The organism is Stutzerimonas stutzeri, from assembly GCF_051028275.1.
Classification (GTDB): Bacteria; Pseudomonadota; Gammaproteobacteria; order Pseudomonadales; family Pseudomonadaceae; genus Stutzerimonas; species Stutzerimonas stutzeri_AS.
In genome coordinates this window covers 3,525,277-3,582,062 of record NZ_CP069269.1, presented here as the reverse complement: position 1 = coordinate 3,582,062, position 56,786 = coordinate 3,525,277, and the positions used below count along the sequence as shown (strand labels likewise).

51 protein-coding genes (2 of these 51 only partly in view) are annotated in these 56,786 nt (G+C 61.5%); 19 read left to right on the top strand and 32 right to left on the bottom strand.

Annotation, left to right across the window (positions count from 1 at the left end):
- The 3 genes in view from JQR87_RS16605 to JQR87_RS16595 are tightly spaced (at most 57 nt apart) and all read right to left on the bottom strand, a layout consistent with a single transcriptional unit that may run on beyond the window.
- Positions 1-299: the 5' portion of a carboxymuconolactone decarboxylase family protein gene (locus tag JQR87_RS16605; protein WP_407294987.1), read on the bottom strand. 109 nt of this gene lie to the left of the window's left edge; the window shows 299 of its 408 coding nt (coding positions 1-299); it begins with the start codon at positions 297-299; its stop codon lies beyond the left edge, outside the window.
- A gap of 57 nt (positions 300-356) precedes the next feature.
- Positions 357-713 carry a MerR family transcriptional regulator gene (locus tag JQR87_RS16600; RefSeq protein WP_407294989.1) on the bottom strand — a complete coding sequence of 119 codons (357 nt, stop codon included), beginning with the start codon at positions 711-713 and terminating at the stop codon, positions 357-359.
- 17 nt (positions 714-730) lie between these two features.
- The gene (locus JQR87_RS16595) at positions 731-1,858 is read right to left on the bottom strand and encodes a methyltransferase (protein WP_407294992.1); all 1,128 of its coding nucleotides are present in this window, start codon (positions 1,856-1,858) and stop codon (positions 731-733) included.
- A gap of 101 nt (positions 1,859-1,959) precedes the next feature.
- Between JQR87_RS16595 and JQR87_RS16590 the strand changes: the two genes are divergently transcribed.
- Positions 1,960-2,736 (top strand): ferredoxin--NADP reductase, encoded by a 777-nt coding sequence (locus JQR87_RS16590; protein ID WP_407294993.1) that lies wholly within the window; start codon positions 1,960-1,962, stop codon positions 2,734-2,736.
- A gap of 13 nt (positions 2,737-2,749) precedes the next feature.
- Here the strand turns inward: JQR87_RS16590 and JQR87_RS16585 are convergent, their stop codons facing one another.
- Positions 2,750-3,670, bottom strand: coding sequence for a choline sulfate utilization transcriptional regulator (locus JQR87_RS16585; RefSeq protein ID WP_407294995.1), 921 nt, complete (start codon positions 3,668-3,670; stop codon positions 2,750-2,752).
- Positions 3,671-3,779: 109 nt separating this feature from the next.
- Between JQR87_RS16585 and betC the strand changes: the two genes are divergently transcribed.
- Positions 3,780-5,285 carry a choline-sulfatase gene (gene betC / locus JQR87_RS16580; protein WP_407294997.1) on the top strand — a complete coding sequence of 502 codons (1,506 nt, stop codon included), beginning with the start codon at positions 3,780-3,782 and terminating at the stop codon, positions 5,283-5,285.
- A gap of 66 nt (positions 5,286-5,351) precedes the next feature.
- On the top strand, positions 5,352-6,287 hold the full coding sequence (choX, locus tag JQR87_RS16575) for a choline ABC transporter substrate-binding protein (protein ID WP_407294999.1): 936 nt from the start codon (positions 5,352-5,354) through the stop codon (positions 6,285-6,287).
- A gap of 232 nt (positions 6,288-6,519) precedes the next feature.
- Here choX (JQR87_RS16575) and betA read toward each other — a convergent pair whose 3' ends face one another.
- From betA to JQR87_RS16540, 7 genes are all read right to left on the bottom strand, one after another.
- A complete protein-coding gene (betA, locus tag JQR87_RS16570; RefSeq protein WP_407295000.1) occupies positions 6,520-8,229 on the bottom strand; it encodes a choline dehydrogenase in 1,710 nt (569 codons plus the stop codon).
- 95 nt (positions 8,230-8,324) lie between these two features.
- Entirely contained in the window at positions 8,325-9,797 is a 1,473-nt protein-coding gene (betB, locus tag JQR87_RS16565) for a betaine-aldehyde dehydrogenase (protein WP_407295002.1), read from the bottom strand.
- 32 nt (positions 9,798-9,829) lie between these two features.
- Complete coding sequence (betI, locus tag JQR87_RS16560) at positions 9,830-10,423, bottom strand: transcriptional regulator BetI (RefSeq protein WP_407295004.1); 594 nt, start codon at positions 10,421-10,423, stop codon at positions 9,830-9,832.
- A 242-nt stretch (positions 10,424-10,665) separates the two neighbouring features.
- Positions 10,666-11,520 (bottom strand): glycine betaine ABC transporter substrate-binding protein, encoded by an 855-nt coding sequence (locus JQR87_RS16555; RefSeq protein ID WP_407295005.1) that lies wholly within the window; start codon positions 11,518-11,520, stop codon positions 10,666-10,668.
- A 236-nt stretch (positions 11,521-11,756) separates the two neighbouring features.
- Positions 11,757-12,701 carry a choline ABC transporter substrate-binding protein gene (gene choX / locus JQR87_RS16550; protein ID WP_407295007.1) on the bottom strand — a complete coding sequence of 315 codons (945 nt, stop codon included), beginning with the start codon at positions 12,699-12,701 and terminating at the stop codon, positions 11,757-11,759.
- Positions 12,702-12,732: 31 nt separating this feature from the next.
- Positions 12,733-13,620 (bottom strand): ABC transporter permease, encoded by an 888-nt coding sequence (locus JQR87_RS16545; RefSeq protein ID WP_407295010.1) that lies wholly within the window; start codon positions 13,618-13,620, stop codon positions 12,733-12,735.
- Positions 13,620-14,819, bottom strand: coding sequence for a quaternary amine ABC transporter ATP-binding protein (locus JQR87_RS16540; RefSeq protein ID WP_407295013.1), 1,200 nt, complete (start codon positions 14,817-14,819; stop codon positions 13,620-13,622). The genes JQR87_RS16545 and JQR87_RS16540 overlap by 1 nt, the downstream gene beginning before the upstream one ends.
- A gap of 714 nt (positions 14,820-15,533) precedes the next feature.
- Here JQR87_RS16540 and JQR87_RS16535 point away from each other — a divergent pair.
- Complete coding sequence (locus JQR87_RS16535) at positions 15,534-16,910, top strand: L-serine ammonia-lyase (RefSeq protein ID WP_407297665.1); 1,377 nt, start codon at positions 15,534-15,536, stop codon at positions 16,908-16,910.
- 417 nt (positions 16,911-17,327) lie between these two features.
- Complete coding sequence (locus JQR87_RS16530) at positions 17,328-18,425, top strand: GlxA family transcriptional regulator (protein WP_407295015.1); 1,098 nt, start codon at positions 17,328-17,330, stop codon at positions 18,423-18,425.
- 229 nt (positions 18,426-18,654) lie between these two features.
- On the opposite strand, the gene JQR87_RS16525 is transcribed toward JQR87_RS16530, so the two are convergent.
- The 7 genes from JQR87_RS16525 to JQR87_RS16495 all read right to left on the bottom strand — a co-directional run bounded on the left by JQR87_RS16525 (position 18,655) and on the right by JQR87_RS16495 (position 26,984).
- A complete protein-coding gene (locus JQR87_RS16525) occupies positions 18,655-18,900 on the bottom strand; it encodes a hypothetical protein (RefSeq protein ID WP_407295018.1) in 246 nt (81 codons plus the stop codon).
- A gap of 42 nt (positions 18,901-18,942) precedes the next feature.
- Positions 18,943-19,716, bottom strand: a complete 774-nt coding sequence (locus tag JQR87_RS16520; RefSeq protein ID WP_407295021.1) for an electron transfer flavoprotein subunit beta — start codon at positions 19,714-19,716, stop codon at positions 18,943-18,945.
- A gap of 89 nt (positions 19,717-19,805) precedes the next feature.
- Positions 19,806-21,032 carry an electron transfer flavoprotein subunit alpha/FixB family protein gene (locus JQR87_RS16515; protein ID WP_407295022.1) on the bottom strand — a complete coding sequence of 409 codons (1,227 nt, stop codon included), beginning with the start codon at positions 21,030-21,032 and terminating at the stop codon, positions 19,806-19,808.
- The gene (dgcB, locus tag JQR87_RS16510) at positions 21,032-22,993 is read right to left on the bottom strand and encodes a dimethylglycine demethylation protein DgcB (protein WP_407295025.1); all 1,962 of its coding nucleotides are present in this window, start codon (positions 22,991-22,993) and stop codon (positions 21,032-21,034) included. The genes JQR87_RS16515 and dgcB overlap by 1 nt, the downstream gene beginning before the upstream one ends.
- A gap of 120 nt (positions 22,994-23,113) precedes the next feature.
- Entirely contained in the window at positions 23,114-25,174 is a 2,061-nt protein-coding gene (dgcA, locus tag JQR87_RS16505) for a dimethylglycine demethylation protein DgcA (protein WP_407295028.1), read from the bottom strand.
- Between the two features lie 167 nt (positions 25,175-25,341).
- Positions 25,342-25,872, bottom strand: a complete 531-nt coding sequence (locus JQR87_RS16500) for a DUF5943 domain-containing protein (protein ID WP_407295030.1) — start codon at positions 25,870-25,872, stop codon at positions 25,342-25,344.
- A gap of 134 nt (positions 25,873-26,006) precedes the next feature.
- Entirely contained in the window at positions 26,007-26,984 is a 978-nt protein-coding gene (locus JQR87_RS16495; protein ID WP_407295033.1) for a dipeptidase, read from the bottom strand.
- Between the two features lie 259 nt (positions 26,985-27,243).
- Between JQR87_RS16495 and JQR87_RS16490 the strand changes: the two genes are divergently transcribed.
- Positions 27,244-27,708, top strand: a complete 465-nt coding sequence (locus JQR87_RS16490) for a thioesterase family protein (RefSeq protein WP_407295035.1) — start codon at positions 27,244-27,246, stop codon at positions 27,706-27,708.
- A gap of 90 nt (positions 27,709-27,798) precedes the next feature.
- On the opposite strand, the gene fdhA is transcribed toward JQR87_RS16490, so the two are convergent.
- From fdhA to gbcB, 8 genes are all read right to left on the bottom strand, one after another.
- Positions 27,799-28,998: a formaldehyde dehydrogenase, glutathione-independent gene (gene fdhA, locus JQR87_RS16485; RefSeq protein WP_407295036.1), complete on the bottom strand. Its 1,200-nt coding sequence runs from the start codon at positions 28,996-28,998 to the stop codon at positions 27,799-27,801.
- 85 nt (positions 28,999-29,083) lie between these two features.
- Complete coding sequence (purU, locus tag JQR87_RS16480; RefSeq protein WP_407295039.1) at positions 29,084-29,941, bottom strand: formyltetrahydrofolate deformylase; 858 nt, start codon at positions 29,939-29,941, stop codon at positions 29,084-29,086.
- Between the two features lie 70 nt (positions 29,942-30,011).
- Entirely contained in the window at positions 30,012-30,641 is a 630-nt protein-coding gene (locus JQR87_RS16475) for a sarcosine oxidase subunit gamma (protein ID WP_407295042.1), read from the bottom strand.
- A 77-nt stretch (positions 30,642-30,718) separates the two neighbouring features.
- Positions 30,719-33,751, bottom strand: coding sequence for a sarcosine oxidase subunit alpha (locus JQR87_RS16470; RefSeq protein ID WP_407295045.1), 3,033 nt, complete (start codon positions 33,749-33,751; stop codon positions 30,719-30,721).
- Positions 33,748-34,074, bottom strand: a complete 327-nt coding sequence (locus JQR87_RS16465; RefSeq protein WP_407295048.1) for a sarcosine oxidase subunit delta — start codon at positions 34,072-34,074, stop codon at positions 33,748-33,750. The genes JQR87_RS16470 and JQR87_RS16465 overlap by 4 nt, the downstream gene beginning before the upstream one ends.
- Positions 34,075-34,129: 55 nt before the next feature.
- Entirely contained in the window at positions 34,130-35,380 is a 1,251-nt protein-coding gene (locus JQR87_RS16460) for a sarcosine oxidase subunit beta (RefSeq protein ID WP_407295049.1), read from the bottom strand.
- A 114-nt stretch (positions 35,381-35,494) separates the two neighbouring features.
- Positions 35,495-36,748: a serine hydroxymethyltransferase gene (gene glyA, locus JQR87_RS16455; protein ID WP_407295052.1), complete on the bottom strand. Its 1,254-nt coding sequence runs from the start codon at positions 36,746-36,748 to the stop codon at positions 35,495-35,497.
- A gap of 414 nt (positions 36,749-37,162) precedes the next feature.
- Positions 37,163-38,263: a glycine-betaine demethylase subunit GbcB gene (gene gbcB, locus JQR87_RS16450; protein WP_407295053.1), complete on the bottom strand. Its 1,101-nt coding sequence runs from the start codon at positions 38,261-38,263 to the stop codon at positions 37,163-37,165.
- Positions 38,264-38,662: 399 nt separating this feature from the next.
- Between gbcB and gbcA the strand changes: the two genes are divergently transcribed.
- Complete coding sequence (gene gbcA / locus JQR87_RS16445; RefSeq protein ID WP_407295055.1) at positions 38,663-39,952, top strand: glycine-betaine demethylase subunit GbcA; 1,290 nt, start codon at positions 38,663-38,665, stop codon at positions 39,950-39,952.
- Positions 39,953-40,080: 128 nt separating this feature from the next.
- Here the strand turns inward: gbcA and ettA are convergent, their stop codons facing one another.
- Positions 40,081-41,748 carry an energy-dependent translational throttle protein EttA gene (ettA, locus tag JQR87_RS16440; RefSeq protein WP_407295058.1) on the bottom strand — a complete coding sequence of 556 codons (1,668 nt, stop codon included), beginning with the start codon at positions 41,746-41,748 and terminating at the stop codon, positions 40,081-40,083.
- A 315-nt stretch (positions 41,749-42,063) separates the two neighbouring features.
- On the opposite strand from ettA, the gene glyA (JQR87_RS16435) reads away from it, so the two are divergent.
- The 5 genes from glyA (JQR87_RS16435) to JQR87_RS16415 all read left to right on the top strand — a co-directional run bounded on the left by glyA (JQR87_RS16435) (position 42,064) and on the right by JQR87_RS16415 (position 46,499).
- Positions 42,064-43,317 carry a serine hydroxymethyltransferase gene (glyA, locus tag JQR87_RS16435; protein WP_407295061.1) on the top strand — a complete coding sequence of 418 codons (1,254 nt, stop codon included), beginning with the start codon at positions 42,064-42,066 and terminating at the stop codon, positions 43,315-43,317.
- 169 nt (positions 43,318-43,486) lie between these two features.
- Positions 43,487-44,839, top strand: a complete 1,353-nt coding sequence (locus JQR87_RS16430) for a cache domain-containing protein (protein ID WP_407295062.1) — start codon at positions 43,487-43,489, stop codon at positions 44,837-44,839.
- Between the two features lie 34 nt (positions 44,840-44,873).
- Positions 44,874-45,512 carry a response regulator gene (locus JQR87_RS16425; protein WP_407295065.1) on the top strand — a complete coding sequence of 213 codons (639 nt, stop codon included), beginning with the start codon at positions 44,874-44,876 and terminating at the stop codon, positions 45,510-45,512.
- 95 nt (positions 45,513-45,607) lie between these two features.
- Positions 45,608-46,069 carry a methyltransferase family protein gene (locus JQR87_RS16420; protein WP_407295067.1) on the top strand — a complete coding sequence of 154 codons (462 nt, stop codon included), beginning with the start codon at positions 45,608-45,610 and terminating at the stop codon, positions 46,067-46,069.
- 58 nt (positions 46,070-46,127) lie between these two features.
- Complete coding sequence (locus tag JQR87_RS16415) at positions 46,128-46,499, top strand: PilZ domain-containing protein (RefSeq protein ID WP_407295069.1); 372 nt, start codon at positions 46,128-46,130, stop codon at positions 46,497-46,499.
- A gap of 8 nt (positions 46,500-46,507) precedes the next feature.
- Here the strand turns inward: JQR87_RS16415 and radA are convergent, their stop codons facing one another.
- Positions 46,508-47,869 (bottom strand): DNA repair protein RadA, encoded by a 1,362-nt coding sequence (gene radA / locus JQR87_RS16410; RefSeq protein WP_407295071.1) that lies wholly within the window; start codon positions 47,867-47,869, stop codon positions 46,508-46,510.
- Between the two features lie 114 nt (positions 47,870-47,983).
- Here radA and JQR87_RS16405 point away from each other — a divergent pair, with 114 nt between their 5' ends.
- Positions 47,984-48,418, top strand: a complete 435-nt coding sequence (locus JQR87_RS16405) for a CopD family protein (protein WP_407295073.1) — start codon at positions 47,984-47,986, stop codon at positions 48,416-48,418.
- A gap of 190 nt (positions 48,419-48,608) precedes the next feature.
- Here the strand turns inward: JQR87_RS16405 and JQR87_RS16400 are convergent, their stop codons facing one another.
- Positions 48,609-48,878 carry a YdcH family protein gene (locus JQR87_RS16400; RefSeq protein WP_407295075.1) on the bottom strand — a complete coding sequence of 90 codons (270 nt, stop codon included), beginning with the start codon at positions 48,876-48,878 and terminating at the stop codon, positions 48,609-48,611.
- Positions 48,879-49,091: 213 nt separating this feature from the next.
- Here JQR87_RS16400 and mscL point away from each other — a divergent pair, with 213 nt between their 5' ends.
- A complete protein-coding gene (mscL, locus tag JQR87_RS16395; protein WP_407295078.1) occupies positions 49,092-49,502 on the top strand; it encodes a large-conductance mechanosensitive channel protein MscL in 411 nt (136 codons plus the stop codon).
- 49 nt (positions 49,503-49,551) lie between these two features.
- Here the strand turns inward: mscL and JQR87_RS16390 are convergent, their stop codons facing one another.
- On the bottom strand, positions 49,552-50,583 hold the full coding sequence (locus tag JQR87_RS16390; protein ID WP_407295080.1) for a cytochrome-c peroxidase: 1,032 nt from the start codon (positions 50,581-50,583) through the stop codon (positions 49,552-49,554).
- A 372-nt stretch (positions 50,584-50,955) separates the two neighbouring features.
- On the opposite strand from JQR87_RS16390, the gene JQR87_RS16385 reads away from it, so the two are divergent.
- The 5 genes from JQR87_RS16385 (at position 50,956) to JQR87_RS16365 (ending at position 55,698) form a co-directional block, all read left to right on the top strand.
- Positions 50,956-53,406, top strand: coding sequence for a Lon protease family protein (locus JQR87_RS16385; RefSeq protein WP_407295082.1), 2,451 nt, complete (start codon positions 50,956-50,958; stop codon positions 53,404-53,406).
- A 168-nt stretch (positions 53,407-53,574) separates the two neighbouring features.
- Positions 53,575-53,910 (top strand): hypothetical protein, encoded by a 336-nt coding sequence (locus JQR87_RS16380; RefSeq protein ID WP_407295083.1) that lies wholly within the window; start codon positions 53,575-53,577, stop codon positions 53,908-53,910.
- Between the two features lie 159 nt (positions 53,911-54,069).
- Positions 54,070-54,558 (top strand): TIGR00645 family protein, encoded by a 489-nt coding sequence (locus JQR87_RS16375; RefSeq protein WP_407295086.1) that lies wholly within the window; start codon positions 54,070-54,072, stop codon positions 54,556-54,558.
- A gap of 109 nt (positions 54,559-54,667) precedes the next feature.
- Positions 54,668-54,976, top strand: coding sequence for a DUF6482 family protein (locus JQR87_RS16370; protein WP_407295088.1), 309 nt, complete (start codon positions 54,668-54,670; stop codon positions 54,974-54,976).
- 104 nt (positions 54,977-55,080) lie between these two features.
- Positions 55,081-55,698 (top strand): FKBP-type peptidyl-prolyl cis-trans isomerase, encoded by a 618-nt coding sequence (locus JQR87_RS16365; RefSeq protein ID WP_407295090.1) that lies wholly within the window; start codon positions 55,081-55,083, stop codon positions 55,696-55,698.
- A 12-nt stretch (positions 55,699-55,710) separates the two neighbouring features.
- Here the strand turns inward: JQR87_RS16365 and JQR87_RS16360 are convergent, their stop codons facing one another.
- Together JQR87_RS16360 and JQR87_RS16355 are read right to left on the bottom strand one after the other, a co-directional pair.
- A complete protein-coding gene (locus tag JQR87_RS16360) occupies positions 55,711-55,938 on the bottom strand; it encodes a PA4570 family protein (protein WP_407295092.1) in 228 nt (75 codons plus the stop codon).
- A gap of 161 nt (positions 55,939-56,099) precedes the next feature.
- Positions 56,100-56,786, bottom strand: partial view of a polyprenyl synthetase family protein gene (locus JQR87_RS16355; protein ID WP_407295094.1) — the 3' portion only. It continues 282 nt past the right edge of the window; 687 of the gene's 969 nt are visible here — the last part of the coding sequence; its start codon lies off the right edge, out of view — the gene reads right to left on this strand; its stop codon occupies positions 56,100-56,102.

The following is a 56,786-nucleotide window of genomic DNA, read 5'->3' as shown; positions in this document are numbered from 1 at the left end:
TGGATGATGACTTCTACGATCTGCACTTGCGTGCAGCCGACATTCAAGGCGCCATGGATGTGCACCTTGAGCTGAGGCTGGCAATGCCCGAGCGCCGTCATCGCTGCGACCGTGGCGAGCTCACGTTGGGGCAGGTCGAGGCCGGGCCGCTGGTAGATGTCACCGAAGGGAAATTCAATGACGTAACGGGCCAGGTCCGGAGCGATCGTTTGCAGGCTGTCAATGACGGCGTGGCCGGCTTCGCCGTCGACTTCTCCGAGCTTGGCCAAACCCCTGGTGTAGCGGATTGATGCAGGCATGGGTCAGTCCTCTCAATTGATGGAGAACACAGCCTGCGGGTTGGAGTCGACTCTAAGTCAAGCGCGGGTTTGCTGGCGATACAGCTCGATCTTTGCCTCTAGCGCACTGAGGTGTTCACGGTCGCGCTGCAAGCGCGCCTGCAGCTGGACGGCATGGGCTTCGAGTAATGCCTGGCGCGCCTCCAGCGTCGATTCGCCAAGCTCGCGCAGGTTCGCATAGCGGATGATGTCGCCCAGCGCCATGTTGGTGTCTTTCAAACGCAGGATGAAATCGACCCATTCCAGATCGCGCGGTCCATATACCCGACGGCCGCCGGCATCCCGAGCGACATGTCGAAGCAAACCGATCTTCTCGTAGTAGCGCAGGGTGTGGGCAGACAGGCCGGTCCGAGCGGCGAACTGTTGCACGCTCATACGAACCGGCGCATGGCTCACGCTTTGATCGCCCGCAGGATGACGAATTTGGGCGTCGCAGCCACCTGCTCGACCTTGCCGAACAGCCGCTTGAGCTTGAGGTGATAGCCGAGGTGACGGTTGCCGACGACCCATAGCTCGCCCCCCTTGCACAGCGCCGTTTTGGCCTGGGTGAACATTCGCCAGGCAAGAAAATCGCCGACCACCTGCTGCTGGTGGAAGGGTGGGTTGCACAGCACCAGATCCAGCGAATCCATCGGCTGCTCGGCCAGCCCGTCACCGGCGCGGATATCGGCGGGGCGCTCGCCGAGTATGGCCTGCCAATTCTCCCGCGCCGACTGCACTGCCATGTAACTCTCGTCCACCAGGGTCACCTGCGCCTGCGGGTTGCTCAGCGCGTAGACGATGCCGAGCACGCCATTGCCGCAGCCCAGATCCGCTGCGCGCAGGTTGCCGAGCGCCTTGGGCAGATGCGGAAGAAAGGCGCGGGTGCCGATGTCCAGGTCTTCGCGGCAGAACAGGTTGGCGTGGTTGATCAGTTCGATGCCGGGATGGTCGAGCCGATAGCGGGTTGGGTAGGGCGAGCGCGGCACTGGCTTGTCCACTGGCGTTGCGGTCAGCAGACGCGCCTTCTTGACCGCCAGCGAGGCCTGGACCGGGCCAATGTATTTTTCCAGCAAGTCGCCGGCCGCGCGCGGCAGATGCTTGATCATTGCGGCAGCAATTACCTGAGCGCCCGGCGCCAACTGGTCTTGCAGGCGGATCAGCTGTTCCTCCAGTAGCGCAAGGGTCTTCGGCACCCGGATCAGTACCCGGTCGAATGGGCCCTGGGCCACTTCGCTCGCCGGTACGAAGCTCACGGCGTTGTTGGAAAGCGCGTTGCGCTGCAGGTTTTTGTCCAGCGCCAGGTGCGCCAGATGCGAATCGCCACTGCTGGTGACCTGTGCATGCTGCGCCAGTGAACAGGCCAGGGCGCCGAAATTGTCGTTGAGCACCAGCACCCGACTGCCGGTGGGTAGTCCCTGTTCATAAAGCTGCGCCAGCAGGTATTCATCTGCAGCATCGAAGGCCTGTAGCGGTTCGTTGGGTTGCTCAGGCTGGCGGACCAGGTCGAGGCATGCGAAGGGCGATTCAAGAATAGGCATAAGAACTGGCGGTGTTTATAGGCGTCGGAATGGAGTATCAAGGGGTAATCCGTGACAGAACCAGCCCTCGAATCCGCAGATGTCCGCGAAGGGAGCGAAGTATGACCGTCAGCGATGAGAAGTTCACCCGTCAGCGCCTGCTCGAGGTGCGGACCCTGACGCCCAGCCTGTTCACCCTGCGCACCACCCGCGACCCTGGCTTTCGCTTTACTGCCGGTCAGTTCGCCCGCCTTGGCGTGCGCAAACCGAGCGGTAGCATTGTCTGGCGCGCCTATTCGATGGTGTCCGCGCCGCATGACGAGTTTCTCGATTTCTTCTCAATCGTGGTGCCGGACGGTGAATTCACCAGCGAGCTGAGCCGCCTTCAACCCGGCGACGAGCTTCTGGTAGACAAGCAGGCGTTTGGTTTCCTGACCCTGGATCGATTCATCGACGGCCGAGACCTCTGGCTACTGGGCACCGGCACCGGCATCGCCCCGTTTCTGTCGATCCTGCAGGATTTCGAGGTCTGGCAACGCTTCGAGCGGATTGTGCTCGTGTACAGCGCGCGCACCGCATCGGAACTGGCGTATCAGCAGCTCATCCGCGACCTGCCCGAGCGCGATTATCTTGAGGGGCTTGGTTCGAAGCTGACCTATTTGCCAGTCGTCACCCGCGAGCAGGTACCCGGAGCGCTGAACGGTCGCATCACCACGCTCATCGAGAACGGCGAGCTGGAGCGCGCCGCTGATCTGCAGCTGGAACCTGAGCACTCGAGGATCATGCTCTGCGGCAACCCGCAGATGATCGAAGACACCCGTACGCTGCTGAAGGCTCGTGACCTCAACCTCAGCCTGACCCGTCGGCCAGGGCAGGTGGCGGTGGAAAACTACTGGTGACCCTAGGACTGCATCAGCGTTCTAGCCTATCTTCGGTCAGTTCGCGCTGCAGCCAGGTCACGAAACTGCCGATCAGGCGCTGGCGCCGCTTGCGTTCCGGCAGGACGACGTAATACCCGAACTCTGTTCGCACGCTTTCGCTGCACAGTCGACAGAGCAGACCCTGCGCCAAGAGCTCGTCGACCAGATGACGCCAACCGAGCGCGACGCCCTGACCCGCGATCGCCGCCTGGATCAGCAGGGTGTAATTGTCGAAGCGCAACATGCCCGAGGCTGGCGTCTCGGCGATTCCGAATGCGCGGAACACATGGCCCCAGTCGAGCCAGCGCGAACGGCTTTCCGGCCGAAGATGGAGCAGCGGAAGTCTTGCCAACGCTGCCGGCGACAGGGGCGGGGTCTCGGTTTTCATCAACAGCGGGCTGCAGACCGGATACACCTCTTCGTTGAATAGCAGGTGCGCTTCGCCATGCTTGGAGCGGCCATCGCCAAAGATGATGGCGACGTCGGTTTCCGATGGCAGCGCGCCCAGGCCGCGCTCGCTGGTGACCAGGCTGACGTCGACTGCGGGATGGAGCTGATGAAAGCGCTGCAGACGAGGCATCAGCCAGTACGCGGCAAACGCGAAGTCGGTGGCCACCTGTAGCACCTCGTGTTGCTGCTGCGTGGTAACCGCGGCGAGGCCGGCATCCAGCGCGCCAAGGCCCTGCTGCACGTAGCCCAACAACAATTCTCCGGCCTCGGTAAGGGCGATGCCACGGTAAACGCGGTCAAACAGGCGAATCGCCAGCTGTTGCTCCAGCCGTTTGATTTGCTGGCTGATCGCCGGCTGAGTGCTGCCCAACTCCAGCGCCGCAGCGGTGAAGCTCAGCTGGCGAGCGGCAGACTCGAACACCCGCAGCGCGTCGAGGGAAATCTGATCGAATCGATTTGGCATTAGCTGTACTTATCCGAGGCATTGCCCGCGGCCGGGTTTACCGCGGCGCTGGAGGCGCCAAACTGAGATCCATGCAGTCTCGCATAACAAAAGCATGGACCATCGCATTATGAAACGCCCCAATATCCTGTTCATCATGGCCGATCAGATGGCCGCTCCCATTCTTCCGATCCACGACCCGGCGTCACCGATCAAGGTGCCGAATCTTGCACGCCTGGCCGCTGGAGGCGTGGTGTTCGATTCGGCTTACTGCAACAGTCCGCTCTGCGCGCCGTCACGCTTCACCCTGGTCAGTGGGCAGCTGCCGAGCAAGATTGGCGCCTACGACAATGCCGCCGATTTTCCTGCTGACGTGCCGACCTATGCCCATTACCTGCGGCGGCTCGGCTATCGCACGGCACTGTCCGGCAAGATGCACTTCTGCGGCCCGGATCAGCTGCACGGCTATGAGGAGCGGCTGACCAGTGATATCTACCCTGCCGATTACGGCTGGGCAGTGAACTGGGACGAACCGGACATACGCTTGAGCTGGTACCACAACATGTCGTCGGTGTTGCAGGCAGGTCCCAGCGTGCGCACCAACCAGATGGATTTCGATGAAGAGGTGGTGTTCAAGGCGCAGCAGTACCTCTACGACTACGTTCGGGCAGACGACAATCAGCCGTTCTGCCTGACGGTATCGATGACCCACCCTCATGATCCCTACACCATTCCAGAGGAGTACTGGAATCGTTACCGGGACGAAGACATTCCGCTGCCACGCCTGGCTATGGCCCAGGATGAGCTGGATCCGCACTCGCAACGGCTGCTCAAGGTCATCGACCTGTGGGGTAAGACCTTGCCCGAAGACAAGGTACGGGATGCCCGTCGCGCCTACTTCGGCGCCTGCAGTTACATCGACGATAACGTCGGCAAGTTGTTGCGAACCCTCGAGGCATGCGGCCTGGCCAACGATACCATCGTGGTGTTCTCCGGTGATCATGGCGACCAGCTGGGTGAACGGGGGCTCTGGTACAAGATGCACTGGTTCGAGATGGCCGCTCGCGTTCCGCTGATCATTCATGCGCCGGGTATCGATCCGGCGCGGGTCAGCGCCTCGGTATCGACCGCCGACCTGCTGCCGACGCTGGTCGAACTGGCTGGAGGCACACTGGAGCCCAACCTGCCACTCGATGGCCGCTCGCTGATACCCCACCTTACCGGCCATGCCGGCCATGATGAGGTGATCGGCGAATACATGGCCGAAGGCTCTACCAGCCCGCTGATGATGATTCGCCGCGGTGCGTACAAATTCATCTATTCGGAGCAGGATCCCTGCTTGCTGTTCGATCTGGTCAACGACCCGTCTGAACGTGAAAACCTGATGGGTGCCTCCGATCATCAGGCGCTGGCCGAGGCCTTCCTCACCGAGGCTCGCCAGCGCTGGGATATCCCGGCCATTCACGGTCAGGTGTTGGCCAGCCAGCGTCGGCGGCGTCTGGTCAGCGATGCGCTGAAAAGGGGCAAGCTGACTAGCTGGGACCATCAACCCTGGGTCGATGCCAGCCAGCAGTACATGCGTAATCACATCGATCTGGACGACCTCGAGCGTAAGGCGCGTTACCCTCGGCCTTGACGCCCCCAATCGGCGGCCAACGCGTCGTCACCAAGGAACCTTTCGACAGAGAGAAGGCAGACGGATATGAAAAAAACCATAAACGCAGTTGTGACCAGTAGCCTGCTGTTGGCCGCCACGGGTCTCCAGGCGCAGGGCGCGGTTGAAGACAAGGCATGCGCCACGGTGCGACTGGGCGATCCGGGTTGGAGCGATATCGCCGTCACCAACGGCGTCGCCAGCCTGCTGCTCGAGGGCCTCGGCTATAAACCCCAGGTCATGACCCTCGGCGTGCCGATCATCTTCGCCGGCCTGACCAAGAACCAGCTCGACGTCTTCCTGGGTAACTGGATGCCGGCGCAACAGGACAACTACGACAAGTTCGTGGCCACGGGGGAGATCGATAAGCACAGCGTGAACCTGACGGGCACCGAATACACCCTGGCGGTCCCGACCGCGGCGTGGAACGCGGGTGTCAAGCGGTTCGAGGATCTGGACGCGCATGGCGAGATGTTCGACAAGACCATCTACGGAATCGCATCGGGCGCGCCTGGAAATATGTTCATTCAGAAGATGATCGACACGGATGAGTTCGGGCTTGGTGACTGGCGCCTGGTGGAGTCCAGCGAGCAGGCCATGCTGGTGCAGGTGGGGCGCACTGTGAAGCGTGACAAGGGCGTGGTATTCCTCGGCTGGACACCCCACCCGATGAACGTGCAGTTCGATATCAAGTACCTCAAAGGTGGAGAGGCCTATTTTGGCGAGAGCGGCACCGTCAACACCCTGGTGCGTAAAGGCTATGCGGCGCAGTGCCCCAACGTCGGCAAGCTGCTGAGCAACCTGTCGTTCACTCAGGAGATGGAGAACGCCATCATGAACGAGGTGCTGGAGAACAAAGCCAGTAATGACGCTGCGGTGAAGGCTTGGGTGAAGGCCCATCCGGACGTGCTCGAAGGCTGGCTCGAAGGCGTCTCGACCCGTGAGGGCGAAGACGGGCTGGCCGCGGTAAAAGCCTCGCTCTGAGGTGTGCCGCACTCTGGCAGCTTCGTAGGGTGGATCACGCTTCACCGATCCACCGGATGGTGGCAATGGTGGATGAAAAGAGCGTCATCCACCCTACGTCGCGATAGATCGGCACGCTGCATCTGCTTCGTGCGCGCCGATCAAGCCCTGAAACACCGCGAAGCCTTCCGTTCATACAAGGGTCAAGCGCAGTGGGTGTCCAACGCGACATCCACCGCGGCAACTTCGGCGCTTAGACCCTTTCGGCGCTGGGCGCAGCAGCCAGCGGTGTCTGCTGGACGGTGCGAACCGGGGCGTTTCCGGCAACGTAGTAAGGCGCCGTGCTGCGCGGCAACGGAGCGCGACCACGAATCCTGTCGGCCAGCTTCTCGGCCATCATGATGGTGGGTGCGTTGAGGTTGCCGGTGGTGATCAGCGGCATGATCGAGGCGTCGATCACCCGCAATCCATCCAGGCCATGCACCCGGCCCTGGCCGTCGACGACCGCCATGTCGTCCTCGCCCATCTTGCAGGAGCAGGAGGGATGAAAGGCCGTTTCGGCGTGCTGCCGAACGAAGGCATCCAGCTCGGCATCGCTGTTTGTATCGACGCCGGGGCTCAGTTCACGACCGCGGTAAGGGTCCAGGGCCGACTGCGCCATGATCTCTCGAGTGATCCGAATCCCATCGCGGAATTCCTGCCAATCCTGCTCGCAGGACATGTAGTTGAACAGGATGCTCGGATGCTGGCGCGGGTCCCGCGACCGGGCATGCACGCGACCGCGGCTGGGCGAGCGCATGGAGCCGACATGGGCCTGGAAACCATGTTCTTTCACTGCATTACTGCCGTTGTAGTTAATGGCCACCGGCAGGAAGTGGTACTGGATGTTCGGCCATTCGAACGCGTCGCGCGAGCGAATGAAGCCGCCGGCCTCGAACTGATTGCTGGCACCCACGCCGGAACCGAAAAGCAGCCATTCGGCGCCAATCTTCGGCTGGTTGTGCATCTGCAGCGCGGGGTAGAGCGATACGGGTTGTTTGCAGGCGTACTGCAGGTACATCTCCAAGTGGTCCTGGAGATTGGCGCCGACGCCCGGCAGGTCATGCACGATCGGTATGCCGAGCTCACGCAGCAGGGCACCCGGACCGACACCGGAGCGTTGCAGGATCTGCGGTGAAGCAATGGCACCGCTGCACAGCAGCACCTCCCGTCGGGCATGGGCGACGTGCTGCGTGTCGCTGTTACCGCGCAGGTAGGCCACGCCGATAGCCCGCTTGCCGCTGAACAGGATGCGGTCAGTCAGTGCATGGGTGACGATGGTCAGATTGGGTCGGCCACGCGCCATATCCAGATAACCGCGCGCGGTGCTGGCGCGACGCCCTTGCGGCGTGACAGTGCGGTCCATCGGGCCGAAGCCTTCCTGACGATAACCGTTGAGGTCGTCGGTTTCCGGATACCCGGCCTGCACGCCAGCCTCGATCATCGCGCGGAACAGCGGATTGTTGCCGGCCTTGGGCGTGGTCACGCTCACCGGGCCGTCACCGCCGTGGTAGTCGTTGGGGCCGATGTCTCGGGTTTCGGCCTTGCGGAAATAGGGCAGGCAGTCGAGGTAGCTCCATTCTTCCAGGCCCGGCGCCTTGGCCCAGCCGTCATAATCCAGCGCGTTGCCACGGATGTAGCACATGCCGTTGATCAGCGAGGAGCCACCCAGGCCTTTGCCGCGACCGCATTCCATACGGCGGTTGTTCATGTGCGGTTCGGGGTCGGTCTCGTAGGCCCAGTTGTAGCGTCGACCCTGCAGCGGAAAGGCAAGCGCGGCAGGCATCTGGGTACGGAAATCCAGCCGATAGTCGGGGCCACCAGCCTCGAGCAGCAGCACGCTGACATCGGCGTCCTCGGTCAGCCGAGTCGCCAGCACGTTACCGGCCGAACCGGCTCCGATGATGATGTAGTCGAATTCCATAACAGCATCCCTCCCACGAAAGCGTTGAGCCGCATGCTGGACGTAGCGGCGGCGCTTGTTGCCTGCAACGGGTGACGTAACGCTCGAGGCCGTTGTTAGAACACCGAGGCGAAATCGCCCAGCTCGACCTGAATCGATTTGGTGCGGGTGTAGTGCGCGAGGGTCGTCAGGCCGTTCTCGCGTCCCACGCCGGACTGCTTGTAGCCGCCGACCGGCATTTCGGCTGGCGACTCGCCCCAGGTATTGATCCAGCAGATGCCCGCTTCGAGGCGGTGAATCACGCGGTGGGCGCGGGTCAGGTCGCGGGTTACCAGCCCGGCGGCAAGGCCGTAAGAGGTGTCATTGGCACGGCGGATGACTTCCGCTTCGTCGTCGAACACCAGGATGCTCATGACCGGGCCGAAGATTTCCTCGCGCACGATGCGCATGTCGTCCCGGCAATCGCTGAAAACCGTTGGTGCCACATAGGCGCCCTGGGCAGCCGCACCTTCGGTGACGCGGGCCCCGCCGCAGAGCAAGCGGGCGCCCTCGGCCCGGCCTGACTCGATGTAGGCCAGCACGTTGTCCATGTGCGCATAACCGATCAGCGGGCCAAAATTGGTTTGCACATTCAGCGGGTCGCCCAGCCGGATACGCTTGATGCGGTCGAGCACCTTGCCCTCGAAACGCGCCTGCAACGAGCGGTGTACGAATACGCGGGTGCCGTTTGTGCAGACCTGCCCCGAGCTGAAGAAATTGGCCATGACGGCGATGTCCGCGGCGCGGTTGAGATCAGCATCCTCGAAAATGATCAGCGGGGACTTGCCACCCAGCTCCATGGTGACGTCCTTCAGGGTGGAGCTCGATGCACTGGCCATCACCTTCTTTCCGGTGCTGGTTCCGCCGGTGAAGGAGATTTTTTCGATGCCCGGATGCTCCGTAAGCCAGGCGCCGACTTCCGCGCCACTACCGGTGAGTACGTTGAAGACGCCGTCTGGTACGCCCGCCTCGGTGTAGATCTCGGCCAGTTTCAGCGTGGTCAGGGAGGTCATCTCGCTGGGTTTGAAGATCATTGCATTACCGGCCGCCAAGGCCGGCGCGGACTTCCACAAGGCGATCTGGATCGGATAGTTCCAGGCACCGATACCTGCCACCACGCCCAGCGGCTCGCGGCGGGTATAGACGAAGCTGGTTTCGCGCAACGGAATCTGTTCGCCTTCGATGGCGGGAATGAGCCCGGCGTAGTATTCGAGCACGTCGGCGCCGGTCACGATATCAACCGCCTGGGTCTCAGACAGCGGTTTGCCGGTGTCGAGCGTTTCCAGTTCGGCCAGTTCATCGTTGCGTTCTCGCAGGATGTCCACGGCCCTGCGCAGTATTCGCGAGCGCTGCATGGCCGTCATCGCAGCCCAGATCTTCTGTCCGGCCGCGGCGCTGGCGACGGCTTTGTCGACGTCTTCCCGCGACGCGCGCTGGAGCTCGGCAAGCACTTCGCCGGTCGCCGGATTGATAGTCTCGAACGTACCGCCGCTGCTGGCGTCGGTGTAGCAGCCATTGATGTAGAGCTTCTGTTGTTCGAAACGGCGCATGGTCGTCCTCGCGAGGTGCGTAAGTGAAGGCGTCAGTGGTACGGCCTGGCCAGCAACTGATCCAGGTAGTCGTAGGCGAGCTGCAGCGCCTGATCGGTATCGAAGTCGTCGCCGGCCAGGGCGCCGCGCAGCCACAGTCCGTCGATCAGCGCCGCCATGCCTCGTGCTGCCGAGCGCGCCTGCTCCAGCGGCAGAACCCGACGAAACTCGCAACACAGGTTGGAATACAGACGGTGGTCGTTGATCCGCTGCAAACGATGCAGGGACGGCTGGTGCATGCTTGATGCCCAGAAGGCCAGCCAGGTCTTCATCGCCGGGCCATTCACCTGGCTATCGTCGAAGTTGCCGTCGATGATCGCCTTCAGGTGCGCACGCGGGCTGTCGTCTCTGAGGTGCTCGCGACGCGTGCGAACAGCCTGGTTCAGGGCCTTCATCAGATGACGCATGGTGGCTTCGAGCAACCCGTTCTTGTCTTGAAAATAGTGACTGATGATGCCGTTCGAGACGCCCGCCAGACGCGCGATCATGGCAATGCTGGCGTCATTCATGCCCACCTGATCGACCGCTTCGAGGGTGGCGTGAATCAGCTGCTTGCGCCGGATTGGTTGCATGCCGACCTTGGGCATGATGCCTCCAGAAGAAGTAAAACGAGTCACGGACAGCCTAGGTATTTTTTCTTGAACGCTCAATCAATAAAGACGAGCTGTCGAGTTTGGGCACGTCTGCGTCGCATCAAGATCAACGTGCCGAGCGGGCTAAGCGAAGCCAGCGGAACTTCTCCAGGCGCAACGTCGCTTTCCGTCGCCTGCCGTTGCCTGAAGCGGCGCCCACCGGGGCGCCAATAGAATGGGGATGGGCGAAACGAGTGTTATTCGAGCCAGCCGGCGACGCGCTCCGGATTGTTCTTTACCCAGTCGCGCGCAGCCGCATCCGGTTTGGCGCCGTCACGGATGGCCAGCATCACTTCGCCGACTTCCTCGGCGTTCCAGCTGAATTTCTTCAGAAATGCTTCGGCCTCTGGCGCCTTCGCGGCGAGCTGCGGATTGGCAACGGTGTCGACATGCTCATCGTCGCCATACACCTTTTTCGGGTCTTCCAGGAAACGCAGCTTCCACTTGGCGAACATCCAGTGCGGAATCCATCCGGTGACCACGATGGGCTCTTTGGCTTTTTCGGCGCGCGTCAGGGCAGTCGCCATGGCCGGCCCCGAACTGGCCATCAGACGGAGGTCGAGATCGTACTGCTCGATGGCCTCCTCGGTGCGGCGCATCACGCCAGCGCCGGCATCGATGCCAGTGATCTTGCCGTCGAATGCCTCGCTATGCTGGTTGAGGTCCGCGATGCTTTTGGCCTTGACATACTCCGGTACGATCAAACCGATCTTCGCGCCTTCGTAGTTGGTGCCTAGCACCACGACTTTGTCTTTGAGCTTGTCGAAGTACTCACCGTGGGTGGCCGGAAGCCATGCTGAAAGCGTGGCATCGAGATCGCCGCGCGCCACGCCCTGCCACATGATGGCCGGCTCGACCGGTTGCAGTTTGACCTTGTACCCGAGGTTGCTCTCGAGGATCTCGGCCGCCACATGCGTGGCGGCGACGCTGTCGTCCCAGCCGTTTACGTAGCCGATCTTCAATTCAGGTTTGTCCGCCGCCATGCTGGTCGCCATGCCCAGCGCCAGGCTGGCGGCGCTGAGGCCGCAGAGGAGATGCTTGAATGGATTCATGCGTTGTAACTCCATGTCAGGGAAAATCAGTGGTGTCGACGCGACCCGTTGAACGGGCTCGCGGTATGCCGGCGCTTCTGCATCAGCGAAGCCCCATGCACGGTTGGCGCGCCGCTTGCGCACCGGTCAATCCCTTTTTCAGGCCGGCCGGTCCCGTAAGCGGTCTCAGCGCATCGCTGGAAACCGCCGGGAGGCGTTCATGTCTGTAACGGCTCGTCGAGTGATGCCTTGGCCTGTCAGAGCCCGACGAAAGCCTTCACCGCTTTGACGGCGTCCTGACCGTCATAGGTGGTTACGCCGGTGAGCCATTGATCAAGCATGGCTGGATTGGCTTTGATCCAGTTCTTCGCAACGGTCTGGGGATCGTCGTTCTCGAGTGCCATTTCCATCAGTTCGCTCTCGATCGGGACGGTGAACTGCAGGTTCTGCAGCAATTTCCCGACGTTCGGACAGCGATCGAGATAATCCGGCGGCACGACGGTGTACACCTCTGCCGCACCGTAGTCTGGCCCGAACACCTCGTCGCCCCCTGACAGATAGGTCAGGTCATGCTGTGCATTCATCGGGTGCGGCGCCCACGCCAGGAAAACCACCGGCTCTTTTTTCCTGATTGCTCGCTGCACCTGAACCAGCATGCCGGCTTCGCTGGACTCGACCATGCGGAAGTCACCGAGCCCGAACTGATCGTTCTTGATCATCTTGTCGATCAGCAGATTACCGTCGTTGCCCGGTTCGATCGCGTAGATGCGTCCGCCCAGTTGATCCTTGAATTTGGCGATATCCTGAAAGCTTTTCAGGCCAGCATCAGCGGTGTAGGTCGGTACCGCCAGGGTGTACTTGGCGCCTTCCAGGTTGGGTGATTCGAGGACCTTGACACCGCCGTTCTTGGCGAATGGCTCGATGACTGCGTCCATGGAGGGCGACCAATAGCCGAGAAACGCATCGATCTGCTTGTTTTTCACACCCGTGAACGCAATGGGCACCGAGGCCATGACCTTGCTCGGGTCGTAACCCAGGCCTTCGGACAGGACCATGGCTACGCCGGTGGTGGCGGCGATGTCCGCCCAGCCGATCTCAGCGAAGCGCACCTTCTCGCAGCTGGCGGGCTCTTTGGCCCAGGCACCCTGCAAAACAGCGCAGGAGAGCAGGGCGATACCCGTTATCGTCTTGAATCTAATCATCCTGAATATCCTGTTCGGTAGTCCGTAACGATTACTGGCGCTGCGGCCGGAGTTTGGTGCTGACCCAGGTGTACCAAGTGCTCTTGTTCGTGGCCCGCTTTACAGTGCCGAAGCTCTCGGTGATGCGATCAAGGATGATCGCCAGTAGTACCACCGCCATGCCGCTCTCGAAGCCGAGCCCGATGTCGAGGCGCTGGATGCTGGCCAGCACATCGTTGCCCAGGCCGCCCGCGCCGACCATGGACGCGATGATTACCATGGACAGCGCCATCATGATGGTCTGGTTTACACCGGCCATGATCGAGGGCATGGCGTTGGGCAGCTGCACCTTGAACAGCAGCTGCCTGCCGTTGCAGCCAAAGGACTGCCCGGCCTCGACGATCTCCTTGTTGACCTGGCGGATACCCAGATTGGTCAGGCGAACCGCTGGCGGCATGGCGAAGATCACCGTGGCGATGATGCCGGGCACCCGGCCGAGGCCGAACAGCATGGCTGCAGGAATCAGATAAACGAATGCCGGCATGGTCTGCATGAAGTCCAGCACTGGACGGGTAATTGTGGCCACCCGCTCGCTGCGCGCCGACCAGATGCCCAGTGGGATGCCCAGTAACAGGCTGATCAGCGTGGCGGAGAAGGTCAGGCCAAGGGTCACAACGGTTTGGTCCCAGAAGCCGGTGAGCACAATGAGAATGAAGGACACCGCGGTGAATACTGCGAATCGGGCACCGATGCGCCACAGCCCAAGGCCGACGAAGATGGCAATGAGCAGCCAGGCCGGCGGCAACATCAAGAGCGTCTCGATGCCTTCGGAAAACCCGCTGACCACGCTGCCCAGGCTGTCGAAGGCACCGCTGTAGTTTTCCAGCAGGTGCTGTACAACGCTGTCGACCCAGCTGCCAAGATCCAATTGCTTGTCCATTATCCAGCCTCCTGCAGGCGAGCCAGAAGGCGGCCCTTGCTGATGGCGCCCGCGTAGTAGCCCTGGTTGTCCACCACGGGCATCGGGCCCTCGTTATCGACAAGGCGCTCGATTACGCGGTCGAGTGGCAGGTCTTCGGTCAGCGGCTCGATCTGCTTCAGCACTTCTGCGTCGAGCGCGCAGGTCTGGCCGTTCTCGACCAACAGGGCGATTCGCTCCAGGCTGATGGAACCACGGAATTTGTTCTGTTCATCGATGACGAATGCGTAGTGCTTGTCCAGCGCCAGCAACTCCTGGCACACCGCTGCGGCGTCCGGGGCCTTGCCGTTGTGTACGTAGAGCGGGACGCTATTGGTCTTGAGTTGACCGGCGGTGAGGTAGCGGCTGGTGTTGACGGTGTCGAAGAAGTTGCGCACGTAGTTGTTGGCGGGATGGTCGATCAGTTCCTGCGGGGTGCCGACCTGGACCAGCTTGCCGCCTTCCATGATGCCGATGCGGTTGCCGATGCGCATCGCCTCCTCGATGTCGTGGGAGACGAAGATGATGGTACGTCGATGGGTCTTCTGCAGCTCCAGCAGCACATCCTGCATTTCCCTGCGCTTGAGCGGATCGAGCGCGGAGAAGGCTTCATCCATGATGATCATGGACGGGTTAACCGCCAGAGCACGCGCCAGACCCACCCGCTGCTGCATGCCCCCGGAAAGCTCATGGGGAAATTTCAGCGCGAAGGTTTCCAGACCGACCTGCTTGAGCACCGCCATGGCACGCTCCTCGCGTTCCCGGCGTCCTACGCCGGCAACCTCCAGGCCGAAAGCGGCGTTATCCAGGACCGTACGTGACGGCATCAGGGCGAAGGACTGGAACACCATGCTCATGTCGCGTCGACGCAGGTCGATGAGCTGGCCCTGTGGCAGCTTCGCGACGTTCTGAGAGTCGATGAAGACATCGCCGGCGCTGGGTTCGATCAGGCGGTTGATCAGGCGTATCAGTGTGGATTTTCCGGAGCCGGACAGGCCCATCAGAACGAATATCTCGCCTTCCTCTACGCTGAATGAAACATCGCTTACGCCGATGACTGCGCCGCGCTCGGCAAGAATCCTTTCCTTGCTCCAGCCTTGCTTGAGCAGGTCGATGGCTTCCTGTTCCTGTTGGCCAAATACCTTGTACAAGTTCTCGACGACGATTTTTCCAGACCGCATGGGATGGTTCCCCTTCGTTGACAGGAGGATCAGCTAAACGGAAGCCCAGGCGCCTCTCGGCGCTTGACGGTCAACATCGACTGTCATGGCTTTCGTATGGATATGGTCTCGGCTGGAAGCAGTGCAGCAGCGGAGCTCGACCGTCGCAAAACCAGGCGGGACGCTACGCATCTCGGCGCTTGGCTGTTCGGCTGGTGTCACAGTCGTCTCGTGCGGCCGTCCACTTCCTTCCTGGCAGTTCTAGCAAAATCACTGTGGCTCCTCGCTTGGGGGGCGCTGAGCCGAATTCGTTATTGTTATCTGCAGCCGCTGTTCTGGTCGGCTGTCGTCGATTTACGCAAAGCACTTCAGCACGGCCGAACAGCTGTTGTCCGGGGTTGCTGATCACATGAGTCAACGATATGCCCCTGCAAGCCTGGCGGTTATCGGATTGCGACCCCTACGTGTTGCTTGGCGACAACGTTGCTTCGAGATCCAGCGTTGAAAAAAATTCGTCACGATTCACTGATTGATTTAGGGCCGGAACAACGACCCGAAACCTGCTCATCGACACCAGGTCGCCTCTTGAAGATAGCGCCTCGTGAGGATTTACGCCGACGCGTTGTTCAGTGGGTTGACGGCTTTGGATAAGCGTGCGTCGGTGCCAGACCGCTGCAGGCTGTCAAAAGCCTGATGATGACTCCCGACTTCGTGACATCCCGTGGAGTACTCAGCGTGGCGATCAGCGTATTTGACCTGTTCAAAATCGGCATTGGACCCTCCAGCTCGCACACCGTCGGGCCTATGCTCGCGGGCGCTCTGTTTGCGGGTGCGCTGCGTGAACGCAAGCTGCTGGAGCGGCTCTGCCGCGTGGAGGTGCGTCTCTATGGCTCGCTCTCTGCCACCGGGATAGGCCACGGTACTGACCATGCCGTGTTGATGGGGTTGATGGGCGAACGACCGGATCTCGTCGACCCCCAGCAAATCGTGCCGCGTATCGATCAGTTGCGCTCCAGCGGCCAGCTGCACGTCAACGGCCAATGGCCGGTCGCGTTCGACTGGGATAAAGACCTCCTCTTGCTCGAGGAAAACCTGCCGTATCACCCCAACGCCATGATGTTCACTGCCGAGGGCGCTTCGGGCGTGCTGTATCAGGACACCTTTTATTCGGTCGGTGGCGGCTTCGTGGTCAATGCCGAACAGGCGGCGGCCGGCCAGTTGGACCAGGACCGCACCGAGCTGCCCTACGACTTCTCCACCGCTATCGAGCTCCTGATGCTATGCAAACGGCATGGGCTGCGGGTCAGTGAGCTGATGATGGCCAATGAGATGGCCTGGCGCAGCGAGGCGGACGTGCGTAGCGGTCTGTTGCGGCTGTGGGCAGCGATGCAGGACTGTGTTGCCAATGGGCTGCGTCATCAAGGCGTGCTGCCCGGTGGGCTCAAGGTTCGCCGGCGTGCCGCCCGGCTGCACGAAAACCTGCTGGAGCTGGGCAAGCCGAACGTCATCGGCTCGACCATGAGCGCCATGGAATGGGTGAATCTCTTTGCCTTGGCCGTGAACGAGGAAAATGCCGCGGGCGGACGGATGGTGACTGCGCCCACAAACGGCGCAGCCGGCATCATTCCGGCCGTACTGCATTACTACATGAAGTTTCACCCCGAAGCTTGCGACGACGACGTGGTCAACTACCTGCTCGCCGCCGCTGCGATCGGCATTCTCTGCAAGAAGAACGCATCGATTTCCGGTGCCGAGGTGGGCTGCCAGGGTGAGGTGGGGTCGGCATGTGCCATGGCGGCCGCTGGGCTGGCCGAACTGCTGGGGGCGAGCCCGGAGCAACTTGAGAACGCGGCCGAAATCGGACTGGAGCACAACCTGGGGCTGACCTGCGACCCGGTCGGTGGCCTCGTGCAGGTGCCCTGCATCGAACGCAACGCCATCGCCGCGATGAAGGCTATCAATGCAGCCCAAATGGCGATGCGCGGTGACGGTGAACACTTCATCTCGCTTGACCGTGTCATCCGTACGATGCGCGACACCGGCGCCGACATGCATGACAAGTACAAGGAAACCTCTCGAGGTGGGCTGGCGGTCAATACGATCGAATGCTGATCCGATATCGTGCATGTGTAGCGGCCAGACGTCGATTTACGGTGCATTGAACGGCAATGGCGATTCACCCATCACCGAATCTCCGAGCGGCTATCGTGCTGTTACCTGCATCTGTTACTGCTGCTGCTGATGTGTGACCGCTTGGTCACAATCTATGGTGCGGCTGCTACGAATGTGCCCAAGTCCTTTGATAGCAAGCCCTTCAGCGGGATCCAGGAGGCGTTCTTGGATTTGTCGAGACGCCCGCGAGCAGAGCTTTGCAAACTGTTCTACAGTTTTTATTGAACGGCTATTCAATATAGGCATGCAGTTTGCCTTGGTAGACGTAAACAACCGACGCAGCCAGTGTCGGAATCACAAAAAAAGAGAGAGCCGCCTGACGGCTCTTGATAAAAAAAGCTTGTGTGAGGGTTCGTCATGTCACAGATAAACGCAGGGGCAACCGCCCCGAATCGTCTACCGCAGACCATCGGCTTTCTGCTTTTGGACAATTTCACGCTGATTTCCCTGGCTTCGGCGGTGGAGCCCTTGCGCATGGCGAACCAGTTGTCCGGTAAAGAGCTATACCGCTGGTTTACCCTGACCGAAGCGGGGCAACCGGTCATGGCCAGCGACGGTCTTCAGATCACGCCGGATGCCGGCTTCGGAACCGCGCCTGCATTAGATGCTGTGGTCGTCTGTGGCGGCGTGGATATTCAGCGCAGCGTGACTCGCGAGCACCTTCACTGGCTGCAGGCGCAAGCACGGCACGGCCGCCAGATGGGCGCGGTCTGCACCGGCAGCTGGGGGCTGGCCAAAGCTGGTCTGCTCGATGGCTACGACTGCAGCGTTCACTGGGAATGTCTGGCTGCCATGCAGGAAGCCTTCCCTCGCACGACGGTCACGCCGCGGCTGTTCTCCATCGATCGCAATCGCTTCACCGCCTCCGGCGGGAGCGCCCCGATGGACATGATGCTGCACATGATCGGTGGCCAGCACGGCCGTGAGCTGGCTGCGGCAATATCCGATATGTTCATGTGTGAGCGTATCCGCAATGAGCAGGACCATCAGCGAGTCCCGCTCAAGCACATGCTGGGCACTAATCAGCCGAAGCTGCTCGAAATCGTTGCACTGATGGAAGCCAATCTCGAAGAGCTGATCGATCTCGATGAACTCGCCTGCTACGTCAATGTGTCTCGGCGTCAGCTCGAACGACTGTTCCAGAAATACCTGCACTGCTCGCCGTCACGCTATTACCTAAAATTGCGGTTGATACGCGCCCGTCAGCTATTGAAGCAAACGCCCATGTCGATCATCGAAGTGGCGTCGGTGTGCGGTTTCGTCTCGACCCCGCACTTCTCCAAGTGCTACCGCGAGTACTTCGGCATTCCACCGCGTGACGAACGCTCCGGTCAGTCGTTGGCGCAGGTGGTTGCACTGATTCCCTGTTCCGACAACGCCGACAGACACCCAGGCGTAATGGCGGCCTTGCAGCGTGCGCAGGGTGAGTCGACGTACGCGAGCGTGCGGATCTGACCCGATAGACAGAGCCTCTGTTTGCGCGTTGGGCGCTCGTCCCGCTCAGCGCCGGTTCTGCGCCGGTCCAGCGGTCGCAGCGTTGGCTGCGGATGGCCCAATGCGCGCGAAAGGCCAGTCATCAGGGGCACGTCCAGGCAGTGCAACGTTAATCGTCGCCCTGCCAACTGGCGCCTCGCCCAGATGGTTCCAGGTGTGATTTGAGGTGAGCGAACCGACGTCCGCGGCGCTACCCGCGGACCAGCGCCGGTAGCAGCCGTTTGCAGATGGCTTCGCGTACCGAGGGCAGCAGGGTGGCGGAACCGCCAAGAAGGTCTTCGACCATCCTGCGCAGTGCCTGGGCTCGCTCCTGAGAAAGGCCACTGACAGCCCGTTCGCAGGCTTGCTCGGCGGTGGCACCGCAGGGTATCTCAAAGCCCAGGGACACCAGGCGATCTCGAAAGTCGTCCTGGTCGATCAGTTCGGCATGCATCATCGTGGTAGCTCCTTTGGCTTGGATAAATGGGTATCACCGCATTCAGCGCAGCACGCCTTCCTCAAGCAGCAAGTTGAAAATGGCTTCGGCGCCAGCCTCCGGTGACAGGTCTCGCAGAACCTGCCCGCCGTCACCGGATGCCTTCGCCGTCGCCGCTTTCAGTCGATCAGCCGCGGTCTTGCCTTGAATCACCTTGAGCCGCTTGGGGCGGGGCCGTGCAGGCTGCAGTTGGGCCTCGATAAGAAGCTCGTCGGCCGCGACAGGCACCGCTTCGGCGCTGAGTTGCCCGCGACGGGCGGGTCCGAAGGCGCTTTGCCGTGCCACAGGGCCCGCACTGTCGATACTGGCCAGGAAGGGCAGGCGCACCTTGAGCCGGCGTCGCTGGCCGCGCGGTAGCGCCTGGAGCACCAACGCGCTGCCATTCTCGACGCGCTCGACTTCGGCCAGACCCACCACCAATGGCCAACCCAGCCGCTCGGCCAGCAGGTAGGGCAGCATGCCGGAGCCTTCGCCGGTTTCGGCCTGGCTGCCGGTCAGCACGATCTGGGCTCCGGCGTACGCCAGATGCTCGGCCAGGACGGGAAGGGCGTCGGCCCCCCGAGGCTGCTGCAACACGGTCAGCGCGCCAAGCCCCATGCCCAGGTAGCCGCGCAGCGCTTCTTCGTTCGGGTCACCGGCATGTAGCAGCTGTAACCGCTCGCCGGCCAGGCGCAAACCCAGCTCAACGGCGCGTGCATCCTGCTCGGCGCGCCGGGCACGGCCCGAGGTCGGGTGCGTACCGACCGAAACCAGGGCAATGATGTTCAGGTCAGCCATGATGCGACTCCCTTGCGGTAGATGCTGCGCGTGGCAGCCTCGGTTCATCCGTATGTGTGAACGGGCTACGTGAAATCCGTCGCAGGTCATTACGCCGCATCGCGAGCGCCTCCCTGGCGGTGGGCTGCGACCCGTTCGATCAGGGCGCGAAGAATCGCGGCCGAGTCACCGATGACCGACAGGTCGGCACGCTTGATCATGTCGCAGCCTGGGTCGAGGTTGATGGCCACCACCTTGTCGCAGGCGCCAATGCCTTGAAGGTGCTGGATCGCACCGGATATTCCCACCGCCAGGTAGACCCGCGCGGTGACCCAGGTGCCCGTTGCGCCGACCTGGCAGTGACGTGGCATGAAGCCGTCGTCCACTGCCACCCGTGATGCGCCCTTGGTTGCGCCCAGGACCTCTGCGGCTTGGTGAAACAGATCCCAGTCCTTCACGCCGTTCCCGCCGGAGAGGATGAATTCCGATTCGGCCATGGGCACCAGTGAGGGGTCCACCGCGACCGGGCCGAGGTTTTCCAGCCGTGGCAGGCTCCGGGCTACGACTTCGCTCAAGGTGACGGGCAATACCTCGTGGCGCGTATCGGCAACGGGCTCGGCACACTCTGCGGCGGCCAGGATCAGCCTGGGCAACGGCCGTTGCAGGTCTTCTCGTCCCGCACCGGCACGCCCGGTGCAGTGCGCGTCGTCGACCTGCCAGACTCGCGTCGCCGGGCGCTCGCTGAGTTTGGCCGCGAGGCGACGACCAATCTCGCCGCCACCCGCCCGGGTATCAGGCAGCAGCCAGTGGCGAGGCGAGAACTGATGCTCCACGGCGATCAGCGCCTGCAGGCGTTGTTCTGGGGCGTAGCCTTCGTATTCGTCGGCCGGTAGGTGCAGGAGGCGGTCGACACCGGCCGTATCCAGAGCCGTTTCCTTGTGTTCACCAAAGACCACCGCCAGCACAGCGCCCTCGGCCCCCGCCAGCTTGCGGGCCAGGCCGAGCAGGTCGCGATCGTGGGCGGAAAGCCGGCCGCCTGGCATGTCGGGCACGGCAACGATATGGAACTGCGGCCGCTCGACCTTGAATAATGGCAGCTGGACCGCTTCGCGAACGGTCGCGCTCCTGCGGCCGGCGCCTTGCTGAACGCCGCTGCGGTCGATGCGCTTGATCCCGTTTGGGCCGATAAAACCGATCGCGTGCGGATTCTTGCGGACTAAGCCGCTAGGCCCCATCCAGCTCGTTTCGCCTTTCGCCTGCACGCTGGCGTGCAGGGGATGCAGACGATTGCGGGCGATCCGCTCGGCACGCGGATCGCGGCGGATGATGATGCTCATCAGTGCACCTCCAGGGCTTCAGGTCTGGCCGCTACGGGCTTTTTTACCGGAGCGGGTGCTTCAAGCAGAGCCTCGGCCACCAGTTCGGCGATGTCCTTGATCTCTGGGCGCGGAGCAACCACACCTTCGAGCATTGCCGTGCATTGAGGGCAGCCCACGGCGACCAGCTCGGCTCCGGTCTCCTTGATGTCTCCCATGCGCATGTCGGGGATCCGTTGTACGCCTGGAATGTCGGTGATTGGCGCACCACCACCCCCGCCGCAGCAGCGAGAGCGGAAGCCGGAGCGGGCCATTTCCTTGACCTCGATACCAATCGCCTTGAGTACCGCGCGCGGCGCCTCGTACTCACCGTTGTAGCGGCCCAGGTAGCACGGATCGTGATAGGTCACGCTGGCGCCCTGGTGCTTGCCAAGTGCGAGCCTGTCTCGGGCGATCAGGGTGGCGATATAGGTGCTGTGGTGCAGCACGTCATAGCGGCCGCCCAGTTCGCCATACTCATTCTTCAGCACATGGAAGCTGTGCGGATCGCAGGTGACGATGGTCTGGAAACGGTAGCGGGACAGGGTCGCGATATTGCGCTTGGCCAGTTGCTGGAAGGTTGCCTCGTCGCCCAATCGGCGGGCAACGTCGCCGCTGTCGCGTTCCTCCAGACCAAGCACGGCGAAGTCCACACTGGCGGCCCTTAGAACCTTGACGAAGGCGCGCAGCGTACGTTGGTTGCGCATGTCGAAGGCCCCGTCGCCCACCCAGAACAGCACATCGGCCTGTTGCTTCTCGCTCATAAGCGGCAGGTTCAGGTCGGCGGCCCAATTGAGTCGTCCACCGGGGGCAAAACCGCCGGGGTTATCAGTCGCGATCAGGTTGTCCAGTACCTCGGCGCCCTTGTTCGGGGTGGCGCCCTTTTCAAGGGTGAGATGGCGACGCATGTCGACGATGGCATCGACGTGCTCGATCATCATCGGGCATTCCTCGACGCAGGCACGGCAGGTAGTGCAGGACCACAGTGTGTCAGCCTCGACCAGCCCCTTGCCGTCTGCAAGCACGATGGGCTGGTGCGGATTGCCGCCATGCTCGCCAACGGGAATGCCCGGGTAGGGACTGCCGAAATAGCCCTTGTCACTGCCGCCAGCAAGGCCAACGACCATGTCCTGAATCAGCTTCTTCGGGTTCAGTGGCTGGCCTGCAGCGAATGCCGGGCAGGCGGCTTCGCAGCGGCCGCATTGCACGCACGCATCGAAGCCGAGCAGCTGGTTCCAGGTGAAGTCCTCCGGTTTCTCGACGCCTAGCGGTGCGCGTCGGTCATCCATGTTCAAGGCTTTCAAACCGCTGGAGCGGCCGCCGCCAAAGCGTTCGCTGCGGCGATGCCAGGCCAGGTGCAGCGCTCCGGCGAAGGCGTGCTTCATCGGCCCGCCCCATGTCATACCGAAGAACAATTCGGACACACCCCAGGCCACCCCAATGGCCAGAACGGCGGCCAGTACCCAGCCGCCGAAATCCTGCGGCAGGATGCCGGCGACCGGCAGCGTGGCAATGAAAAAGCTCGCGGAAAACATCAGCAGGCTTTTCGGCAAACGCATCCACGGCCCCTTCGACAGCCGTGCCGGCGGGTCAAGGCGACGCTTGGCCACGAACAGCGCACCCACGAACATCAACACGCAAGCGGCCAATAGGGCGAAGCCGAGAATACGACTCTGCAGCCCGAAACCGTGGACGATGATCGCCAGCAGCGCCGCGAGCACAAAGCCCCCTGCGGTGGCGACGTGCGTCTTGGAGATATATTTGTCGCGGTCGACCACGTGGTGCAGGTCCACCAGGTAGCGCCGGGGCATGGCCAACAGGCCGCCCAGCCAATCGACCTGCGCGGGCCGGCCGCGCCGCCACATCAGGAAGCGCTTGGCGGCGCCGAGCACCGCAAGCCCTAGGGCCGTAGCGAGCAGAATCGGGAGAAGGGTATTCAGCATGGGTGTCTCCCACAGCAGCGGTTGCAAAGGGGCATGGCCCTGATGACTGACGCTTGGATCAGGAGGCGCTTGCTCGCGAAGCCGCGGGCAGGCTCGCCTGATCCGGCGTTTGCTCTGTAATCAGAAATCCTTGCAGAGCCGAAGCGCGTCGTAGATCGCCGCATGGGTGTTGCGCTGAGCAACGCAGTCGCCGATGCGGAACAGCAGGTAACCATCGCCGGGCTCGGACAGGCAGGGCTGCGGCTGGATGGCAAACAATGCCTCCACGTCGATCTGACCCTTGTTGCGCGAGCCCTCCTTGAGCGCGTAGTAAAGGCTCTCGTCCGGTCGTACGCCGTTTTCCACCACCACCTGATCGACCACCCGTTCTTCCTTGGTGCCGGTGTATTCGTTCTCCAGTACCGCCACTAGCTTGTCGCCTTCGCGGTAGACCTTCTCCAGCATCATGTCGCCGGTCATGATCACTTCCTTGGGGTAGAGGCTGCGGTAGTAGGTCGGGAAGCTGGTTCCGCCGATCGCCACACCTGGCTTGATGTCGTCGGTGACGATTTCCACCTTCGCGCCTTTCTCGGCGATGAAGTCGGCCACCGACATGCCGGTGAATTCGCAGATGGTGTCGTAGACCAGGACGTTGTTGCCGGGCGCCACCTTGCCGTCGAGCACGTCCCAGCTGCTGACCACCAGCCCTTCGTCAGCGCCCCAGTGCTCGTTCTGCTCGACGAACGGATGACCGCCGTTGGCCAGCACCACGATATCCGGGCGCAGGTCGAGAATGGTCTCGACGTCGGCACCGGTGCCCAAGCGCAGATCAACGCCGAGGCGAGCGAGCTCCAGCTGAAACCAGCGCGTGATCCCGGCCATCTGATCGCGCTGCGGCGCCTTGGCGGCAATGCTGATCTGCCCGCCGAGGCTGTCCTTCTTCTCGAAAAGGGTGACGTCATGGCCGCGTTCGGCGGCGACACGTGCCGCTTCCATACCCGCCGGCCCGCCGCCGACGATGACCACCTTGCGCTTCGGCCCCGCGGACTTCTCGATGATGTGCGGCAAGCCCATGTATTCGCGGCTGGTCGCGGCGTTCTGGATGCAGAGCACGTCCAGGCCCTGATACTGCCGGTCGATGCAGTAGTTGGCGCCGACGCACTGCTTGATCTGGTCGACCTGGCCCATCTTGATCTTGGCGATAAGATGCGGGTCGGCGATATGCGCGCGGGTCATGCCGACCATGTCCACATAGCCGCCTTCGAGAATGCGCGAGGCCTGGTTCGGGTCCTTGATGTTCTGTGCGTGGAGCACCGGCACCTTGACCACTTCCTTGATTCCGGCCGCCAGATGCAGGAACGGCTCCGGCGGATAGCTCATGTTCGGGATCACGTTGGCGAGGGTGTTGTGCGTGTCGCAGCCCGAGCCGACCACACCAATGAAGTCGATCATTCCGGTGGCGTCGTAATACCTGGCGATTTCCTTCATGTCCTCCTGCGACAGGCCGTCCGGGTGGAACTCGTCACCGCAGATGCGCAGCCCCACGCAGAAATCCGGCCCGACTTCGGCACGCACGGCCTTGATCACTTCCAGGCCGAACTTCATCCGGCCTTCGAAGGTGCCGCCCCATTCATCGGTGCGCTTGTTGACCCGCGGCGACCAGAACTGGTCAATCATGTGCTGGTGCACGGCAGACAACTCGACGCCGTCCAGGCCGCCTTCCTTGGCCCGGCGTGCGGCCTGTGCGTAGTTGCCGATCACCCGCCAGATTTCCTCCGGCTCGATGGTCTTGCAGGTGGCGCGGTGCACCGGCTCGCGGATGCCGGACGGCGACATCAGTGTCGGCCAGTGGAAGCCGTCCCAGCGCGAGCGCCGACCCATGTGAGTAATCTGGATCATGATCTTGGCGCCATGCTTGTGCATGGCATCGGCCAGATTCTGAAAGTGCGGGATGATTCGGTCCGTGGACAGGTTGACCGAGCTCCACCATTGCTGGGGGCTGTCGATGGCCACCACAGAGGAGCCGCCACAGATCGCCAGGCCAATGCCGCCCTTGGCCTTTTCCTCGTAGTACTTGACGTAGCGCTCGGTGGTCATGCCACCGTCGGTCGCATAGACCTCGGCGTGGGCAGTACTGATCACACGGTTGCGGATGGTCAGCTTGCCGATCTGAATGGGTTGGAACATTGCTTCGAAAGCCATGGCGGCATCCTCTGAAAACTACTGCGCTCGGTTATGCGGCGTTGGAGGCTGGAGCGAAAATGCTCATTTACAGCGACAAACCCTGCTTTTCGCTCCAGCCTCCGCCTGACTGGGCGTCCCCGCCTACCCTTCGCTCGCTACGTTTTCGATCACGGTTGACGTTGTTTTTAGAGTGGCTTGACCACGAACAGGCCATGATCGCGGCCTTCTTCGGAGGCGCCGTAGACCTGCTCGGCGACGGTGCGCAGCGGGCTGCCCTTGGCGGCGAGAATCTGATCCATGGCGCCGGCAAACCAGCCGGTGAACATGTAATCCACCGGGCGGCCGCATTTGCCGTAGACGTAGACGAAGGCAGAGTAGTCCAGGCGCACCTCGCAGGTGCCGGCATCCACGTCGATCGATTGAATCTTGAACAGGCCCCAGCCGCGCTGAGACAGGCGCTTCATGTAGTGCTCGAACACTTCTACGCCCACCAGGCCATGGCATTCGGCCTCCTTCTCGCACCAGTGCCAGGCCGATTTGTAGCCAGCCTTGTAGAGGATGTCGGCGTACGCCTCGGCACCGAGTACCTCCTCGATACCGATGTGGTTGTTGACGAAGAAATGCCGCGGCACGTAGAGCATCGGCAAGGCGTCGGTGGTCCAGACGCCGGTTTCGTCGTCGACCTGGATGGGCATTTCGGGGGCGTGGGTGGACATGTGTTTAAGCTCCAGAATTCGTTGTCTTCGTGTTGAAAAAGTGCGGATGAATGCCTGTGGAGCCGTAGCGAGCACGCCGAGCGCGAGGACGCGACGCAGCTATCGGTGTGCGCAGTAGGCTACGGAGGTATTCATTACTCGCCCCAAACGTCCTTAAGTACCCTTACCCAGTTCTCGCCCATCACCTTGCGCACCGTGCGCTCGGGCATGCCGCGCTTGAGCAGGGTTTCGGTGAGGTTGGGGAATTCACCCACCGTGCGGATGCCCAGCGGGTTGACGATCTTGCCGAAGCTGGTTAAGCGGCGGGCGTAGCCCTTGTCGTGAGTCAGCCACTCGAAAAAGTCCTGGCCATGGCCCTGCGTGAAATCGGTGCCGATGCCGATGGCATCCTCACCCACAATGTTCATCACGTACTCGATGGCTTCGGCGTAGTCGTCGACGGTCGAGTCGATGCCCTTGGCAAGGAAGGGCGCGAACATGGTCACGCCCACGAAGCCGCCGTGGTCGGCAATGAACTTCAGTTCTTCGTCGGACTTGTTGCGTGGATGTTCCTTGAGGCCGGACGGCAAGCAGTGGGAATAGCAGACCGGTTTGTTCGAGGCGAGGATGACTTCCTCACTGGTCTTGCTGCCGACGTGGGACAGGTCGCACATGATGCCGACCCGGTTCATCTCGGCGACGACTTCATGACCGAAACCTGATAGGCCGCCGTCGCGTTCATAGCAACCGGTGCCGACCAGATTCTGGGTGTTGTAGCACATCTGTACGATGCCCACCCCGAGCTGCTTGAAGACCTCGACATAGCCGATCTGGTCCTCGAACGCGTGGGCGTTCTGGAAGCCGAAGAGGATGCCCGTCTTGCCCAACTCCTTCGCCTTGCGGATGTCCGCGGTGGTGCGCACCGGCATGACCAGATCGCTGTTCTCGCGGATCAGCTTCTGGCTGGCCACGATGTTGTTGACTGTCGCCTGGAAGCCTTCCCATACCGAGACCGTGCAGTTGGCAGCGGTCAGGCCGCCCTTGCGCATGTCCTCGAACAGTTCGCGATTCCATTTGGCGATGATCAGGCCGTCGATGACGATGCTATCGGCGTGCAATTCGGTTGGGCTCATCAGTCACTCCCCGGTGCGGCGCGTCGAATCTTTTGTCGACGCTTTGCCGCAGCTTATCCCTGGGGTGAATGTCGTCCCGATGCAAAAACGACTGGGGTATTGCTTAAAACGTCAGGCGAAGGCTGCCGACAACCGACCAGGGCACTACAGGGTTGTGCCGGAGCGAGGGGACGGCTAGAACACTTCTGGTTTTCCGCCTGCGTGCCCAGCGCAAACGTTGCTGGTGTGCGAGCGGATTGGTTACCGGAGCCCGACAATCATGCTCAGCACCTACCGCGCCACCATCCTGCCCGAGTGGGTCGATTACAACGACCATCTGCGTGATGCCTACTACTTGTTGCTGTTCAGCTACGCGACTGACGAATTGATGGAACGGATCGGCCTTGACCAAGCGGGGAGGGCGCGAACCGGCCATACGCTGTACACGCTTGAATGCCACCTGAGCTATCTGGCGGAGGTCCATCTGGGGACCGAAGTGGAGATTCGCACCCAGCTGGTGGCCCATGATCGCAAGCGGCTGCACCTCTACCATGGCCTGTATCGGCTGGGCGAGGATGCACTGCTGGCAGCTAACGAGCAGATGCTGATGAATATTGACCGGGCAATAGGGCGCTCGGCGCCTTTCGATGCTGCAGTGCAGGCTTGGGTGATGGCGTTGCAGGAGGCTCAGCGTGACCTGCCCAGGCCGCCGTACATTGGGCGAACCATAGGCCTGCCGGTTTGATGTCAAGGTTAATGCCGCGATGAGCAAGGCCGATGCTGCGATAGGGCTCGCGCATCGGCCGGCTTGATTGCCGTCAGGCTTAGCGCTTGATCAGGCGGCGCTGAACATCCGATGCGGGTCGATGACGAATTTCTTCGGAACGCCGGCATCGAACTCGCCGTACCCCTTGGGCGCATCGTCCAGGCTGATCACCTGCACGCCGACCACCTCGGCAATGTTGATCCGATCCCACATGATGGCCTGCATCAGGGCGCGGTTGTACTTCATTACCGGAGTCTGGCCGGTGTGAAAACTGTGGGACTTGGCCCAGCCGAGGCCAAAGCGGATGCTCAGGGCGCCGACTTTCGCTGCTGCGTCCACTGCGCCCGGGTCTTCGGTGACATACAGGCCGGGGATGCCGATCTTGCCGGCTACCCGGGTGACCTGCATCAGCGAGTTGAGCACTGTGGCAGGCGCTTCGTGTTGCACGCCATCGTGGCCATGGCCGCGAGCCTCGAAGCCCACACAGTCGACCGCACAATCGACCTCCGGCTCGCCCAGCAGGTTGGCGACCTGCTCATGCAGCGGGGTGTCCTGTGACAGATCGGCGATCTCGAAACCCTGAGCTTTGGCGTGGGCCAGTCGGGCCGGGTTGACGTCGCCGACGATGACCACGGCGGCGCCCAGCAGGCGTGCCGATGCGGCGGCGGCGAGGCCAACCGGGCCGGCACCCGCGATATAGACCGTGCTGCCAGGGCCCACCCCGGCAGTGACCGCGCCGTGGTAGCCGGTGGGCAGGATGTCCGACAGGCAGGTCAGATCGCGGATCTTCTCCATGGCCTTGTCGCGGTTGGGCAACTTGAGCAGGTTGAAGTCCGCATAGGGCACCAGCACGTATTCGGCCTGGCCGCCGGTCCAGTCGCCCATGTCGACGTAGCCATAGGCGCCGCCGGCGCGGGCTGGGTTGACCGTCAGGCAGACGCCGGTGTGCATTTCCTTGCAGCTGCGGCATCGGCCGCAGGCGACGTTGAAGGGCACCGATACCAGGTCACCGAGCTGCAGGTTTTCGACATCGCTGCCTTTCTCGATCACCTCACCCGTGATCTCGTGCCCGAGCACCAGACCGGTCTGGGCGGTGGTGCGTCCGCGAACCATGTGCTGGTCCGAGCCGCAGATGTTGGTGGAGACCACGCGCAGGATCACGCCATGCTCGATTTTGCGTCCACGGGGGTCCTGCATCTTTGGATAGTCGATGCTCTGTACTTCGACCTTGCCTGCGCCGAGGTATACGACGCCACGATTGTCAGCCATCTGCGTTTCTCCTTTGTTTTTGTGAATACAAGGCGCGACGGGACGTTGCGCGGGCTTGTAGCGGAGCTGTCGGTTGCCGCCTGGATCAGAGCACCACCGTACGGTTTGCGTGCAGGAAGACCCGGCGTTCGAGGAAATAACCGACCGCCTTGGCCAGGGTCAGGCATTCGATGTCGCGGCCCTTGGCGATCAGATCTTCCGGGTAATGGGTATGGTCCACGGGCTCGACGCCCTGGGCGATGATCGGCCCCTCGTCGAGGTCGTTATTGATGAAATGCGCGGTGGCGCCGACCAGCTTGACGCCCTTCTGGTACGCCTGATGGTAGGGCTTGGCACCCTTGAAACCGGGCAGCAGAGAATGATGGATGTTGATGGCCCAGCCGTCCAGGGTGCGGCACAGCTCGGGAGAAAGCACCTGCATGTAGCGAGCAAGGATCACCAGCTCCGCACCGCTGTCTTCGATCACCTGCAGCACCTTGCGCTCCTGCGCTGGCTTGTCCTGAGGGTCGAGCGGGAAATGGTGGTACGGGATGTCGTGCCACTGAGCCAGGGGCTCAAGGTCCGGATGGTTGGACACTACAGCAGCGATATCCATCTGCAGCTGGCCGATGCGCTGGCGATAGAGCAGGTCGTTCAGGCAATGGTCCGATTTGGACACCATGATCACCACCTTCGGCCTGTAGGCCGGTGGCGTCAGCTCGGTATGCATCTCGAACGGGGTGGCTCGATCGATCAGGCCGTTTCGAAATTGCGCCTCGTCAAACCCGGCTGGCGCACGAAATTCGACACGGATGAAGAAGCGGCTGACCAGGCGATCATCGAAGCTGTGGTGCTCGGTGACGTAGCAGCCCTGTTCGAACAGATAGCGCGTCACCACATCGACGGTGCCGAGCAGGCTCGGGCTGTGAGCAGTGAGGATCCAGGTATCGGGCGTGCGGCTCATGGTCTTCTCCAATTACTGCGCTGATGCATTGCTTCGCTTCGGTTTGCATGGCCCTGGCTGCAAGCAGCGCTCAGGCTTCGATCGCCAATCCATATTCGGCGCAGGCGTCCTGCAGCCACAGCCAGATGTAGTCGGCGAAACTGCGGCGAACCACCAGTTCCCAGACATCCTCGGCCGTGTGGCGGATCATCAGTTGGCTCTTGGCGAAATGGGTGCCCACGGCCTTGCCCACCGGAAAGTTGCTTGGGTGGACGTCGTAAGGCGTGGATTTCATCAGCAGCTCGCGAACCTTCTCACCGGACAGCTCGAGCAGCGTCTGTCCGCCGCTGACGTTGACGATCTGGATATGCTGGCCTGCCAAAGCGTCACGCAGACGCTGCTCCGTGGCGAATTCCTCGCCTCGAGGAACGACCAGCAGCCACTCGTCCGGCCCCATCCACTGAAGCGATGTTTCGCCATTGGCGACCAGCGTCAGTGCCACTGGCAATTCCAGACCGAGGGCTTGGCGAACGCCGCCGACAAAAGCCGGATCGTGAGCGTCGCCGCGCAAGGTCAGATGCCCGCGCAGCTTCTTTTCCCGCAAGCGGATGCCAGCGTTGGCGTGGCCCTTGCCGACCAGCTCGTTCAGGCCGGCGTGGTGCAGCGGTGATTGCGCCTCGGCGTTCTCCGGACGTTGTCTGTAAACGTTCACTGCGGTCATGGTTCACCTGCCTGGCGCCATGAGGCGCCGTTGAATTCTGGAAAGTCGTGAATGAGCGGGGGTGAGGCCGGGTGAGCTCACACGTTCTGCTGTTCGCCTTTCGGGTCGTAGAACACCGAGCCGACAATCTCGGCCTCGATCACGCTGCCATCGACAAGCGGTGCGAAGACGCGCTCGCCGATGCGCTTGAGGCCGCCCTTGACCAGCGCCATGGCAAAGGAATGGCCCATGGCCGCGCTCATGTAGCTGGACGTGACATGGCCCACCATGGTCATCGGAACCGGCTGTTTGGGGTCGAACACCAGCTGCGCACCCTCGGGCAGTACCTTTTTCGGATCCAGCGGCTTGAGACCGACCAGCTGCTTGCGGTTTTCCTTGAGGCAATCCTCGCGGTTCATGCCGCGCCAGCCGATCCATGAGAAAGGCTTGTTGCGGCCCACGCACCACCCCATGTTGAGGTCGTCCGGAGTTACGGACCCGTCCGTGTCCTGGCCGACGATGATGAAACCCTTCTCGGCGCGCAGCACGTGCATGGTCTCCGTGCCGTAGGGCGTCAGGCCGTGCTTCACGCCTGCGTCGATGAGCTTCTCCCATACACCCATGGCGTAGTCGGCCTGCACGTTTACTTCGTAGCTGAGCTCGCCAGTGAAGGAGATACGAAAGACCCGTGCCGGAACGCCGCCAACCGTGCCTTCCCTCCAGCTCATGAATGGAAAGGCTTCCTTGTCCAGATCAATGTCGGTGAGTTCGGCCAGCAGCTTGCGGCTGTTGGGGCCGGACAGGGTCATGGTCGCCCAGTGGTCGGTGACCGAGGTGAAATAGACCTTCAGTTCAGGCCATTCGGTCTGGTGGTAGATCTCCAGCCATTCAAGCACCCGTGCGGCGCCGCCGGTGGTGGTGGTCATCAGGAAGTGATTGTCGGCCAGGCAGGCGGTCACGCCGTCGTCGAAGACCATGCCGTCTTCCTTGCACATCAGGCCATAACGAGCCTTGCCCACGTCCAGTTTGGTCCAGGCGTTGGTGTAGACGCGGTTGAGAAATTCGCGCGCGTCCGGGCCCTGGATGTCGATCTTGCCCAGCGTTGAAGCATCGAGGATGCCAACCGCGTTGCGCACGGCCAGGCATTCACGGGCAACTGCCGCATGCAGGTCCTCGCCTTTCCGGGGGAAGTACCAGGGACGCTTCCACTGACCAACGTCTTCGAACTCGGCGCCGTTCTCCAGGTGCCACTTCTGCAGGGCGGTGTAGCGTTTGGGCTCGAACAGCTCGCCGCAATGCCGACCGGCGATGGCGCCAAAGGTGACCGGCGTGTAGTTCGGGCGGAACATCGTGGTGCCCATCTCGGCAATACTGATGCCCATCGAATGCGCGGCAATGGCCAGGCCGTTGATGTTGCCCAGCTTGCCCTGGTCGGTGCCAAAGCCCAGAGCGGTGTAGCGCTTGACGTGCTCGACCGACTCGAACCCTTCGCGTGTCGCCAGCGCGATGCCCGCGGCGGTGACGTCGTTCTGCAAATCGACGAACTGCTTCGGCGCCCGCTCCGTGGGCTTCTCATGGGGCACCTGGAACAGCGCGACAGCGGGCTCCTCGATGCGGTTCTCGACCTCCGGCAGGGTCCCGGTGACGGCCTTGAAGCCAGACTCGGCGGCAGCCATGGCACCGGCTTCGAAGCCATCGGCCAGGGCATCACCAAGGGCGAACACGCCGTTAACCGCACCGGCACACAGCCGCTTCTGGAAACCCTCGCCGGGAACGAAGGCGAGGATGTCTTCGCGCCAGATCGGACGCCCGCCCAGGTGGGAGGCTAGATGGACAACGGGACTGTAGCCGCCGGAGCTGACGATCAGATCGCAGTCGAGTACTTCGCCGGGGCTGGTGACTTTGTGGCTGGCGATATCGATGGCGCAGATGCGGGCACCGGTAACCCGCTTGCTGCCGCGCGCTTCGATCACCGCACTGCCGGTCAGAACACGTACGCCACGGCGACGTGCTTCCTCTACCCAGGCACCGCGTGGATTACTGCGAGCATCGGCCACGGCGACGACCTGCCGGCCAGCGTCGAGCCAGTCGAGGACCACCCGGTAGGCGTAATCGTTGTTGGTCGACAGCACCAGCTGGCGGCCCGGTGCCACGCCGTAGCGGCGCACGTAGGTCGATACCGCATCGGCAAGCATGTTGCCCGGCACGTCGTTGTTCGAATAGACCAGCGGGCGCTCATGGGCACCGGTGGCCAGCACCACGCGCTTGGCCCGGACGCGGTGCATGCGCTGGCGAACCATTCTTCGACCGAACGCGCCCATGGGCGCCAACTCGCCCAAGTGGTCGGCCAGGCGTTGATGAATGGTCAGGAAGTTGTGGTCGTGGTAACCGTTCACGGTTGCGCGGGGCAACAGGGTCACTTCCGGCATGCTTTCCAGTTCTGCGATTACGGCTTCGGCCCAGTCGGCGGCTGGCTTGCCGTCGAGCGTCTCGCGGGTGGCGAGGAGGCTGCCACCGAACGCTTCCTGTTCGTCAGCGAGGATCACCCGAGCACCACTTCGACCGGCGGCCAGGGCCGCAGCCAGGCCCGCAGGTCCAGCGCCCACCACCAGCACATCGCAGTGCTGGTTCAGATGGTCGTAGAGGTCCGGGTCATTTGCCTTGGGTGCGCGCCCCAGGCCTGCGGCCTTCCGAATGTACTTTTCATAGGTCAGCCAGAGGTTCTGCGGGTACATGAAGGTCTTGTAGTAGAAACCGGGCGGCATCATGCCGCCGCCGACCTTGCCGAGGATGCCCATCAGGTCGGTATTGACGCTCGGCCAGCCGTTCACGCTGGTGGCGGTCAGTCCGGCATACAGCGCTTGCTGAGTGGCACGAACGTTGGGGATCTGCGCAGCTTCCGCACCGCCGATCTGCAGCACGGCATTGGGCTCTTCGGCACCGGCGGCGACGATGCCGCGCGGCCGCGAGTATTTGAAGCTACGGCCGACCACATCGACGCCATTGGCGAGCAGGGCAGCGGCCAGGCTGTCCCCGGCGTAGCCTTGATAGGTTTCGCCATTGAAGCTGAAAGTCAGGGGCTGGCTGCGGTCGATGCGACCGCCCTGGGAAAGACGATTGACCTGGCTCATGCCGTTACTCCTTGGTCGACAGCCTTCTTCGATGCGACACCCGCTTGAGTCACGCTGGGCTGCTCGCCGATCTTGTAGGTTTCGAGGATTTCATAGCTCACCGTGTGACGGGTGACGTTGAAGTACTGGCGACAGCCCGCTGCGTGGATCCACAGTTCGTGGTGGATGCCACGCGGGTTGTCGCGGAAGAACAGGTACTCGCCCCACTCCTCGTCGGTGCAGGCGTTCGGGTCCAGCGGACGCGGAATATGCGCCTGGCCGCCGGCGTGAAACTCTTCTTCGGAACGCAATTCACCGCAGTGAGGGCAGAAGATATGCAGCATGGTCGGTACCTCCGGAAAACCATCCACCCTGTCCCGTCGGGAGAGGGCGCCAAAATCAGTGTGCGACCCCGGCCGCACCGTGCTCGTCGATCAGGGCACCGTTGTGGAAGCGCTCGATTGAGAACGCCTTGGCCAACGGGTGCATCTCGCCTTTGGCCAGGCTGGCGGCGAACACGTGGCCCGAACCGGGGGTGGCCTTGAAGCCCCCCGTGCCCCAGCCACAGTTGAAGAACAGGTTTTTCACCGGGGTCTTGGCGATGATCGGGCAGGCGTCTGGGGTGGTATCGACGATGCCGCCCCACTGGCGGTTCATGCGCACCCGTGAGAGCACCGGGAACATCTCGACGATCGCCTGCAGGGTGTGTTCGATGGTGGGGTAGGAGCCGCGCTGGCCGTAGCCGTTGTAACTGTCGATACCGGCACCAATGACCAGGTCGCCCTTATCCGACTGGCTGATGTAGCCATGCACGGCGTTGGACATGATCACGGTGTCGATGATCGGCTTGATCGGTTCGGACACCAGCGCCTGCAGCGGATGGGATTCGAGCGGCAGGCGGAAGCCGGCGAGCTTGGCCATATGCCCCGAATTGCCAGCAGTGACTACGCCGACACGCTTACCCCCGATGAAGCCCTTGTTGGTCTCAACGCCAATGCACACCCCGTTTTCCTTGCGGAAACCGGTCACTTCGGTCTGCTGGATCAGGTCGACGCCCATGGCATCCGCGGCGCGGGCATAACCCCAGGCCACCGCATCGTGGCGGGCAACGCCGCCGCGGCGCTGTAGCGAGGCGCCAAGGATCGGGTAGCGGGTGTTTTTCGAGCAGTCCAGATAGGGAATCATTTCCGCCACCTGCCTGGCGTCTACCACCTCGCCGTCGATACCGTTGAGGCGGTTGGCGCTGACTCGGCGTTCAATGTCGCGCATGTCCTGCAGGGTGTGGCCAAGGTTGAATACACCACGCTGGGAGAACATGACGTTGTAGTTGATGTCCTGGGACAGGCCTTGCCACAGCTTCATCGCGTGCTCATAGAGTTGGGCCGACTCATCCCACAGGTAGTTCGAGCGGACAATGGTGGTGTTGCGCGCGGTGTTGCCTCCGCCCAACCAGCCCTTCTCGATCACCGCGACGTTCTTTACGCCGAACTCTCTTGCCAGGTAATACGCGGTGGCCAAGCCATGGCCGCCCGCGCCGACGATGATGACGTCGTATACCGGCTTGGGCTTGGGATTGCGCCACATGCGCTGCCAGTTTTCATGATGGCTGAATGAATGCTTGAGCAGGCCGAAGCCGGAATAACGTTGCATGTGAATGCTCCTCAAAGACGACCGCCTCGAAGCGGTGATGCCCTGCGATTCTTCGTATGAGCCGCTGCTCAGCGATTCACCGTCGTGTCGGAAACCGCACGTTCGCCCTGCGAATCAGCGGTACACCGGGTAATCGGCGCACAGCCCTGCGGCCAGTCGGGCAACCTGTGCCTCGACATCGTCGTCTCCGAGGTGATCGAGGATGTCGCAGATCCAGCCCGCAAGCTCAGCACTCTGGTCTTCCTTGAAGCCCCTCGTGGTTATGGCTGGCGTACCGATGCGCAGCCCGGATGTAACGAAGGGCGACTGTGGGTCGTTGGGTACGGCGTTCTTGTTGACCGTGATGCCGGCGCGCCCGAGGGCAGCGTCAGCGTCCTTGCCGGTGATGCCTTGCTTGATCAGGCTGACCAGGAACAGGTGGTTGTCGGTGCCGCCCGATACCACGTCGAAGCCGCGCTGGATAAACACCTTCGCCATTGCCTGGGCGTTGTTGATCACTTGTTGCTGATAGGCCTTGAAGCCAGGTTCCAGTGCCTCCTTGAAGCACACCGCCTTGGCGGCGATGACGTGCATGAGCGGACCGCCCTGCGCGCCCGGAAACACCGCAGCGTTGAGCTTCTTTTCGATGTCAGCATTGGCGCGGGCGAGGATCAGGCCGCCACGGGGACCCCGAAGGGTTTTGTGCGTCGTGGTCGTGACCACGTCGGCGAAGGGAATCGGATTCGGATAGAGACCGGCAGCGACCAGACCCGCCACATGAGCCATGTCGACGAAGAGCAGCGCACCGACCTTGTCGGCTATGGCGCGAAACCGAGGGAAATCCAGCGTTTTCGAATAGGCGGAGAAACCGGCCACGATCATCTTCGGCTTGCACTCGACCGCCAAACGCTCGACCTCGTCGTAATCGATCAGGCCGGTATCGGTGTCGATGCCGTATTGCACAGCGTTGTACAGCTTGCCAGACGAGCTGACCTTGGCACCGTGGGTCAGGTGGCCGCCGTGGGCAAGGCTCATGCCGAGCAAGGTGTCACCGGGCTGCAGCAGGGCCAGGTAGACGGCACTGTTGGCCGACGAGCCCGAGTGCGGCTGCACGTTGGCATAGTCCGCGCCGAACAGCTCTTTGGCGCGGTCGATCGCCAATTGTTCTACTTTGTCGACATGCTCGCAGCCACCGTAGTAGCGCTTGCCCGGATAGCCTTCGGCGTACTTGTTGGTCAGCCCGCTGCCCTGAGCCTGCATGACCCGCTTGCTGGTGTAGTTTTCCGAGGCGATCAGTTCGATGTGGTGCTCCTGACGAGCCTCCTCGGCGTTCATTGCAGCCAGAAGTTCGTCGTCATAGCCCTGGATTTGGTCTTGCTTGCTGAACATCGCGGATCTCCTAAAGGCGCTGTGGCGCCATTCGCCTCGGTGAAGGCCGTGGTCTGTCTCTGGAAGCGATGGTAGGGCCGGGCCCTGCGGGGAAGATGCCTGCCTGCGTCTTGTGAGAGTTCGTTTGCGACATGGCCTCGTCGTTATCGAAATCCGAGTTGTCGCCCGGGATAACCCGCCTCGAAAGCGGGCAGAGGCGAGGCTGCCGCTACGTCAGAAGCGCTCATCAAGTAGAGATGAGCATGTCGATTCCGTCGGGTGCGAAGGCCTCTAGGCCGCCCATTCAAAGCGGATGTACGGTTGGCTGGGGAGGTGGGCCTGGTGCTGCGAGGTGAGCTGTTGCCTACCGCCTGTCAGCCAGGCGGTAGGCGTGCGCGACAGCTGTGAGCGCTTAAAAGCGTCCCGGAGCGAGACTCAGTAGTCGATGACCACGTCGCCTTTGGGCACGCTGCAGCAGGACAGGATGTAGCCTTCGGCAACGTCTTCATCGGTGATGCCGCCGTTGTGCTCCATGGTCACTTCGCCGGCTTTCTTCATCACTTTGCAGGTGCCGCAGATGCCCATGCCGCACGCTTTGGGAATATGCAGCCCAAGTTGTGCCGCTGCCGAGTGGACCGTGTCTCGCGGGCCCACGCGGATGCTTTTGCCCGTCGCGGTGAACTCCACCTGATTGAGCTCTTCGAGCGGTACGTCGGGCGCATCGGCGGCTCGCTCGGCGAGTTCCTTGACGTCGTTGCGCACATCGGCTGGCGTCGCACCAAAGGACTCCTCGTGGTAGCGCTGCATGTCGAAGCCGTTGACGGTGAGCAGCCGCTTGACTGCGTTCATGTAGGGGGTTGGCCCGCAGCAGAAGATTTCCCGCTCAAGGAAATCCGGCGCGATCAGCTCCAGCATGCGTTGGTCGAGGTAGCCGCGGTAACCAGCCCAGGCTTCGCCCATGCCATGCCGCTCGCAGATGATATGCAGGCTGAAGTTGTTTACCCGCGAGGCCATGTGTTCGAGCTCGCGGTGAAAAATCACGTCCTTTGGCGAGCGGGCGCTGTGGACGAACACCATGTCGACATTGGCATTGGTATCGAAGAACCAGCGTGCCATCGACATCACGGGCGTGATCCCGACCCCTCCGGAGAGAAACAAGGCTCTGTCGGTGGGGTAGTCGATGGCGTTGAACAGGCCGACCGGACCATGTACCGGCAGCTGGTCGCCCTCGGAAAGATTGTCGTGTAGCCAGTTGGATACTCTGCCGCCCGGGATGCGCTTGATCGTCAGCGAAAAGCTGTAGGGCACCGAGGGTGAACTGGCAATGGTGTAAGAGCGCATCACCTGCTGGCCATCGATCTCAAGCTCCAGGGTGACGAACTGGCCTGGCTTGAAAAAGAACATGATCGGCTGGTCGGACATGAAGCAAAAGGTGCGAACGTCCCATGTCTCCTGAATCACCTTTACGCAGCGCACCAGGTGGCGGCCGTTGGTCCATGTCTGGGTATTGACTGGATTGAGGAAGTTGCTGGACATGCTCACCTCGATTGCGCGCTGGCTACTACGGCCCGTTGCCCAGGCCCTTCTGCAGGGCTGCGATAGCACTATGCACAGCCCTCCTTGCGCAGAATTGTGCGCATCGTCATACCGGCCCACTTACCTATCCGCGACATCGGCATGCTTATCGCGACCAGCCCGCTCATATGCGCCTCGGCGCGTCGGAAACGGATGCGTGCCTGTCGCCCATGGATAAGGTTGGCCACCTTGGCCGCGACACACTCGATGCCAGTCGAGCAGAGAAGGCGATCTTGCCGGAGTTGCCTTCTTGTCGACGGCAGATGTCATCCGGCTCGCCGCCTTGCGTCGTACCCGAACAGCCACTTTTGTCGCCAGCCAGAGACGCCTGCAAGGCGCGGCCGGCTTGAGGAGCAACCGATGGATGCCACTTCCAACCTGAGCCTGGGCGATCCGCTCGAACCTGCGCGTAAGGCAACCGCCGAAATGCTGCAGACACGCGAGCCGACTTTTTCGCTTCCTCAACCATTCTATAGCGATGAACGATTGTTCCAGATCGACATGCAGGAGATCTTTCACAAGGAATGGTTGATCGCAGGCATGACCTGCGAAATCCCGGCGAAGGGCAATTTTCTCACGCTACAGATTGGCGATAACCCGATTCTGGTTGTCCGGGGTGCGGAGGGCGTGGTGCATGCGTTTCATAACGTATGCCGTCACCGGGGTTCCAGACTCTGCACGAGCGACAAGGGCAAGGTCGCCAAACTGGTATGCCCTTATCACCAGTGGACCTACGAGCTGGATGGTCGCCTGCTGTTCGCCGGCACTGAAATGGGTGCTGACTTCGATCTGGGTCAGTACGGCCTCAAGCCGGTGCAGTGCAAGACTGCCGGTGGCTACATCTTCATCTCGCTTGCCGAAAACCCGCCGGCGATTGATGATTTTCTCGCCACGCTGACGCACTACATGGAACCCTACGACATGGAGAACACCAAGGTGGCGGTGCAGGCCACCTTGATGGAAAAGGCCAACTGGAAGCTGGTGCTGGAAAATAACCGGGAGTGCTACCACTGCAACGGTTCGCACCCTGAGCTGCTGAACACGCTGCTGGAATGGGATGACGTGACCGACCCGCGTGCCACTCAGGCGTTCAAGGATCAGGTGGCCGAATGCACCAGCCGTTGGGACAAGGACAACATTCCGTACGCACATGCCAGCTTCGGCCTGCGTAACCGTATCGTGCGCATGCCGTTGCTCAAGGGCACCGTGTCGATGACCATGGATGGCAAACCGGGCAGCAAGAAACTCATGGGCCGCATCACCGATCCGGACCTCGGCTCGATGCGCATCCTGCATCTGCCGCACTCATGGAATCATTGCATGGGTGATCACATCATTGTCTTCACGGTCTGGCCGATCAGTGCTCAGGAAACCATGGTGACCACCAAGTGGCTGGTGCACAAGGATGCCGTGGAGGGCGTCGACTACGATGTGGCTCGTCTTCGTCAGGTCTGGGATGCCACGAACGACCAGGATCGTCGACTGGCGGAAGAGAATCAGCGAGGCATCAACTCCACGGCCTACCAGCCCGGGCCCTATTCGAAAACCTACGAGTTCGGGGTGGTTAACTTCGTTGATTGGTACAGCGAGCGCATGCTGAACAATCTCGGCGCGGCCCCGGCGCCCTATCTCCGGCAGGTCAATCAATGACCTGAGCCAGCGGCAGTGCACCCGTGAGACGCGGGCGATCTGCTCGAGGCGGTTGAACAGATTGTGGCGTGCCTCCATCCCCTTGGCGGATGCATACAAGAACGGAGCCTTTCGGCTCCGTTTCGTTGCTACTGGGCAAGCTTCTTGTATTTGACCCGGTGCGGTTGGGAAGCCGCATCGCCGAGGCGTTTCTTGCGGTCGGCTTCGTACTCGGTGTAGTTGCCTTCGAAGAAGATGATCTGCCCGTCATCCTCGTAAGAGAGAATGTGCGTAGCGACGCGGTCAAGGAACCAGCGATCGTGGGAAATCACGATGGCGGCGCCGGGGAAGTCCAGCAGCGCCTCCTCCAGCGAACGCAGGGTTTCCACGTCGAGGTCGTTGGATGGTTCGTCGAGCAGCAGCACGTTGGCGCCTTCTTTGAGTGTCAGGGCCAGGTGCAGACGGCCGCGCTCACCACCGGAGAGATCCTTGACGAACTTCTGCTGATCGCCGCCCTTGAAGTTGAAACGTCCCACATAGGTGCGCGACGGAACTTCGTAGTTGCCGATACGGATCATGTCGGAACCGCCGGAGACCGCTTCCCAGACCGTCTTGCCGCCGTCCAGGTCATCGCGACTCTGGTCGACACAGGCCACCTGCACGGTGTCACCGATTTCGATGCTGCCCGAGTCCGGCTGTTCCTTGCCCATGATCATGCGGAACAGCGTCGACTTGCCCGCGCCGTTACCGCCGATCACGCCAACAATGGCGCCCTTGGGCATGCTGAACGAGAGGTCCTCGATCAATACGCGGTCGCCGTAGCCCTTGGTCACGTTGTTGAAGTCGATGACCTTGTCACCAAGGCGTGGGCCGGCAGGGATGTAAATTTCATTGGTTTCGCTGCGCTTCTGGAATTCCTGCGACTGCAGTTCTTCGAAGCGTTGCAGACGTGCCTTGGACTTGGCCTGGCGGGCCTTGGCGCCCTTGCGCACCCACTCCAGCTCTTCTTTCATGGCCTTTTCATGGGCTGACTGCTGCTTGGATTCCTGCGCCAGACGCGCAGACTTGGCTTCCAGCCAGCCGGAGTAGTTGCCCTCGTACGGGATGCCCGCGCCGCGGTCGAGCTCCAGGATCCAGCCGGCCACGTTGTCTAGGAAGTAACGGTCGTGGGTAATCGCGACGACGGTGCCGGTGAAGTCGTGGAGAAAGTGTTCCAGCCAGGCCACAGAGTCGGCGTCCAGATGGTTGGTTGGTTCGTCGAGCAGCAGCATGTCCGGTGCCGAAAGCAGCAGACGGCACAGCGCTACACGGCGCTTTTCCCCACCGGACAGATGTTCGACCTTCGCCTCCCACGGCGGCAGACGCAGCGCGTCGGCGGCGACTTCCAGCTGGCGCTCGAGGTTGTGGCCATCGCTGGCCTGCAGGATCGCTTCAAGCTTGGCCTGCTCGGCGGCCAGCTTGTCAAAGTCGGCGTCGGGCTCGGCGTATGCTGCGTAAACCTCATCGAGGCGCGCCTGGGCATCCTTGATACTGCTGACAGCCTCTTCGACCACCTCGCGGACGGTCTTGGTTGGGTCCAGCTCCGGCTCCTGTGGCAAATAGCCCACATTCAAGTCGGGCATGGCGCGCGCTTCGCCGTCGAATTCCTTGTCGACCCCGGCCATGATCTTCAGCAGGGTGGATTTGCCCGAACCGTTGAGACCCAGCACACCGATCTTGGCGCCGGGAAAGAAGGACAGGGAAATGTTCTTGAGGATTTCACGCTTCGGCGGAACGACTTTGCCGAGCCGATGCATTGTGTAGACGTATTGAGCCATGGAGACGAATGCCCGTGACGAGGAAAAAGGAGGCGAATCCCGCCGCCGCGGGCGGGTCGAACCGAACTGGCAAAGCTACCGGATTGCTCCTGGCAGGGCAAACCGGGGCCGCATACTGGAATTGGGGTATTTGATGACTCTCGAGGCGTCAGCCGGGCCGTTCGCCCGATGGTCGGCTCGGCGAACCATCGCACGGTCGGCGCGAAGGGGATGGGATTCATGTTGCGCATGATCACGGCTCATACCCGAGCCTTGGCGGATGAGGTAGAATCCGCGCCTCTTTTTATTACCGCCAGCTGATTCCAGGGGACTGCCATGTTCAGCCGTGATTTGACTCTCGCCCGTTTCGACGCCGATCTTTTCGCTGCCATGGAGCAGGAAGCCAAACGTCAGGAAGACCACATCGAGCTGATCGCCTCGGAAAACTACACCAGCCCGGCGGTGATGGAAGCCCAGGGTTCGGTGCTTACCAACAAGTATGCCGAGGGCTATCCGGGCAAGCGCTACTACGGTGGTTGCGAGCACGTCGACGTGGTCGAGCAGCTGGCCATCGACCGCGCCAAGGAACTGTTCGGCGCCGACTATGCCAACGTCCAGCCGCATGCCGGCTCGCAAGCCAACGCTGCGGTCTACCTGGCCCTGCTCAATGCCGGTGATACCATCCTCGGCATGAGCCTGGCACACGGCGGTCATCTGACCCACGGCGCCAGCGTCTCCTCCTCTGGCAAGCTCTACAACGCCGTGCAGTACGGCATCAACGACCAGGGCCTGATTGACTACGACGAGGTTGAGCGCCTGGCCCTCGAGCACAAGCCGAAGATGGTTGTGGCCGGTTTCTCCGCCTACTCGCAAAAGCTGGATTTCGCCCGTTTCCGCGAAATCGCCGACAAGGTCGGTGCCTACCTGTTCGTCGACATGGCGCACGTAGCAGGTCTTGTAGCTGCCGGTGTCTACCCGAACCCGGTGCCGTTCGCTGACGTGGTGACCACCACCACCCATAAGACCCTGCGCGGTCCGCGCGGTGGCCTGATCCTGGCGCGCGCCAACGCCGAAATCGAGAAAAAGCTGAACTCTGCCGTCTTCCCTGGCGCCCAGGGTGGCCCGCTGGAGCACGTCATTGCGGCCAAGGCCGTTTGTTTCAAAGAAGCGCTGCAGCCTGAATTCAAGGCCTATCAGCAGCAGGTCGTGAAGAATGCCCAGGCCATGGCCGACGTGTTCATCCAGCGCGGTTTCGATGTGGTGTCCGGCGGCACTCAGAACCATCTGTTCCTGCTCAGCCTGATCAAGCAGGACATCACCGGTAAGGATGCCGATGCGGCGCTGGGCAACGCGCACATCACCGTGAACAAGAACAGCGTGCCGAACGATCCGCGTTCGCCTTTCGTGACCTCCGGTCTGCGCATCGGTACACCAGCAGTGACCACCCGTGGCTTCGGCGAAAGCGAGTGCCGCGACCTGGCCGGCTGGATTTGCGACATCCTCGATAACATGGGTGACGAGTCTGTCATCGAAGCCGTACGCGGCAAGGTCGAAGCGGTCTGCGTCAAGTTCCCGGTTTACGGTAAGTAAAGCGCTCCCAGCAGTCGCGAAAGCCCGGCCTTTGCCGGGCTTTTTCGTTTTTTACTGGGCGGATTCGCTCTCATGCTGCGTCAAGGCAAAGTGCTATCTGGTAGTGTGCTGCCCGGTCGTTCGGATTAACGTTCACGCATGGCTTCCACCTCAGGCCCGGAGGGGCTCGATGCAGCTCAAGCACAAGATAGCCGCGCTCAGTATCCTCCCGTTGCTATTGGCTGTGGCGGTGGTCTGCGCTTTGGTGCTGTTCCAGAATCAGCGGCTCGGGGAGCAGCAGGCCAAGCTCATCGAACGCAGCATTCTGGCGAGCAAGCAGGCCGAGCTGAAGAACTACGTCGAAATGGCGTTGAGCACGATCGCGCCGCTCTACGACAACGGCTTGGACGATGAACTGACCAAGCAGATGGTGCTGGCGGCTTTGGGGCGATTCAGCTTCGGCAGCGATGGCTACTTTTTCGTCTACGACCGCAGCGGACGCAACCTGATGCATCCCCGTCAGCGGGAGTTGGTCGGCAAGGATCTCTGGAACATGACCGACCCTAACGGCCTCAAGGTGATCCAGGCGCTCATACAGAGCGCCACGACAGGCAGCGGCTTCCAGCGCTACGCCTGGCAAAAACCCTCAACTGGACAGTTCGCCGAGAAACTGGCCTATGTGGTGATGCTTGAGCGTTGGGGCTGGATGCTGGGGACCGGCATTTATCTGGAGGATGTGGACCGGGCGATCCTGCAGACCCGCAAAGAAGTAGCCAGTGGCATCTACACGACCATGCTCGCGATCGCAGGCGTCGCGCTCGTTGCGGTGTTGCTGGTTTTCGCCAGCGGCCTGACGCTCAACGTCAGCGAACGTCGACTGGCCGACCGCAAGCTGCAATTGCTGACTCAGCGCATCGTCAGCCTGCAGGAAGAAGAGCGTTCCCGCGTATCGCGAGAGTTACACGACGGTATCAGCCAGTTGCTGGTGTCGATCAAGTTCCAGTTCGAGCTGGCCAGCCATGAGCTCGCCAGCGGCAACCCCAAAGCGCAGGATACCCTGGACCGTGGTACCGAGCGGCTTGCCGGCGCGATTGGTGAGGTACGGCGTATTTCCCATGACCTGCATCCGTCGCTGCTGGATACCCTGGGGCTGCCAGCGGCAATTGGCCAGCTTGTGGCCGAGTTCGAACAGCGCAGTGGTTTGAAGATGCTATACACCAACGCGCTTGGCGACAGCGACCCCGACGACGCGGTGGCTGTCGCGCTGTTTCGCGTGTTGCAGGAAGCCCTGACTAATATCGAACGCCATGCTGCGGCGCAATTGGTGCACATCAGCCTGGACGGTGACGACAGGTCGGTGCGCCTGCGCGTCAGAGACGATGGGGTCGGCTTCAACCCACGCCATGTCGACAAGATCAAGGGTGGCGGCATCGGCTTGCGTAATATCCGCGAACGGGTGGAACACTTCGGCGGACGTTTCACGCTGTTATCCGAGGCGGGTGGTACCGAGTTGGATGTCACCCTGCCGGCGCGTACCGGTTGAATTTTCAGTTTTCGAATAATAAGAGGCTCGCTCGATGAACCCGCAACGTTGCATCAAGGTGGCGCTGATCGATGACCATGCTCTGGTTCGGGACGGCGTCCGCGCCTTGCTGATGGCCGTGCCCGAACTGGACGTGGTGGGCGAAGCCGGCAGCGGCGCCGAGGCGCTTGAATTGCTCAGTCGCGTCACGGCAGATGTGGTGTTGATGGACATCGGTCTGAAAGACGTGAATGGTCTCGAACTGACGCAATCGCTGCGCCAGCAGTTTCCCCAGCAGCGCGTGCTGATCTTGAGCATGTACGACAATCAGGAGTACGTGAACACCTCGGTAAAGGTTGGCGCCAGCGGCTATGTACTGAAAGACGCACCGTCGCGCGAAATCATCGTTGCGATTGAAGCCATCGCCGCTGGCGGTACTTACTACAGCGAGGGCATCGCCGAGAAACTGGCCAGCCGGGGCGCCGAGGAGCGCGAACTCACACCGCGCGAGCGCGAGGTGCTGCTGATGCTTGCACAGGGTCACAACAACAAGACCATGGCGCGCGCGCTGCAGATCAGTGTGCGAACGGTGGAAACCCATCGACTGAGTATCCGCCGAAAACTGGATATCGACCGGCCGGCGGATCTGATGAAACATGCAATGGTGCATGGCTGGCTGCCGGGCCAGCATTAGTCAGGTCCGGTTCACACCCCAAATGCAGCTAGAAGCAGGCGGTGTTACGCGACGGCTTCTGTAGGATAGGCCCATCCAACACACCGGGACGCGCCATGAACCACGCCTCCGCCAGAGCTGTTCCGCCTCCGCCCCTGATCTATCTTGTATTCATTGGCTGTGCGTGGGGACTCGCGAGGTGGGTGCCGCTCGACCTGCCAGCACTCGAACTGACGGTCTATGCCGGCTGGGCGTCGATAACGGTGGGCATCGCATTGATGCTCTGGTCGGCAGTGGAAATGTTCCGCCATCGCACCACCATCAACCCCTATGGCAAGCCGAGCAGCCTGCTGCAGAGCGGACCGTTCCGTTTCTCGCGCAACCCGATCTACCTGGGTGACACCCTCATCTACTGCGGTATCGGCTTGCTGCTACACAGCGTCTGGCCGTGGCTGCTGCTGCCCTTGCTGGTCGCTTGTATGCAGCGCACCGTCATCGTTCATGAAGAGCGCCTGCTGCTGCGTTTGTTTGGCGATGATTACCGTATCTATCGTCGGCGCGTGCGACGCTGGTTTTAGCGGTCAGTGGTAGGCGTCGCCTATAGTTACGGAAGACGTTTTTTGTGGAGAAGATACGATGAGTGAGTCAAACAGTGACCGTCGGCGCTTTCAGCGCTTTGAGTTCGATGCCGAAACGGAGCTGACGCAGGGCCAGCGACGCTGGCCGGTCCAGTTGCACGATCTCTCGCTTAAGGGCCTGCTGGTGCACCTGCCGCCTGAATGGGACGCGGATCCCGCTCAGCCGTTCGAAGCTCGTATCCGGCTTTCCGATGACGCCGAGGTGCGCATGGAAGTCGAAATGACTCATGGCGAAGGCGAGCTGGTCGGTATGGTCTGTCTGCATATCGATGTCGAGTCGATCAGTCATCTCCGGCGACTGGTCGAGCTCAACCTCGGCGACGAAGCGCTGCTTGAGCGTGAGCTGGCAGCGCTTGGCGAACCCCGGTAAGGCGGTGGTTACTCGAACAGGGCGTCCAGCGCCTGTTCAAGCCGCGTTACGGCAATCACTTGCAGGCCCGTCGGGGCCTCCTTCGGCGCGTTGGCCTTCGGTACGATGGCGCGCTTGAAGCCATGCTTGGCGGCTTCCTTTAGTCGCTCCTGGCCGCTCGGCACCGGGCGGATCTCTCCGGAAAGACCAACCTCCCCAAACACAAGAAGGTCGGTATCCAGCGGGCGATTGCGCAGGCTGGATATTACCGCGGCCATCAACGCCAGGTCTGATGCCGTCTCCAACACTTTCACGCCGCCAACCACGTTGATAAACACGTCCTGGTCATAGGTCGGTATACCTCCGTGTCGATGCAGGACGGCCAGCAGCATGGCCAGACGGTTCTGGTCGAGACCCAGGGTGACACGGCGGGGATTGGCCATGTGACTGGTGTCGACCAATGCCTGAACCTCGACCAGCATCGGCCGGGTGCCTTCCCAGGTCGCCATCACGACACTGCCCGGTACAGCCTCCTGGGCGCGGGTCAGGAAGATCGCGGAAGGATTGGTGACTTCCTTGAGCCCTTTGTCGGTCATGCCGAACACGCCCAGTTCGTTGATCGCGCCGAAGCGGTTTTTCACCGCCCTGAGCAGGCGCAGACGACCATCCGCCTCGCCCTCGAAATAGAGCACGGTATCGACCATGTGCTCGAGTACCCGCGGGCCAGCCAGCGCGCCTTCCTTGGTCACGTGACCGACCAGAAAGATCGCCGTCCCGCTCTGCTTGGCAAAGCGCACCAGCAGTGCGGCGCTTTCACGAACCTGAGCGACGCCACCGGGTGCCGACTGTAATTGTTCGGTGAAAATGGTCTGGATCGAGTCGATCACCATCACCTTCGGCTTTTCTAAACGAGCGGTTGCGATGATGGTTTCGATGCAGGTTTCGGTCATGACCTTGAGCCGGTCCTGCGGCAGGTCCAGGCGTCGTGCGCGCATGGCCACCTGCTGCTGGGATTCTTCGCCGGTGACATAGAGCGCAGGAAACTGGCGCGCTACGTTGCACAGGGTCTGCAAGAGGATGGTCGACTTGCCGATTCCCGGATCGCCTCCGATAAGTACCACCGAACCATCCACCAGACCGCCGCCGAGTACCCGATCCAGCTCGCCGGACGCGGTGGAGAAGCGCGGTACTTCCTCGACACTGACCTCCGCCAACGTCTTGATATTGGCCTGGTCCCCGGCCCAGCCCGCCCGCCCGGACGGCGGCGCAGCACCATCGATAATGGTCTCGACCAGCGTGTTCCAGGCGCCGCAGTCACCGCACTGGCCGGCCCATTTGGGAAAGGTCGAGCCGCATTCGGTGCAGCCATACATGCGCTTGGCCTTGGCCATGAGAACTCCGCGTTGGATGAGTGGAGTCGCATGATAGCGACTGACTTGATCGGCATCAGCCACACGCGCCACATAACCCTCCAGACTGTAAACAAACCGAACAGGAGTAACACCGTGCGCTACATATTGTTTCTGCACCTGTTGGGTGCCAGCGTCTGGGTTGGTGGCCATCTGGTGTTGCTGTTCAGCGTGCTGCCTGGAGCGCTGCGGCGTCGTGACGTTCAGCCAGTGCGCGCTTTTGAAGGTCTTTATGAGCGGGTCGGGATCCCGGCCTTGCTGTTGCAGATCGTCACTGGCATATGGCTTGCCGGGCGGTGGTTGCCGCATTCGCAGTGGTTTAGCGGCTCGCCCACCGCTCATCTGGTCCAGGCCAAGCTGATGCTGCTGGTGTTCACCGCTGCGCTGGGCATCCATGCAAGGCTGGCGATCATCCCGAAACTCAATGCGCAGCGATTGCCGCAGCTGGGCGTGCACATTGTTCTGATCACACTGACCGCAGTAGCTTTCGTTTGGGTCGGTTCGGGCTTCAGATTCGGTGGGCTGTTCTGAACGCGACGGCGGAGCCGCCTTGCAGGATTCGTGACGATTTACGGCTGGGCTCGTGACGAAGCGCTGGGACGTTCGGCGGGATTATTGTTCCGGAACGGCTTCGGTGAGGGGGCCCGAGAAGGGGGCTATCCGCGCCCGTCGCGTCAGCTAGTCTGACGAACCAGGGCGGGGACAGTCTGCGCCGAACGGCTCAGCCGCAGCAGCGACCGCAACAGCTGCCGCTGGCGCGTTTGAGGGCGCGGGCGATGTCATCTTTCAGCGACACCCGCTCGAGTTTCAGTGCGCTGAGCGCTTCTTCATCGAGAAGCTCGACACCGTCCTCGACTCGACAAATCTGTTTATCCAGCGCTTCGTAAGTGTCCGCTTTGCGGGCAAACGCCGGATCCTGCAGACGAAGTTGATGAAGCTGTTCGAGCTTTTCCGGGAAATCCTTGGCCAGTGGATGAACTTCAACGTGCATGGTGCCGCTCCGGGTGAACGAGAAAGGTCGTACCTTAGCGTTGCCGTTCGGGTTTCCTTTTGACGGCGATCAATCCAGCTTCATCACGATTTGCCGCCCGTCGTACGAGCTCTGTGGTTCGCTAGTTGAACCCAACCTATGCTGCTGGTGGTCGAAGCGGCACGGTGGTCGCTTCGACCGCGCTCCCTTCGACGACTAAGAGGAACATACAAGATGGGCATGCTCAGCGAGTTCAAGGCATTTGCCGTCCGAGGCAACGTGATCGACATGGCGGTCGGCATCATCATCGGCGCGGCGTTCACGAAAATCGTCTCGTCTTTCGTCGCTGACGTCGTGACTCCGCCCCTGGGTATGTTGATTGGCGGCGTGGACTTCTCGGACCTGGCCATCGTACTCAAGCAGGCAGTCGGTGATACGCCTGCAGTCACCCTGAGTTATGGCCGCTTCATCCAGACGGTGTTTGACTTCACCATCGTAGCGTTTGCGATTTTCCTGGCGGTAAAGGCGATCAACCATCTCAAGCGCAAAGAAGCCGAGGCGCCATCGGCCCCGCCAGCGCCAAGCAAGGAAGAGCAGCTGTTGACCGAAATTCGGGACGCCTTGCGCGAGCGGAATCGCCCTTGATCCGAAACGAATCCAGCTCCCGACAGACGCGTCGGGAGCTGTGGTTCGTCTACTCCGGCTTTGGCGTGTCGGCTGAGCTGGCGGGCAGGACGGGGTAGGCGACGCGAGGTTGTTCCCCTGTCAGGCTGCGCAGGAATGCAGCGATAGCGCTGACCTCGTTTTCCTTGAGCGTACGGCCTAGCTGACTGTCACCCATTATCGCCACGGCCTGCTCCAACTCCCAGACCTCACCGCTGTGAAAGTAGGGTGGGGTCAGCGCTACGTTGCGCAGAGGTGCGGCGCGGAAGACGTACTCGTCGGTTGCGGTATTGGTCACGGTGAAGCGGCCCTTGTCCCCAGCGGGCAGAATTTCGGCCCCGGGTTTTTTGATCACGCCAAAAGGGAAGTAACCCTGGCCGCCGACGTTGACGCCGTTGTGACAGGCGCTGCAGCCGCTATCCATGAACAAGGCCAGGCCTTCTTTCTGCTTGGCGTCGAGCGCCTTGTCGTCGCCCTCGAGGTACCGGTCGAAGGGCGCGTTCGGCGTAATCAGGCTGACCTCGAACGCCTCCAGGGCATACGCCATGTTGTCGAAGCTGACCGGGTCTTTGTCGTTCGGGAACGCTTTTCTGAACTCACTGGCGTATTCCGGAATGCTCTTCAACGTCGCGACGACGCGATCTGGCGTGTTGTTCATCTCGACCCCGGCCTGAACGGGTCCCTTGGCCTGGGCCTGGAGGTCTTCTGCACGGCCGTCCCAGAACTGCGCGGCATTGAATACGGCATTGAGGACCGTAGGCGAGTTGCGTGGCCCTTTTTGCCAACCGTGGCCGATCGAGGTGGTGACATTGTCGCCACCGCCGAGGCTGAGGTTGTGGCAGGTGTTGCAGCTGATTACATGGCTGCGTGACAGCCGCGGGTCAAACCAAAGTTTGTGTCCGAGTGCCGCCTGGTCGGGACTCACGGCGGTTCCGCGAAGCTCCTTCACTTTTGCCGGGATCGGCTTGAAAATCGCATTGGCGCGTTCGCGCAGCTCGTCGGCGTGGGCCATGTTCGAGATCAGCATCAGTCCGCTGAACAGGACGGGGATAGTGCGGCGCATCACGGAGTCCTCTTTTATGTTGGCTGCTCTATGAGGCGCTAGTTGCCAGCGAGGCAAGTTGACGTGAATCAAGGGGGGCGGCGTTCATTGTCGGCTTGACTGTCGCAGGGCTGTGGCTCGCCACCAGAATGCCTGCGCGCCGAAACGAGCCTTCGTCACCAGGCGTACCTGAAAGCTGCGCCAAGGGAAACGGATCCACTGAAACGGACAACGGCACCCACTCCAGGTAGGCGCGTGGGCTTGCCAGATGCCGGCTTGTCTCTGTTGGCAAACCTTCGCGCCGCGTCTCGCTGGACCTTGCAGGCAGCCTGACGCATCGCCAGAATGGAAGTATCAATCGTGGCCACAAGGCCACTCCTGCAAGGATTTCCAATGCCCGAAACTGTCGCTGCCGGCCTGCGCCTGGCGCCTGATGCGCTGACCCGACCCTTCGAACCCAGCCAGTTCGCCTTCAAGACCACCGATGAACTCGAGCCTTTCCTTGGCGTACTCGGACAGGAGCGGGCTGTCGAGGCACTGCAGTTCGGCGTGGCGATGCCGCGCCCTGGCTATAACGTCTTCGTAATGGGCGAGCCGGGGACCGGGCGGTTCTCGTTCGTGCGCCGCTACCTCAAAGCCGAGGGCAAGCGACTGGATACACCCTCGGACTGGCTCTATGTAAACAACTTCGACGAGCCACGCGAGCCGCGCGTCGTCGAACTGCCGCATGGTGGTGCGGGCGAGTTCATCGCCGATATCGGTCAGCTGATCGACAACCTGATGGCGACCTTCCCTGCGGTGTTCGAGCACCCGAGCTTCCAGCAGAAGAAGAGCGCCATTGATCGCGCCTTCAATCAGCGGTACGACAAGGCCTTGGATGTCATCGAAAAACTGGCATTAGAGAAAGAGATCGCCCTCTATCGAGACAGTACCAATATCGCCTTCACCCCGATGAAGGACGGCAAGTCGATGGACGAGGCGGAATTCGCCCAGCTGCCGGAAGAGGAGCGCGAGCGTTACCACGAAGACATTTCCGCGCTGGAAGTTCACCTTAATGAAGGGCTGGCCAGCCTGCCGCAGTGGAAGCGCGAATCGAGCAATCAGCTCCGGCAGCTCAATGACGAGACCATCAGCCAGGCGCTGCAACCCTTGCTGGCACCGCTGTCGGAGAAATACGCGGAGAACGCAGGTATCGAGGCCTACCTGCAAGCTGTGCAGGTCAATCTGCTGAAAACGGTAGTGGAGCAGCTGGTTGACGAAAACCGTCCCGATGCCCAGACCCGCCAACTGCTTGAAGAGCAGTACAGCCCAAGCCTGGTCGTTGGTCATCCGCTCGACGGCGGCGCGCCGGTCGTGTTCGAGCCGCACCCGACCTACGACAACCTGTTTGGCCGAATCGAATACAGCACCGATCAGGGCGCGCTTTACACCAGCTACCGTCAGTTACGTCCAGGTGCACTGCATCGTGCCAATGGCGGCTTCCTGATGCTAGAAGCGGAAAAGATGCTCAGTGAACCCTTCGTCTGGGAAGCCCTGAAGCGTGCCTTGCAGTCGCGCAGATTGAAGATGGAGTCGCCATTGGCCGAGCTGGGCCGACTGGCCACGGTGACGCTGAATCCGGAAGTCATCCCGCTCAACGTCAAGGTGGTGATCATCGGATCACGCCAACTCTATTACACCCTGCAAGACCTCGATCCGGACTTCCAGGAAATGTTTCGCGTACTGGTGGATTTCGATGAGGAAATCCCGCTGGCCGAGGACAGCCTCGAGCAGTTCGCACAGTTGATGAAAACGCGCACCTCCGAAGAGGGCATGGCACCGTTGACTGCCGCAGCGGTAGCGCGTCTGGCGACATACAGTGCCAGGCTGGCCGAGCACCAGGGGCGCTTGTCCGCACGGATTGGCGATCTGTTTCAACTGGTCAGCGAGGCCGATTTCATCCGTCAGCTCGCCAAGGATGAGGTAACCGATGTCGGCCACATCGAGCGAGCCCTGAAGGCCAAGGCCACTCGTACCGGGCGCGTCTCGGCGCGCATCCTCGAGGATATTCTGGCGGGTGTGATCTTGATCGACAGTGAGGGGGCGGCCATTGGCAAGTGCAACGGCCTGACTGTCCTTGAAGTGGGCGATTCGGCATTCGGCATGCCGGCACGCATTTCCGCGACGGTCTACCCAGGCGGGTCGGGAATCGTCGATATCGAGCGCGAGGTCAACCTCGGCCAGCCGATTCACTCCAAGGGCGTGATGATCCTTACGGGCTTTCTGGGCAGCCGCTATGCCCAGGAATTCCCGCTTGAGATCTCCGCCAGCATCGCCCTGGAACAGTCCTATGGCTATGTCGACGGAGACAGTGCTTCGCTGGGTGAGTGCTGTGCACTGATTTCAGCTATCTCGCGGACGCCGCTCAAGCAGTGTTTCGCGATAACCGGCTCGATCAACCAGTTCGGCGAAGTACAGGCCGTTGGTGGCGTGAACGAGAAGATCGAAGGCTTCTTCCGGCTGTGCGAGGCGCGCGGACTGACAGGCGAGCAGGGTGCGATCATCCCGTTTGCCAACGTGACGACGCTAATGCTCGACGAGCGTGTGCTGGAAGCTGTGCGTCAGGAGCGCTTCCATGTCTATGCGGTGCGTCATGTCGATGAGGCGCTGTCGCTGTTGGTGGGAGAGCCGGTAGGCGCGGCGGACCAAGATGGCCAATTTCCTAAGGGCAGCGTCAATGCACGGGTGGTCGAACGCTTGCGTGACATCGCTGAAATCGATCTGGAGGAAGACAATCGAAGCGATGCAGCCTCGCCTGAGGAGGTCGCGGCTGCAGCTCAGGTAAAGGGAGCGGAGCAGGGATAATCCGCTCGCCTGAACACTAACCGGACGGAACGATACGGCGCTCGGTGGGTCTGCAATGGAAGAGAGTTTTTCACTCTCTATCCACATAGTTATCCACAGTAGCTGTGGCTAACGGGCCTGCTTCCCATTCATCAGAATGAGGCGCAGCAGAGAGCGAGGATCGCCGTCATGTCTCAAACGCTTTGTTTGAATCGCCAGTGCCTGGGCCTGGTGACCCGAATCGAATGCATCATTCGACCCCTATCCGGTGGCAATGGCTTGTGGACCTTGCTGTGCGCGGCCGGTATTGATGCCGGCCAACCAACCGCAATCAAGGCACAGGGCCCGTTTCATGGGCCCCGCGAAGCCGAATCGGTGCTGAAGGCGATAGCTGACAATCTGTATGGGCAGGGTTACTCCAAATCGGACGCGCCGTCGATCTGGCAACTTCATATGCAGGCCGAATTGCGCAAAGTCAACGCTAACCAGGCGCGTTACCTGAGCGGCTGGGGCGCCAAGTCCTGAACGAATTGCAATGCTCGCCATTATGGGGCGTTCGTTCTGGCCAGGCTGGGAGTTCTGGTGCTTTATCCACAGCTCAAGACATGCTGCGTTAGCGCCTTCTTGAAGACTCGGCGGCGCTGCGTATACTCGCTTGCCGGTATCAGCCCCAAGTGAGAACAGATGGAACGCTTGATTGAAAACACCATGTACGCCGCGCGATGGCTGCTGGCGCCTATCTATTTCGGACTGGCCTTCGCTCTGCTGGCACTAGCCATCAAGTTCTTTCAGGAAATCTGGCACATCCTCCCGGCTGTCCTCTCGTTGAGCGAAGGCGATCTGATCCTCAAGCTGCTGTCATTGATCGATATGGCTTTGGTTGGCGGTCTGTTGGTCATGGTGATGCTGTCGGGCTATGAGAATTTCGTCTCGCAACTCGACGTTCAAGAAGGCAAGGAAAAGCTCGATTGGCTGGGCAAGATGGATTCCGGCTCGCTAAAGATGAAGGTCGCCGCCTCGATCGTAGCGATTTCGTCGATCCATCTGCTGCGCATGTTCATGGACGCTCAACAGCTCGAAAGCGAGCAGCTGATGTGGTACGTGATCATCCATATGACCTTCGTCCTCTCAGCCTTCGCTATGGGCTATCTGGATAAGCTCACCAAACATTGATCGGACCCGGCTTGGCATTCGCATGTTGCGGCTGTGCTCGGACGTGTGGATTGGTTGTGCTTGCAATGCATGTGTTGTACAACAGTGCTTTCGTTGTACAGGGGCTGCAATGAACCTTCAGGCACTCTCGGAAGCCGCGCAAGCACGCCGTGTCGAGGCGCTGGAACTGGTCTCACTGGAGGGTGGCTTTTATCTCCTCAGCGCGCAGGTCGGTGGCAAGTCACAGGTGCTGCGTGATGAGCGGGGCAAAGTCGTTCATCTGCGCTCGGTAGAGCATGCGCGCGATCTGCTCCACGAGCTGCCGGTCATGCCGTTCTTTCTAGTTCACAGCTCGGCCTATGATGAAATGTGCGGCCTGGCTGCCGGCATTCGCGAGCCATTGCGGGTACCTATCGGCATGCGCTCCGGCTGGTCGTGAATGCAAGTTGCCCCCGTATTGCTCACACTCATGCAGGTCTGCTGTAGGTAGAGGCTTTTCTCGCTGTGCTAGGCTGTGCGCCCTTTTTCTGGCGGAGCCGAAGCATGACTGACCTGAATCTTTCGACCGACGAAACACGCGTGAGCTACGGTATCGGCCGTCAACTGGGCGACCAGCTGCGTGAGAACCCACCGCCGGGCATCAGTCTGGACGCCGTGATCGCAGGCATCCGTGATGCCTTCTCGGGCACCGCCAGTCAGGTCAGCCCTGAACAACTGAATGCGAGCTTTGCGGTCATCCGCGGGCAGATGCAAGCCGAGGCGCAACGAAAGGCTGAAGCCGCTGCAGGCGAAGGCAAGGCATTTCTGGCCAAGAACGCCGAACGTGAGGGCGTTACTACGCTGCCTTCGGGGCTTCAGTACGAAGTGCTGAAGGCGGGTGAGGGCGCCAAGCCTGGCGCAGAGGATCATGTACGTACTCACTACCACGGCACCTTGGTCGACGGTACCGTTTTCGACAGTTCCTACCAGCGTGGTCAGCCTGCCGAGTTTCCGGTTGGAGGCGTTATTGCCGGTTGGACGGAAGCGCTGCAACTTATGCCAGCGGGCAGTAAATGGCGTCTGTATGTACCGAGCGAGCTGGCCTACGGCGCGCAGGGCGTTGGCAGTATTCCTCCTCACAGCGTACTGGTATTCGACGTCGAGTTGCTGGACGTTCTCTAACCCCCGACACCGCTAAGGGCGCAATGCCCGAGCGTAGGAGAATAGGAACAGGTTGCGTACCTGTTCCTTGAGCACGCAGGGTTCGCTGGTGCTCAGCTCCTGTAGGTCCAGATCGCCTTGGTCGCGCAGTTCGTCCAAGGCATCTCCTTCCAGTGAAATGCATACCGCGCCGGTATTGCGATCCAGAATTCGCAGGTAGGGTTGTGGGCGGTCCAGCCAGGCATCAATCAGATAAGTCATGTTCACCTCCAGTTGATTTGCTTAATGAGAATAATTGTTATTCGCAAACATGCAAGCGCAATGCGTCACGCCGGCGATCAGCGGGGATCGCGAGCGGTCGTTGCAGGGCGTGTTATCGGAGGGCGTAAAGGGGTGCTGATTGCGCCCCTGTGTTGTGGGCGTCAGTGGGTGCGAGCTACCGCGAAACGGCTCAGTTCGACCAAGGCGTCGCGATAAGCGTTGGCTGGGATGAGTTCGAGGCAGGCGATGGCGCGGTCGGCATAGTCGCGGGCCATGCGAGCGGTGTATTCCAGGGCTCCGGATGTCTCCACTGCACTACGGATGCTTTCAAGATCCTCAATGCCGCCTTTCTGGATCGCTCTGCGAACCAGCGCAGCCTGTTCCGCACTGCCTTCACGCATGGTGTAGATCAGGGGCAGGGTTGGCTTGCCTTCCGCAAGGTCGTCGCCGACATTCTTGCCAAGGGTTTCGGCATCGCCCTGATAATCGAGCAGGTCGTCGACCAACTGAAAGGCGATGCCGAGGTGGTCGCCGAAGGTGCGTAGCGCTTCGCACTGCTCAGCGCTGGCGCCCGCCAAACTCGCTGCGCTATGGGTTGAAGCCTCGAAGAGCATTGCGGTCTTGCCGCGGATGACGTCCATGTAGATCTCTTCGGTGGTACTTGCGTCGCGCACCTTGGACAGCTGCAGCACTTCACCTTCGGCTATCACGCGAGTGGCCTGCGAGATGATGCGCATGACATCCATCGAGCCGAGGTCGACCATCATCTCGAAAGATCGTGCATAGAGGAAGTCGCCGACCAGTACGCTAGGCGCATTGCCCCAGAGCGCATTTGCCGTGGAACGCCC

Bases quoted from the DNA above. Each gene is read 5' to 3' on its own strand.
- JQR87_RS16595 (WP_407294992.1), bottom strand. From the start codon at position 1,858: ATGCCTATTCTTGAATCGCCCTTCGCATGCCTCGACCTGGTCCGCCAG.
- glyA (WP_407295052.1), bottom strand. From the start codon at position 36,748: ATGTTCAGCAAGCAAGACCAAATCCAGGGCTATGACGACGAACTTCTG.
- betB (WP_407295002.1), bottom strand. From the start codon at position 9,797: ATGCGCCGTTTCGAACAACAGAAGCTCTACATCAATGGCTGCTACACC.
- JQR87_RS16430 (WP_407295062.1), top strand. From the start codon at position 43,487: ATGCAGCTCAAGCACAAGATAGCCGCGCTCAGTATCCTCCCGTTGCTA.
- radA (WP_407295071.1), bottom strand. From the start codon at position 47,869: ATGGCCAAGGCCAAGCGCATGTATGGCTGCACCGAATGCGGCTCGACC.
- mscL (WP_407295078.1), top strand. From the start codon at position 49,092: ATGGGCATGCTCAGCGAGTTCAAGGCATTTGCCGTCCGAGGCAACGTG.
- JQR87_RS16425 (WP_407295065.1), top strand. From the start codon at position 44,874: ATGAACCCGCAACGTTGCATCAAGGTGGCGCTGATCGATGACCATGCT.
- JQR87_RS16390 (WP_407295080.1), bottom strand. From the start codon at position 50,583: ATGCGCCGCACTATCCCCGTCCTGTTCAGCGGACTGATGCTGATCTCG.
- purU (WP_407295039.1), bottom strand. From the start codon at position 29,941: ATGAGCCGCACGCCCGATACCTGGATCCTCACTGCTCACAGCCCGAGC.
- JQR87_RS16360 (WP_407295092.1), bottom strand. From the start codon at position 55,938: ATGACTTATCTGATTGATGCCTGGCTGGACCGCCCACAACCCTACCTG.
- JQR87_RS16530 (WP_407295015.1), top strand. From the start codon at position 17,328: ATGTCACAGATAAACGCAGGGGCAACCGCCCCGAATCGTCTACCGCAG.
- JQR87_RS16465 (WP_407295048.1), bottom strand. From the start codon at position 34,074: ATGCTGCATATCTTCTGCCCTCACTGCGGTGAATTGCGTTCCGAAGAA.
- fdhA (WP_407295036.1), bottom strand. From the start codon at position 28,998: ATGGCTGACAATCGTGGCGTCGTATACCTCGGCGCAGGCAAGGTCGAA.
- choX (WP_407295007.1), bottom strand. From the start codon at position 12,701: ATGATTAGATTCAAGACGATAACGGGTATCGCCCTGCTCTCCTGCGCT.
- JQR87_RS16500 (WP_407295030.1), bottom strand. From the start codon at position 25,872: ATGTCCACCCACGCCCCCGAAATGCCCATCCAGGTCGACGACGAAACC.
- betA (WP_407295000.1), bottom strand. From the start codon at position 8,229: ATGGAATTCGACTACATCATCATCGGAGCCGGTTCGGCCGGTAACGTG.
- JQR87_RS16520 (WP_407295021.1), bottom strand. From the start codon at position 19,716: ATGGCTGACCTGAACATCATTGCCCTGGTTTCGGTCGGTACGCACCCG.
- ettA (WP_407295058.1), bottom strand. From the start codon at position 41,748: ATGGCTCAATACGTCTACACAATGCATCGGCTCGGCAAAGTCGTTCCG.
- JQR87_RS16495 (WP_407295033.1), bottom strand. From the start codon at position 26,984: ATGAGCCCAACCGAATTGCACGCCGATAGCATCGTCATCGACGGCCTG.
- JQR87_RS16400 (WP_407295075.1), bottom strand. From the start codon at position 48,878: ATGCACGTTGAAGTTCATCCACTGGCCAAGGATTTCCCGGAAAAGCTC.
- JQR87_RS16420 (WP_407295067.1), top strand. From the start codon at position 45,608: ATGAACCACGCCTCCGCCAGAGCTGTTCCGCCTCCGCCCCTGATCTAT.
- JQR87_RS16385 (WP_407295082.1), top strand. From the start codon at position 50,956: ATGCCCGAAACTGTCGCTGCCGGCCTGCGCCTGGCGCCTGATGCGCTG.
- JQR87_RS16370 (WP_407295088.1), top strand. From the start codon at position 54,668: ATGAACCTTCAGGCACTCTCGGAAGCCGCGCAAGCACGCCGTGTCGAG.
- JQR87_RS16590 (WP_407294993.1), top strand. From the start codon at position 1,960: ATGACCGTCAGCGATGAGAAGTTCACCCGTCAGCGCCTGCTCGAGGTG.
- JQR87_RS16525 (WP_407295018.1), bottom strand. From the start codon at position 18,900: ATGATGCATGCCGAACTGATCGACCAGGACGACTTTCGAGATCGCCTG.
- choX (WP_407294999.1), top strand. From the start codon at position 5,352: ATGAAAAAAACCATAAACGCAGTTGTGACCAGTAGCCTGCTGTTGGCC.
- gbcB (WP_407295053.1), bottom strand. From the start codon at position 38,263: ATGTCCAGCAACTTCCTCAATCCAGTCAATACCCAGACATGGACCAAC.
- JQR87_RS16515 (WP_407295022.1), bottom strand. From the start codon at position 21,032: ATGAGCATCATCATCCGCCGCGATCCGCGTGCCGAGCGGATCGCCCGC.
- JQR87_RS16380 (WP_407295083.1), top strand. From the start codon at position 53,575: ATGTCTCAAACGCTTTGTTTGAATCGCCAGTGCCTGGGCCTGGTGACC.
- JQR87_RS16490 (WP_407295035.1), top strand. From the start codon at position 27,244: ATGCTCAGCACCTACCGCGCCACCATCCTGCCCGAGTGGGTCGATTAC.
- betC (WP_407294997.1), top strand. From the start codon at position 3,780: ATGAAACGCCCCAATATCCTGTTCATCATGGCCGATCAGATGGCCGCT.
- JQR87_RS16415 (WP_407295069.1), top strand. From the start codon at position 46,128: ATGAGTGAGTCAAACAGTGACCGTCGGCGCTTTCAGCGCTTTGAGTTC.
- dgcB (WP_407295025.1), bottom strand. From the start codon at position 22,993: ATGCTGAATACCCTTCTCCCGATTCTGCTCGCTACGGCCCTAGGGCTT.
- JQR87_RS16600 (WP_407294989.1), bottom strand. From the start codon at position 713: ATGAGCGTGCAACAGTTCGCCGCTCGGACCGGCCTGTCTGCCCACACC.
- JQR87_RS16585 (WP_407294995.1), bottom strand. From the start codon at position 3,670: ATGCCAAATCGATTCGATCAGATTTCCCTCGACGCGCTGCGGGTGTTC.
- JQR87_RS16365 (WP_407295090.1), top strand. From the start codon at position 55,081: ATGACTGACCTGAATCTTTCGACCGACGAAACACGCGTGAGCTACGGT.
- JQR87_RS16555 (WP_407295005.1), bottom strand. From the start codon at position 11,520: ATGAATCCATTCAAGCATCTCCTCTGCGGCCTCAGCGCCGCCAGCCTG.
- JQR87_RS16470 (WP_407295045.1), bottom strand. From the start codon at position 33,751: ATGAGCCAGGTCAATCGTCTTTCCCAGGGCGGTCGCATCGACCGCAGC.
- betI (WP_407295004.1), bottom strand. From the start codon at position 10,423: ATGCCCAAGGTCGGCATGCAACCAATCCGGCGCAAGCAGCTGATTCAC.
- JQR87_RS16540 (WP_407295013.1), bottom strand. From the start codon at position 14,819: ATGCGGTCTGGAAAAATCGTCGTCGAGAACTTGTACAAGGTATTTGGC.
- JQR87_RS16375 (WP_407295086.1), top strand. From the start codon at position 54,070: ATGGAACGCTTGATTGAAAACACCATGTACGCCGCGCGATGGCTGCTG.
- glyA (WP_407295061.1), top strand. From the start codon at position 42,064: ATGTTCAGCCGTGATTTGACTCTCGCCCGTTTCGACGCCGATCTTTTC.
- dgcA (WP_407295028.1), bottom strand. From the start codon at position 25,174: ATGGCTTTCGAAGCAATGTTCCAACCCATTCAGATCGGCAAGCTGACC.
- JQR87_RS16475 (WP_407295042.1), bottom strand. From the start codon at position 30,641: ATGACCGCAGTGAACGTTTACAGACAACGTCCGGAGAACGCCGAGGCG.
- gbcA (WP_407295055.1), top strand. From the start codon at position 38,663: ATGGATGCCACTTCCAACCTGAGCCTGGGCGATCCGCTCGAACCTGCG.
- JQR87_RS16545 (WP_407295010.1), bottom strand. From the start codon at position 13,620: ATGGACAAGCAATTGGATCTTGGCAGCTGGGTCGACAGCGTTGTACAG.
- JQR87_RS16460 (WP_407295049.1), bottom strand. From the start codon at position 35,380: ATGCAACGTTATTCCGGCTTCGGCCTGCTCAAGCATTCATTCAGCCAT.